Origin of the sequence: Lentzea rhizosphaerae (assembly GCF_042649515.1) — a bacterium.
In the GTDB taxonomy this organism is placed as follows: domain Bacteria; phylum Actinomycetota; class Actinomycetes; order Mycobacteriales; family Pseudonocardiaceae; genus Lentzea; species Lentzea aerocolonigenes.
Window position 1 is genome coordinate 799596 of sequence record NZ_JBHRZI010000011.1, and the last position, 54767, is coordinate 854362.

60 protein-coding genes, 4 tRNA genes and 1 pseudogene (1 of these 65 only partly in view) are annotated in these 54767 nt (G+C 66.9%); 22 read left to right on the plus strand and 43 right to left on the minus strand.

The window, feature by feature from the left end:
- From ACFOWZ_RS11310 to rplJ, 15 genes are all read right to left on the minus strand, one after another.
- Nucleotides 1-2004 carry the 5' portion of a DNA-directed RNA polymerase subunit beta' gene (locus ACFOWZ_RS11310; RefSeq protein ID WP_030473483.1) on the minus strand. 1893 nt of this gene lie to the left of the window's left edge, so only the first 2004 of its 3897 coding nucleotides appear in the window; it begins with the start codon at nt 2002-2004; the stop codon falls past the left edge of the window.
- Nucleotides 2005-2104: 100 nt separating this feature from the next.
- Nucleotides 2105-5590, minus strand: a complete 3486-nt coding sequence (gene rpoB / locus ACFOWZ_RS11315) for a DNA-directed RNA polymerase subunit beta (RefSeq protein WP_030473484.1) — start codon at nt 5588-5590, stop codon at nt 2105-2107.
- A 648-nt stretch (nt 5591-6238) separates the two neighbouring features.
- The gene (locus tag ACFOWZ_RS11320) at nt 6239-7030 is read right to left on the minus strand and encodes a hypothetical protein (RefSeq protein ID WP_382371769.1); all 792 of its coding nucleotides are present in this window, start codon (nt 7028-7030) and stop codon (nt 6239-6241) included.
- A 29-nt stretch (nt 7031-7059) separates the two neighbouring features.
- Nucleotides 7060-7560: a hypothetical protein gene (locus ACFOWZ_RS11325; RefSeq protein WP_382371771.1), complete on the minus strand. Its 501-nt coding sequence runs from the start codon at nt 7558-7560 to the stop codon at nt 7060-7062.
- Entirely contained in the window at nt 7560-8789 is a 1230-nt protein-coding gene (locus tag ACFOWZ_RS11330; protein WP_382371773.1) for an MCE family protein, read from the minus strand. Before ACFOWZ_RS11330 ends, ACFOWZ_RS11325 begins: the two co-directional genes overlap by 1 nt.
- Nucleotides 8786-9922, minus strand: a complete 1137-nt coding sequence (locus tag ACFOWZ_RS11335; protein WP_382371775.1) for an MCE family protein — start codon at nt 9920-9922, stop codon at nt 8786-8788. The genes ACFOWZ_RS11330 and ACFOWZ_RS11335 overlap by 4 nt, the downstream gene beginning before the upstream one ends.
- Complete coding sequence (locus ACFOWZ_RS11340; RefSeq protein WP_382371777.1) at nt 9919-11085, minus strand: MCE family protein; 1167 nt, start codon at nt 11083-11085, stop codon at nt 9919-9921. Before ACFOWZ_RS11340 ends, ACFOWZ_RS11335 begins: the two co-directional genes overlap by 4 nt.
- Nucleotides 11082-12083, minus strand: coding sequence for an MCE family protein (locus ACFOWZ_RS11345; protein WP_382371779.1), 1002 nt, complete (start codon nt 12081-12083; stop codon nt 11082-11084). Before ACFOWZ_RS11345 ends, ACFOWZ_RS11340 begins: the two co-directional genes overlap by 4 nt.
- Nucleotides 12080-13111, minus strand: a complete 1032-nt coding sequence (locus ACFOWZ_RS11350; RefSeq protein WP_382371781.1) for an MCE family protein — start codon at nt 13109-13111, stop codon at nt 12080-12082. Before ACFOWZ_RS11350 ends, ACFOWZ_RS11345 begins: the two co-directional genes overlap by 4 nt.
- Nucleotides 13108-14427 carry an MCE family protein gene (locus tag ACFOWZ_RS11355; protein ID WP_382371783.1) on the minus strand — a complete coding sequence of 440 codons (1320 nt, stop codon included), beginning with the start codon at nt 14425-14427 and terminating at the stop codon, nt 13108-13110. Before ACFOWZ_RS11355 ends, ACFOWZ_RS11350 begins: the two co-directional genes overlap by 4 nt.
- Nucleotides 14424-15233: an MlaE family ABC transporter permease gene (locus ACFOWZ_RS11360; protein WP_382371785.1), complete on the minus strand. Its 810-nt coding sequence runs from the start codon at nt 15231-15233 to the stop codon at nt 14424-14426. The genes ACFOWZ_RS11355 and ACFOWZ_RS11360 overlap by 4 nt, the downstream gene beginning before the upstream one ends.
- Nucleotides 15233-16018 (minus strand): MlaE family ABC transporter permease, encoded by a 786-nt coding sequence (locus ACFOWZ_RS11365; RefSeq protein ID WP_382371787.1) that lies wholly within the window; start codon nt 16016-16018, stop codon nt 15233-15235. The genes ACFOWZ_RS11360 and ACFOWZ_RS11365 overlap by 1 nt, the downstream gene beginning before the upstream one ends.
- The gene (locus tag ACFOWZ_RS11370) at nt 16015-17082 is read right to left on the minus strand and encodes an ABC transporter ATP-binding protein (protein WP_382371789.1); all 1068 of its coding nucleotides are present in this window, start codon (nt 17080-17082) and stop codon (nt 16015-16017) included. Before ACFOWZ_RS11370 ends, ACFOWZ_RS11365 begins: the two co-directional genes overlap by 4 nt.
- 429 nt (nt 17083-17511) lie before the next feature.
- The gene (gene rplL / locus ACFOWZ_RS11375; RefSeq protein ID WP_382371791.1) at nt 17512-17898 is read right to left on the minus strand and encodes a 50S ribosomal protein L7/L12; all 387 of its coding nucleotides are present in this window, start codon (nt 17896-17898) and stop codon (nt 17512-17514) included.
- Between the two features lie 56 nt (nt 17899-17954).
- Nucleotides 17955-18509, minus strand: a complete 555-nt coding sequence (gene rplJ / locus ACFOWZ_RS11380; protein WP_030473497.1) for a 50S ribosomal protein L10 — start codon at nt 18507-18509, stop codon at nt 17955-17957.
- Nucleotides 18510-18753: 244 nt separating this feature from the next.
- On the opposite strand from rplJ, the gene ACFOWZ_RS11385 reads away from it, so the two are divergent.
- Nucleotides 18754-19455: a hypothetical protein gene (locus ACFOWZ_RS11385; protein ID WP_382371793.1), complete on the plus strand. Its 702-nt coding sequence runs from the start codon at nt 18754-18756 to the stop codon at nt 19453-19455.
- Between the two features lie 9 nt (nt 19456-19464).
- Nucleotides 19465-20235 carry a methyltransferase domain-containing protein gene (locus ACFOWZ_RS11390; protein WP_382371795.1) on the plus strand — a complete coding sequence of 257 codons (771 nt, stop codon included), beginning with the start codon at nt 19465-19467 and terminating at the stop codon, nt 20233-20235.
- 62 nt (nt 20236-20297) lie between these two features.
- Here the strand turns inward: ACFOWZ_RS11390 and rplA are convergent, their stop codons facing one another.
- The 12 genes from rplA to ACFOWZ_RS11450 form a co-directional block, all read right to left on the minus strand.
- Nucleotides 20298-21008: a 50S ribosomal protein L1 gene (gene rplA / locus ACFOWZ_RS11395; RefSeq protein ID WP_030473499.1), complete on the minus strand. Its 711-nt coding sequence runs from the start codon at nt 21006-21008 to the stop codon at nt 20298-20300.
- A gap of 79 nt (nt 21009-21087) precedes the next feature.
- Nucleotides 21088-21522, minus strand: a complete 435-nt coding sequence (rplK, locus tag ACFOWZ_RS11400) for a 50S ribosomal protein L11 (protein WP_030473500.1) — start codon at nt 21520-21522, stop codon at nt 21088-21090.
- Between the two features lie 87 nt (nt 21523-21609).
- Nucleotides 21610-22395, minus strand: coding sequence for a transcription termination/antitermination protein NusG (nusG, locus tag ACFOWZ_RS11405; protein ID WP_030473501.1), 786 nt, complete (start codon nt 22393-22395; stop codon nt 21610-21612).
- Nucleotides 22396-22435: 40 nt separating this feature from the next.
- On the minus strand, nt 22436-22849 hold the full coding sequence (gene secE, locus ACFOWZ_RS11410; protein WP_030473502.1) for a preprotein translocase subunit SecE: 414 nt from the start codon (nt 22847-22849) through the stop codon (nt 22436-22438).
- A gap of 37 nt (nt 22850-22886) precedes the next feature.
- Nucleotides 22887-22959: transfer RNA gene (locus tag ACFOWZ_RS11415), tRNA-Trp, on the minus strand.
- A gap of 237 nt (nt 22960-23196) precedes the next feature.
- The gene (locus ACFOWZ_RS11420) at nt 23197-23604 is read right to left on the minus strand and encodes a MaoC/PaaZ C-terminal domain-containing protein (RefSeq protein ID WP_382371798.1); all 408 of its coding nucleotides are present in this window, start codon (nt 23602-23604) and stop codon (nt 23197-23199) included.
- Nucleotides 23601-24050: a MaoC family dehydratase N-terminal domain-containing protein gene (locus ACFOWZ_RS11425; RefSeq protein ID WP_382371800.1), complete on the minus strand. Its 450-nt coding sequence runs from the start codon at nt 24048-24050 to the stop codon at nt 23601-23603. The genes ACFOWZ_RS11420 and ACFOWZ_RS11425 overlap by 4 nt, the downstream gene beginning before the upstream one ends.
- Before the next feature lie 91 nt (nt 24051-24141).
- Nucleotides 24142-24306, minus strand: coding sequence for a 50S ribosomal protein L33 (rpmG, locus tag ACFOWZ_RS11430; protein WP_015105301.1), 165 nt, complete (start codon nt 24304-24306; stop codon nt 24142-24144).
- Between the two features lie 199 nt (nt 24307-24505).
- Nucleotides 24506-24578: transfer RNA gene (locus ACFOWZ_RS11435), tRNA-Met, on the minus strand.
- Nucleotides 24579-24620: 42 nt separating this feature from the next.
- A tRNA-Thr gene (locus tag ACFOWZ_RS11440) sits at nt 24621-24696 on the minus strand.
- A 74-nt stretch (nt 24697-24770) separates the two neighbouring features.
- Complete coding sequence (locus tag ACFOWZ_RS11445) at nt 24771-27377, minus strand: putative bifunctional diguanylate cyclase/phosphodiesterase (RefSeq protein ID WP_382371802.1); 2607 nt, start codon at nt 27375-27377, stop codon at nt 24771-24773.
- Nucleotides 27378-27536: 159 nt separating this feature from the next.
- Entirely contained in the window at nt 27537-28289 is a 753-nt protein-coding gene (locus tag ACFOWZ_RS11450) for a PhzF family phenazine biosynthesis protein (RefSeq protein WP_382371804.1), read from the minus strand.
- A gap of 31 nt (nt 28290-28320) precedes the next feature.
- On the opposite strand from ACFOWZ_RS11450, the gene ACFOWZ_RS11455 reads away from it, so the two are divergent.
- Together ACFOWZ_RS11455 and ACFOWZ_RS11460 are read left to right on the plus strand one after the other, a co-directional pair.
- Nucleotides 28321-29115, plus strand: a complete 795-nt coding sequence (locus tag ACFOWZ_RS11455) for a GNAT family N-acetyltransferase (RefSeq protein ID WP_382371806.1) — start codon at nt 28321-28323, stop codon at nt 29113-29115.
- Between the two features lie 165 nt (nt 29116-29280).
- Nucleotides 29281-29490: a hypothetical protein gene (locus ACFOWZ_RS11460; RefSeq protein ID WP_382371808.1), complete on the plus strand. Its 210-nt coding sequence runs from the start codon at nt 29281-29283 to the stop codon at nt 29488-29490.
- Between the two features lie 116 nt (nt 29491-29606).
- On the opposite strand, the gene ACFOWZ_RS11465 is transcribed toward ACFOWZ_RS11460, so the two are convergent.
- Together ACFOWZ_RS11465 and ACFOWZ_RS11470 are read right to left on the minus strand one after the other, a co-directional pair.
- On the minus strand, nt 29607-30032 hold the full coding sequence (locus tag ACFOWZ_RS11465; protein WP_382371810.1) for a carboxymuconolactone decarboxylase family protein: 426 nt from the start codon (nt 30030-30032) through the stop codon (nt 29607-29609).
- Nucleotides 30033-30117: 85 nt separating this feature from the next.
- Entirely contained in the window at nt 30118-30873 is a 756-nt protein-coding gene (locus ACFOWZ_RS11470; RefSeq protein ID WP_382371812.1) for an SDR family NAD(P)-dependent oxidoreductase, read from the minus strand.
- A gap of 83 nt (nt 30874-30956) precedes the next feature.
- Between ACFOWZ_RS11470 and ACFOWZ_RS11475 the strand changes: the two genes are divergently transcribed.
- Nucleotides 30957-31310 (plus strand): winged helix-turn-helix transcriptional regulator, encoded by a 354-nt coding sequence (locus ACFOWZ_RS11475; RefSeq protein ID WP_382371814.1) that lies wholly within the window; start codon nt 30957-30959, stop codon nt 31308-31310.
- 8 nt (nt 31311-31318) lie between these two features.
- Here ACFOWZ_RS11475 and ACFOWZ_RS11480 read toward each other — a convergent pair whose 3' ends face one another.
- From ACFOWZ_RS11480 to ACFOWZ_RS11500, 5 genes are all read right to left on the minus strand, one after another.
- The gene (locus ACFOWZ_RS11480) at nt 31319-32140 is read right to left on the minus strand and encodes a hypothetical protein (protein WP_382371816.1); all 822 of its coding nucleotides are present in this window, start codon (nt 32138-32140) and stop codon (nt 31319-31321) included.
- Nucleotides 32137-32814 (minus strand): protein phosphatase 2C domain-containing protein, encoded by a 678-nt coding sequence (locus ACFOWZ_RS11485; RefSeq protein ID WP_382371818.1) that lies wholly within the window; start codon nt 32812-32814, stop codon nt 32137-32139. Before ACFOWZ_RS11485 ends, ACFOWZ_RS11480 begins: the two co-directional genes overlap by 4 nt.
- Before the next feature lie 43 nt (nt 32815-32857).
- Complete coding sequence (locus ACFOWZ_RS11490) at nt 32858-33640, minus strand: toll/interleukin-1 receptor domain-containing protein (RefSeq protein ID WP_382371820.1); 783 nt, start codon at nt 33638-33640, stop codon at nt 32858-32860.
- A gap of 1193 nt (nt 33641-34833) precedes the next feature.
- Nucleotides 34834-35640, minus strand: coding sequence for a hypothetical protein (locus ACFOWZ_RS11495; protein ID WP_382371822.1), 807 nt, complete (start codon nt 35638-35640; stop codon nt 34834-34836).
- Complete coding sequence (locus tag ACFOWZ_RS11500; RefSeq protein WP_382371824.1) at nt 35637-36479, minus strand: helix-turn-helix domain-containing protein; 843 nt, start codon at nt 36477-36479, stop codon at nt 35637-35639. The genes ACFOWZ_RS11495 and ACFOWZ_RS11500 overlap by 4 nt, the downstream gene beginning before the upstream one ends.
- A 125-nt stretch (nt 36480-36604) precedes the next feature.
- On the opposite strand from ACFOWZ_RS11500, the gene ACFOWZ_RS11505 reads away from it, so the two are divergent.
- The 13 genes from ACFOWZ_RS11505 (at nt 36605) to ACFOWZ_RS11565 (ending at nt 46045) form a co-directional block, all read left to right on the plus strand.
- Complete coding sequence (locus ACFOWZ_RS11505) at nt 36605-36844, plus strand: hypothetical protein (RefSeq protein WP_382371826.1); 240 nt, start codon at nt 36605-36607, stop codon at nt 36842-36844.
- On the plus strand, nt 36844-37182 hold the full coding sequence (locus ACFOWZ_RS11510; RefSeq protein ID WP_382371828.1) for a hypothetical protein: 339 nt from the start codon (nt 36844-36846) through the stop codon (nt 37180-37182). The genes ACFOWZ_RS11505 and ACFOWZ_RS11510 overlap by 1 nt, the downstream gene beginning before the upstream one ends.
- 67 nt (nt 37183-37249) lie before the next feature.
- A complete protein-coding gene (locus ACFOWZ_RS11515; protein ID WP_382371830.1) occupies nt 37250-37714 on the plus strand; it encodes a RapZ C-terminal domain-containing protein in 465 nt (154 codons plus the stop codon).
- Nucleotides 37711-37935 (plus strand): hypothetical protein, encoded by a 225-nt coding sequence (locus ACFOWZ_RS11520; RefSeq protein WP_382371832.1) that lies wholly within the window; start codon nt 37711-37713, stop codon nt 37933-37935. Before ACFOWZ_RS11515 ends, ACFOWZ_RS11520 begins: the two co-directional genes overlap by 4 nt.
- Complete coding sequence (locus ACFOWZ_RS11525) at nt 37932-38258, plus strand: hypothetical protein (protein WP_382371834.1); 327 nt, start codon at nt 37932-37934, stop codon at nt 38256-38258. The genes ACFOWZ_RS11520 and ACFOWZ_RS11525 overlap by 4 nt, the downstream gene beginning before the upstream one ends.
- Nucleotides 38255-39058, plus strand: a complete 804-nt coding sequence (locus ACFOWZ_RS11530) for a DUF2637 domain-containing protein (protein ID WP_382371836.1) — start codon at nt 38255-38257, stop codon at nt 39056-39058. The genes ACFOWZ_RS11525 and ACFOWZ_RS11530 overlap by 4 nt, the downstream gene beginning before the upstream one ends.
- Nucleotides 39055-41238 carry a cell division protein FtsK gene (locus tag ACFOWZ_RS11535; protein WP_382371838.1) on the plus strand — a complete coding sequence of 728 codons (2184 nt, stop codon included), beginning with the start codon at nt 39055-39057 and terminating at the stop codon, nt 41236-41238. The genes ACFOWZ_RS11530 and ACFOWZ_RS11535 overlap by 4 nt, the downstream gene beginning before the upstream one ends.
- Before the next feature lie 291 nt (nt 41239-41529).
- Complete coding sequence (locus ACFOWZ_RS11540; protein WP_382371840.1) at nt 41530-42066, plus strand: DUF2742 domain-containing protein; 537 nt, start codon at nt 41530-41532, stop codon at nt 42064-42066.
- Nucleotides 42063-42401 (plus strand): hypothetical protein, encoded by a 339-nt coding sequence (locus ACFOWZ_RS11545; RefSeq protein ID WP_382371842.1) that lies wholly within the window; start codon nt 42063-42065, stop codon nt 42399-42401. The genes ACFOWZ_RS11540 and ACFOWZ_RS11545 overlap by 4 nt, the downstream gene beginning before the upstream one ends.
- Nucleotides 42402-42487: 86 nt before the next feature.
- On the plus strand, nt 42488-43297 hold the full coding sequence (locus ACFOWZ_RS11550; RefSeq protein WP_382371844.1) for a hypothetical protein: 810 nt from the start codon (nt 42488-42490) through the stop codon (nt 43295-43297).
- Nucleotides 43294-44433, plus strand: a complete 1140-nt coding sequence (locus ACFOWZ_RS11555) for a DUF3631 domain-containing protein (protein ID WP_382371846.1) — start codon at nt 43294-43296, stop codon at nt 44431-44433. The genes ACFOWZ_RS11550 and ACFOWZ_RS11555 overlap by 4 nt, the downstream gene beginning before the upstream one ends.
- Entirely contained in the window at nt 44430-44609 is a 180-nt protein-coding gene (locus ACFOWZ_RS11560) for a helix-turn-helix transcriptional regulator (RefSeq protein ID WP_382371848.1), read from the plus strand. Before ACFOWZ_RS11555 ends, ACFOWZ_RS11560 begins: the two co-directional genes overlap by 4 nt.
- On the plus strand, nt 44609-46045 hold the full coding sequence (locus ACFOWZ_RS11565) for a tyrosine-type recombinase/integrase (RefSeq protein ID WP_382371850.1): 1437 nt from the start codon (nt 44609-44611) through the stop codon (nt 46043-46045). The genes ACFOWZ_RS11560 and ACFOWZ_RS11565 overlap by 1 nt, the downstream gene beginning before the upstream one ends.
- 86 nt (nt 46046-46131) lie before the next feature.
- On the opposite strand, the gene ACFOWZ_RS11570 is transcribed toward ACFOWZ_RS11565, so the two are convergent.
- Nucleotides 46132-46212 (minus strand) — tRNA-Tyr (locus ACFOWZ_RS11570).
- A gap of 119 nt (nt 46213-46331) precedes the next feature.
- Here ACFOWZ_RS11570 and ACFOWZ_RS11575 point away from each other — a divergent pair.
- Nucleotides 46332-46823 carry a YajQ family cyclic di-GMP-binding protein gene (locus tag ACFOWZ_RS11575; protein ID WP_090046484.1) on the plus strand — a complete coding sequence of 164 codons (492 nt, stop codon included), beginning with the start codon at nt 46332-46334 and terminating at the stop codon, nt 46821-46823.
- Nucleotides 46820-47692, plus strand: a complete 873-nt coding sequence (gene rfbA / locus ACFOWZ_RS11580) for a glucose-1-phosphate thymidylyltransferase RfbA (RefSeq protein ID WP_382371852.1) — start codon at nt 46820-46822, stop codon at nt 47690-47692. Before ACFOWZ_RS11575 ends, rfbA begins: the two co-directional genes overlap by 4 nt.
- Here the strand turns inward: rfbA and htpX are convergent.
- The 4 genes from htpX to ACFOWZ_RS11600 are packed head-to-tail and all read right to left on the minus strand — an operon-like array spanning nt 47689 to nt 49981.
- On the minus strand, nt 47689-48558 hold the full coding sequence (htpX, locus tag ACFOWZ_RS11585; RefSeq protein ID WP_382371854.1) for a zinc metalloprotease HtpX: 870 nt from the start codon (nt 48556-48558) through the stop codon (nt 47689-47691). The two genes, rfbA and htpX, sit on opposite strands and share 4 nt — an antisense overlap.
- A gap of 18 nt (nt 48559-48576) precedes the next feature.
- Nucleotides 48577-49029, minus strand: a complete 453-nt coding sequence (locus ACFOWZ_RS11590; RefSeq protein WP_030473526.1) for a 4Fe-4S binding protein — start codon at nt 49027-49029, stop codon at nt 48577-48579.
- Nucleotides 49026-49559 (minus strand): NADH-quinone oxidoreductase subunit C, encoded by a 534-nt coding sequence (locus ACFOWZ_RS11595; protein ID WP_382371856.1) that lies wholly within the window; start codon nt 49557-49559, stop codon nt 49026-49028. Before ACFOWZ_RS11595 ends, ACFOWZ_RS11590 begins: the two co-directional genes overlap by 4 nt.
- Nucleotides 49556-49981: an NADH-quinone oxidoreductase subunit B gene (locus ACFOWZ_RS11600; RefSeq protein ID WP_382371858.1), complete on the minus strand. Its 426-nt coding sequence runs from the start codon at nt 49979-49981 to the stop codon at nt 49556-49558. Before ACFOWZ_RS11600 ends, ACFOWZ_RS11595 begins: the two co-directional genes overlap by 4 nt.
- Nucleotides 49982-50266: 285 nt before the next feature.
- Here ACFOWZ_RS11600 and ACFOWZ_RS11605 point away from each other — a divergent pair, with 285 nt between their 5' ends.
- Nucleotides 50267-51238 (plus strand): LysR family transcriptional regulator, encoded by a 972-nt coding sequence (locus ACFOWZ_RS11605; protein ID WP_449280280.1) that lies wholly within the window; start codon nt 50267-50269, stop codon nt 51236-51238.
- A 24-nt stretch (nt 51239-51262) separates the two neighbouring features.
- On the opposite strand, the gene ACFOWZ_RS11610 is transcribed toward ACFOWZ_RS11605, so the two are convergent.
- From ACFOWZ_RS11610 to ACFOWZ_RS11625, 4 genes and pseudogenes are all read right to left on the minus strand, one after another.
- Entirely contained in the window at nt 51263-51412 is a 150-nt protein-coding gene (locus ACFOWZ_RS11610; RefSeq protein WP_156094437.1) for a hypothetical protein, read from the minus strand.
- Between the two features lie 147 nt (nt 51413-51559).
- A pseudogene (locus ACFOWZ_RS11615) lies at nt 51560-51910 on the minus strand (transglycosylase SLT domain-containing protein); the annotation flags it as partial.
- 936 nt (nt 51911-52846) lie between these two features.
- The gene (locus ACFOWZ_RS11620; protein ID WP_382371863.1) at nt 52847-53224 is read right to left on the minus strand and encodes a hypothetical protein; all 378 of its coding nucleotides are present in this window, start codon (nt 53222-53224) and stop codon (nt 52847-52849) included.
- Between the two features lie 10 nt (nt 53225-53234).
- Entirely contained in the window at nt 53235-53612 is a 378-nt protein-coding gene (locus ACFOWZ_RS11625) for a hypothetical protein (protein ID WP_382371865.1), read from the minus strand.
- A 92-nt stretch (nt 53613-53704) separates the two neighbouring features.
- On the opposite strand from ACFOWZ_RS11625, the gene ACFOWZ_RS11630 reads away from it, so the two are divergent.
- Nucleotides 53705-54259: a GNAT family N-acetyltransferase gene (locus tag ACFOWZ_RS11630; protein ID WP_382371867.1), complete on the plus strand. Its 555-nt coding sequence runs from the start codon at nt 53705-53707 to the stop codon at nt 54257-54259.
- Nucleotides 54260-54767 lie beyond the last annotated feature (508 nt).

The window sequence follows — 54767 nt, forward strand, 5'->3', positions numbered from 1 at the left end:
GAAGGCGTAGTCCTGCGGCAGGATCTCGTTGAACAGCACGCGACCCAGCGTGGTCTCCGCGAGCCACGGCTGACCGGGCTCCCAGCCCTCGGGCTCCTGGCCCTTCGGCGGGTTCTTGTCGGAGACGCGGATCTTCACCATCGCCTGCAGGCCCAGGACCTTGCGGTCGAACGCCATCAGGGCCTCGGCGGGCGACGAGTAGAAGTGACCCTCGCCGATGTCGCCGGCCTTGTGCCGGGTCAGGTGGTACAGACCCGTCACCATGTCCAGACGCGGCATGGCCAGCGGCTTGCCGGACGCCGGGGACAGGATGTTGTTCGACGACAGCATCAGGACGCGGGCCTCAGCCTGCGCCTCGGCGGACAGCGGCAGGTGGACTGCCATCTGGTCACCGTCGAAGTCGGCGTTGAACGCTTCACAGACCAGCGGGTGCAGCTGGATGGCCTTGCCCTCGACCAGCTGCGGCTCGAAGGCCTGGATGCCGAGGCGGTGCAGCGTAGGTGCACGGTTCAGCAGCACCGGGTGCTCGGTGATGACCTCTTCCAGCACGTCCCACACGGCCGGGCGCGCACGCTCGACCATCCGCTTGGCGGACTTGATGTTCTGCGCGTGGTTGAGGTCCACGAGCCGCTTCATCACGAACGGCTTGAAGAGCTCCAGAGCCATCTGCTTGGGCAGACCGCACTGGTGCAGCTTGAGCTGCGGGCCGACCACGATGACCGAACGGCCGGAGTAGTCGACGCGCTTGCCGAGCAGGTTCTGGCGGAACCGGCCCTGCTTGCCCTTCAGCAGGTCGGACAGCGACTTCAGCGGGCGGTTGCCGGGACCCGTGACCGGGCGGCCGCGGCGGCCGTTGTCGAACAGCGCGTCGACGGCCTCCTGCAGCATCCGCTTCTCGTTGTTGACGATGATCTCGGGCGCGCCGAGGTCGATCAGTCGCTTCAACCGGTTGTTGCGGTTGATGACGCGGCGGTACAGGTCGTTCAGGTCGGACGTGGCGAAGCGGCCACCGTCGAGCTGCACCATCGGGCGCAGGTCCGGCGGGATGACCGGGACGCAGTCCAGGACCATGCCCTGCGGGTTGTTGCGGGTCGCCTGGAAGGCGGCAACGACCTTGAGGCGCTTGAGCGCACGCAGCTTCTTCTGGCCCTTACCGCTGCGGATCGTCTCGCGCAGGATGTCGGCCTCGGCGTCGACGTCGTAGTCACCCAGGAGCTTCTGGATGGCCTCCGCGCCCATGGCACCGGTGAAGTAGTCGCCGTAGCGGTCGTACAGCTCGCGGTAGAGCAGCTCGTCCGCGATCAGCTGAGCGCGCTCGAGCTTGGTGAACGTGGACCAGATCTCGTCGAGGCGGTCCAGCTCGCGCTGGGCGCGGTCGCGGAGCTGGCGCATCTCACGTTCGCCACCCTCCTTGACCTTGCGGCGCACGTCGGACTTGGCACCCTCGGCCTCGAGCTCGGCCAGGTCGGCCTCGAGCTTCTGGGCGCGGGCCTCCACGTCGGCGTCGCGGCGGTTCTCGACGCGCTTGCGCTCGACCTGCATCTCGCTCTCGAGCGTGGGCAGGTCGTTGTGGCGCAGCTCGGCGTTCACGCCCACGATCACGTAGGCGGCGAAGTAGATGATCTTCTCGAGGTCCTTGGGGGCCAGGTCGAGCAGGTAGCCCAACCGGCTGGGAACGCCCTTGAAGTACCAGATGTGCGTGACCGGAGCGGCGAGCTCGATGTGGCCCATGCGCTCACGACGCACCTTCGCACGGGTCACCTCGACGCCGCAGCGCTCACAGATGATGCCCTTGAAGCGCACGCGCTTGTACTTGCCGCAGTAGCACTCCCAGTCCCTGGTGGGACCGAAGATCTTCTCGCAGAACAAGCCGTCCTTCTCAGGCTTGAGCGTGCGGTAGTTGATGGTCTCGGGCTTCTTGACCTCGCCAAAAGACCACTGGCGGATGTCGTCCGCGGTCGCGAGACCGATGCGGAGCTCATCGAAGAAGTTGACGTCGAGCACGTCTACTCTCTTCCCCTTTTTAGATCGGTGGCAAAGGAGCTGGTCGGGAGGCCGTCAGGGGGAACGCGGGAGGTGTTCCCCCTGACGGCCGGCGAGGTGACTAGTTGACGACGTCGTCCACGGAGGGCGACTCGGACCTCGACAGGTTGATGCCGAGGTTCGCGGCCGCGCGCTCCAGGTCCTCGTCGTCGCCGTCGCGCATCTCGATCGCGGCACCGTCCGAAGACAGGACCTCGACGTTGAGGCACAGCGACTGCAGCTCCTTGAGCAGCACCTTGAAGGACTCCGGGATGCCGGGTTCCGGGATGTTCTCGCCCTTGACGATGGCCTCGTAGACCTTCACGCGGCCGAGCACGTCGTCGGACTTGATGGTGAGCAGCTCCTGCAGGGTGTACGCGGCGCCGTACGCCTGCATCGCCCAGCACTCCATCTCACCGAAGCGCTGACCACCGAACTGCGCCTTACCACCCAGCGGCTGCTGCGTGATCATCGAGTACGGGCCGGTCGAACGCGCGTGGATCTTGTCGTCCACCAGGTGCAGCAGCTTCAGGATGTACATGTAGCCGACCGACACGGGGAACGGGTACGGCTCGCCGGAGCGACCGTCGAAGAGCTGCGCCTTGCCGTTCTCCTTGACCATCCGCTCGCCGTCGCGGTTCGGGATCGTCGAGCCGAGCAGGCCCGTGATCTCCTCTTCCTTGGCGCCGTCGAAGACGGGGGTCGCGGTCTTGGTGCCGGGCTCGACGTCGTACAGCTCTTCCGGCAGGTTCTTCGCCCAGTCCGGGTCGCCGTTGACGCTCCAGCCCTGCTTGGCGATCCACCCGAGGTGGGTCTCCAGCACCTGGCCGATGTTCATACGACGCGGCACACCGTGGGTGTTCAGGATGATGTCGACCGGCGTGCCGTCCTCGAGGAACGGCATGTCCTCCGCGGGGAGGATCTTGCCGATGACGCCCTTGTTGCCGTGGCGGCCGGCGAGCTTGTCACCGTCCTGGATCTTGCGCTTCTGGGCCACGTAGACGCGGACGAGCTCGTTCACGCCCGGAGGCAGCTCGTCGTCGTCCTCACGCGAGAAGACGCGGATGCCGATGACCTTGCCGTACTCGCCGTGCGGCACCTTGAGCGAGGTGTCGCGGACCTCGCGCGCCTTCTCACCGAAGATCGCGCGGAGCAGGCGCTCCTCGGGGGTCAGCTCGGTCTCGCCCTTGGGCGTGACCTTGCCGACGAGGATGTCGCCAGGCTGCACCTCGGCACCGATGCGGATGATGCCGCGCTCGTCGAGGTCGGCCAGGACCTCCTCGGAGACGTTCGGGATGTCCCGGGTGATCTCCTCGGCGCCGAGCTTCGTGTCGCGGGCGTCGATCTCGTGCTCCTCGATGTGGATCGAGGTGAGAACGTCGTCCTGCACGAGGCGCTGCGACAGGATGATCGCGTCCTCGTAGTTGTGGCCTTCCCACGGCATGATCGCCACGAGCAGGTTCTTGCCGAGCGCCATCTCACCGTTCTCGGTGCACGGCCCGTCGGCCAGGACCTGGCCCTCCTGCACCCGGTCGCCCTCGTTGACGATGGGCTTCTGGTTGATGCAGGTGCCCTGGTTCGAGCGACGGAACTTGTGCAGCGCGTAGGTGTTGCGCGCACCGTCGTCGGCCATGACGGTGATGTAGTCGGCGGAGACCTCCTCGACCACACCGGTCTTCTTCGCGACGACGACGTCACCGGCGTCGACCGCGGCACGCAGCTCCATGCCGGTGCCGACCAGCGGCGACTCGGAGCGGAGCAGCGGCACGGCCTGACGCTGCATGTTCGCACCCATCAGGGCGCGGTTCGCGTCGTCGTGCTCGAGGAACGGGATCATGGCGGTCGCGGCCGACACCATCTGGCGCGGCGAGACGTCCATGTAGTCGACGTCCATCGGGTCGATGAACTCGACCTCGCCGCCCTTCTTGCGAACAAGAACGCGGTCGTCGGTGAAGTTGCCCTCGTCGTCGGTCGGCGAGTTCGCCTGCGCCTTGACGAAGCGGTCTTCCTCGTCCGCGGTCAGGTAGTCGATCTGGTCGGTGACCCGGCCCTCGGTGACCTTGCGGTACGGCGTCTCGATGAAGCCGAACGGGTTGACCCGCGCGTAGCTCGAGAGCGAACCGATCAGACCGATGTTCGGGCCTTCCGGCGTCTCGATCGGGCACATGCGGCCGTAGTGCGACGGGTGGACGTCGCGGACCTCCATGCCGGCCCGCTCACGGGACAGACCACCGGGACCCAGCGCCGACAGGCGGCGCTTGTGGGTCAGACCCGCGAGCGGGTTGGTCTGGTCCATGAACTGCGAGAGCTGCGAGGTGCCGAAGAACTCCTTGATCGCCGCCACGACGGGACGGATGTTGATCAGGGTCTGCGGCGTGATCGCCTCGACGTCCTGCGTGGTCATGCGCTCGCGGACGACGCGCTCCATGCGGGACAGACCGACGCGGATCTGGTTCTGGATCAGCTCGCCGACCGTGCGCAGGCGACGGTTGCCGAAGTGGTCGATGTCGTCGACCTCGACGGGAACGTCGGTGCCGTTGGCGGCGTCCATCTGCGTCTCACCCGCGTGCAGGCGGACGAGGTACTCGATCGTCGTGACGATGTCGTCCTCGGTCAGCACACCGGTGTTGATGTCGGTGTCCAGGCCCAGCTTCTTGTTGACCTTGTAGCGGCCAACCTTCGCCAGGTCGTAGCGCTTGTCCTTGAAGAACAGGTTCTCCAGCAGGGCCTGCGCGGACTCCTTCGTGGGCGGCTCGCCCGGACGCAGCTTGCGGTAGATGTCGAGCAACGCCTCGTCGGTACCCGCGGTGTGGTCCTTCTCGAGCGTGGTCAGCAACGTCTCGCTGAACGCGAACCGCTCGCGGATCTGCTCGGTGCTCCAGCCCAGAGCCTTCAGCAGCACCGTCACCGGCTGGCGACGCTTGCGGTCGATGCGGACACCAACGGTGTCGCGCTTGTCGACGTCGAACTCCAGCCAGGCACCCCGGGACGGGATGATCTTGACGCTGAAGACGTCCTTGTCCGTCGTCTTGTCGACCGCGGTGTCGTAGTAGACACCGGGCGAACGCACGAGCTGGGAGACAACCACGCGCTCGGTGCCGTTGATGATGAACGTGCCCTTGTTCGTCATCATCGGGAAGTCACCCATGAACACCGTCTGGCTCTTGATCTCGCCAGTGGTGTGGTTGGTGAACTCCGCCGTGACGAACAGCGGTGCCGCGTACGTCATGTCCTTGTCCTTGCACTCCTCGGTCGAGGCCTTGACCTCGTCGAAGCGCGGGTCGGAGAAGGACAGTGACATGGAGCCGGAGAAGTCTTCGATCGGCGAGATCTCGTTGAGGACCTCTTCGAGGCCGCCCGTCGGGGTCTCGTCGCCGGCGTCGACGCGACGCTGGAACCACGCCTCGTCGCCGGTGAGCCATTCGAACGACTGGATCTGCAGGTCGAGCAGGTTGGGCGTCGAGAGCGGCTCGTGAATCTTTGCGAACGAGACGCGCTTCGGCGCTCCAGGGATCCCCGACGTGGAGTTGGTCGCAGCAGTGGCCTTGGTCGCGCGAGAGATCGCCAAGATGCGTCCTTCCAGGGACAGGTAGCTGGCTAGAGCGAACTAGCACGGCTGTCAAGGGTGCGGCGATGCCCGACTAATCCACGCTCTCGGCGAAGGGCAAGCGGAAAATGGGCAGCGCAAAGGGGCAGTCTAGCCACGCGCACGGCGACTGTCGAGAGGCACCTGGAAGGACCCTCCTCTTGCTCACCGACAGAGTGACCCTGCATGAGCGTGCAGTCAAGATGTTGCGCGCCGATCCACCCTCTGGATGGAGCGATGTCCACCGACCGTCACCCATTTGACCTGCACAAACACGTGTGCGGCCGATTTGGTTGGAAGTTGGCGGCTTCAAGTGAACTTACAGAGCGCCACCAGATTTGTGTGACTGAGATCACGCGTGTCGGGGCTGGCGGAGGGGGTGTTTTCAGTGCTTTCCGGGTACTTCCGGGCCCCTCACAGCGGAGTTGATCTTAGGGGACGGCGCCGATCGGCCAACCACCGGCCTGCCCCAAACGACCCGACGAGATGAGGGCCGCTTCTCGCCGCGGCCGAAGTGCACGCGGGGAGCTTTCGTTCGCTTCGAGCGCACGCGGGGGCCCCGCGTGCCGTAGGAGGAAACGCGGGGGCCCCGCGTTCCCCGGAAGGTAACGCGGGGGCCCCGCGTTCCGGTCAGCAGGTCTGGAGCTGCTGGTTCTGTTCGGCCGTGGCGCCGAACATCTCCATGTTGTCGATCTTCCACCGGCCACCGGTGTCGACCGCGCTCACGCGGAGCATCGCGGTGCCGCCGCCCGACTGGTTGTCGGTCGTGCGGGTGGTGACCTGGTCGGCGAAGACCAGCACGGTCGCGTGGCCGTCCTTCAGGGACGACACGGCCGATGAGACGACACGAACCGTCACGACCAGCTTCTGCTGCGGCGCGACTTCCTTCACCGGGCCGAACACGGCGTTGTACTGGCACAGGGCCTTGCCCGTGAGCAGTTCGCGAGCCGCCTTCTCCGTCGACTCGACGTCGGCGAAGTTGTACGAGAACGACTTCTCCACGGCCTCGCGGACCTGGCCGTTGACCGCAGACGTGGTCGCGGCGTCGACCAGGGCGGCGTCGTAGGACACCGCGCGCGACTTGACCAGGAAGAACGTGCCCAGGCCGCCCAGCAGGACCGCCACCAGGAGCAGGGCCGCGGGCAGCATCCAGCCGGGCCGACCAGCCGCAGCCGGCGTCGACTCCACCTTCTCCGCGTCGGCCGAGAACCTGGCCTTCTTCTCGGTGAGCTCGGCGTCCGGCTGCTTCGTCGCAGGTGGCGTCCACTCGACCGCCGTCGGCGCCTTGAGCTCCTCCTGCTCCTCCTCCACTACCTCGGGAGCAGCAGCAGCCGCGTCGGAGGCGCGCCGGTGCAGACCGGCGACCTTCGGGCGGCCTCCGGCCGGAGGCGTCGGGATGGGGCGGCGGCGGGATGGAGGCACTTGCACTCGTCCAATCAACTCTGGCCGGATCAGACGCCCGCCCGCAGCGGGCCCAGCTGGCTCAGCTTCCAGCCGTCCTCGGTGCGGGTGAGCTTGGTCAGGTACCGGTTGATCTTGGTGACCTGCTTGCCGTCGGCGGGCGTCACGGTGCTCTCGACGACGGCGATCATCGACGCGCTGCCTGCCCGGTCGTCGAGCTCGGTGATGGCCGAGTCGAGAACCTTGGACGTCGTCACGGACTTGGCGTCGACCAGCTGCTTCTTGCGCGAGTCCTTGTCCTTGTCGATCTCCGCGCGCAGCTCGCCGGTGGACGAGTTCAGCCAGCGCTGGAGGTCCTCGTCCACCTTCTTGTAGTCGAGCGTCAGGAAATTCGCGATGCCGACCTGGCCGGAGCGCAGGGCCTCGTCGCGCGTGGCGGCGAACTGCGACTCCGACGAGTGCGACGCCGAGTACCAGGCCACGCCGAAGTACGCGGCGTACCCGAACGTCAGCACCGCCAGCACCACGGCGACCACCGTGAAGATCCGCACTACTTCTTCCCTTCCGGCAAACCGAGCAGCTGGCCCAGCGACGTCAGCAACGGCAGCTCCGGGGCTGTCTGCTGCCCGGTCGGCTCCTGGCCCGGCTGCGTCGTCGCGTTGCCGACCGGCGTCGTCGGCGTTCCACCGTACGGCGCATTCTGCGAGCCTCGCACCGATGTCGCCGAACCGCGCGCGAGAGCGCAGTAGGCCTGTGTGTTCAACGGCGCCGCGGAGGTGTCATTGCCCGAGCGGATCGTCGTGCCCTCGTAGCCGACCGTGCACGGCATCGGGTCGAAGACGTTCAACGCGAGCCCGAAGTGGGCCGTCCCGTCGCCCGGCGCCACGCTGAAGCCGCCACCGACGGCGATCGGGTACGTCACGGCGATCTGCTCCAGGCCGTCGCGCCTGGTCACGAGGATGTTCGACGTGGTCAGCAGGTTCGCGAAGACCACTCCGAGGTTGGGGCCGCTCTCCTTCAGCAACGCCGAGACCTGCTCCGAGGCGGGCGGCACGGCCACGATCAGCCGCCGCAGGTCGCCGTCGGAGGCTTTCAGCTGCTCCGCGATCAACCTCAGGTCACCGCTGAACGACCGGATGGCACCACCGGAGGCGGCCTGCGTGGACAGCACGATCTTGCCGTCCTTCAACAGCTGCGTGGTCTGCGGCAGGTGCTCGCGAGCCGCCGCCGTGAACGCCGCGGTGTTGTCGATCAGCACCTGCAGGTCGCCGCCGGTGCCGTTGAACGCCGTGTGCAGCTCGTCGACGACGGTCTTGAGCGAGTCCGTCGGCACCGACGACGCGAACGCGTCCAGGTTCGACAGCAGCCCGTCGACCGGCGGCGGCGTCTTCGTGGCCGACCGCGGGATGACCGACCCGGCCTCCAAATAGGGCCCGGAGTCGCTCGTCGGCCGCAGGTCCACGTACTGCTCGCCGACGGCCGACCTGTTCGCCACGACGGCCTCGGTCGCGGCCGGCACGCGCGGTGCGTCCGAGTCGAGCTCCAGGTCGACCTCGATGCCGTCCGAGGTCAGCCGCAGCTGCCCGACCCGGCCGATCGTGACGCCGCGGTACGTGACCTCGGCGTTGGTGAAGATGCCACCGGAGTCGGCGAGCTGCATCGTCACGACCGTCGACGACGACTTGAACAGACCCACGTACGTCGCGCTGACGTACGAGATGCCCAGCAACGCGACCAGCACGAACGCGCCGATCTTGAGCTTGGTCCCGCGCGTGATCACTTGCGACCACCTCCCAGCAGGCCACCGAGCAGGTCGCCCAGCCCGGACCCGCTGCCCTGGTTCAGGCCCGGCAGCGGGATGTTCGGCAACGGCAACGGCGTGCCCTGCGACGGGACCAACCCGTCGAGCGGGGACTGCCGCGACCGTCCGAGGTTGTCCAGGATCGTGCCGAGGTTCAGGTCCAGGTCGGCGTAGAGGTTCGCGTAGTCGCCCTTGATGCCGTCGACCGCCTCGTCCGGGAACGGGTAGGTCAGCAGCAGCTCGAGCGACTTCGGCAGGTTCTGCCCCGACTCGGCGAGCTTGGTCAGCGTCGGCTGCAACGCCTTCAGGTCCGCCACGATGTCGTCACGGCTCTTGTTCACCGTGTCCACCGCAACGTCGGAGAGCTTGTTCAACGACTGCAGCAACGTCACGAGCTGCGTGCGCTGCTCGGCCAGCACCTTCAGACCGGGTTCGAGGTCCGTCAGCGCCACCGCGATCTTCTCGCGCTGCTGGGCCAGCGTGCCGGCGAGCCGGTTCAGCGAGTCCAGCGCGCGGACGATCTCCGCCTTGTGCTTGTCGAGCTCCCCCACGAACGTGTTGAGGTTGCCCAGCAATGAGCGCACCTGCTGCTCGTTGCCCTCCAACGCCGCGTTGAGCTCCTTGGTGATGTTCTGCAGCTGTGCGACACCGCCGCCGTTGAGCAACATCGACAACGCACCGAAGACCTCTTCGACCTCGGGGTTGCGGTTCGTCTTCGCCAACGGGATCACGGCGTTGTCGGTCAGCTCGCCCGCGGCGTCCTTGGGCTTCCCGAGCTCGACGAACTTCTCGCCGAGCAACGCGGACTGCCGCAGGTTCGCGAACGCGTTCGCCGGCAGCCGCACGTCACCGTTGACCAGCATGGTCACTTCGGCCGTCCAGCCGTCACCGGCGAGATCGATCTTCTCCACGCGCCCGACCGGCACGTCGTTGACCTTCACGCCCGCCTGCGGCACGAGGTCCAGGACGTCCTTGAACTGCGCCTTGACCCGATACGGGTGATCACCGACGTCCGCACCGCCCGGCAGCGGCATGTTGTAGACGCCGTCGAACCCGCCGGAACCACAACCGGCCAGCACCAGGGCCGACAACACGATCGCGAGCTTCTTCACCGCGGCACCCCCGCAACGGGCAGGGGCAGCGGCAGCTTGCCCGCGTTCAGGTCGGAGATCGCCTGAGCCGGAGTGGGCAACGGCAGCGCACCGGACAGGACCGGCTCCAGCTGCTTGCACGTCTGCGCGAGCACCGGCGGCACGTTGTTCGGCGTCGTCTGCTGGACCAGCTTGCAGATCAGCACGATCGGCGGCTGGTTCAGCTCGTTGATGTCCGCGCGGGTGTCGAGCGTGCCGGACGCCGCGTTGTACGAGTTCTGCAGGTTGCCGAGCGCCAGCGGGGCGACGTCGAGCGTCTCCGCCAACGCTGCCCGCTGGTTCACCAGCACCTGCGTGATCGAGGCCAGCTTGTCCACGTTGGACTTCAGCACCTCGCGGTTGTCCTTGATGAAGCCCTGCACCTGGCCCAGCGCGGTCGCCAGCTCGTTCAGCGCGGCACCGAGGTCGCCGCGTTCGTCGGCGAGCATCTTCGACACGTCGGCGAGCTGCTTGTTGAAGTCCCGCACCTGACTGTCGTTGGCCGCGAGCATCGCGGTGAACTTCTGCAGGTTGTCGACGGTGGCGAACAGGTCCTCTTTGGACCCCGACAGCGTCCGCGTGGCCTGGCCGAGGTTCTTCAACGTGTCGTTGAGCGCCTGGCCGTTGCCGTCGAGGTTCTTGGCCGCGGCGTTGAGCAGGTCCGCCAACGCACCGTCGGCGTTCGCCCCGTTGGGTCCCAGCGCGGTCGTGAGCTTGTCCAGCGACTGGTAGAGCTCGTCCAGCTCGACCGGCGTCGCGGTGCGCTCGCGCGGGATCACGGCGTTGTCGCCCATCGTGGGCCCGCCGGTGTAGGCGGGCGCGAGCTGCACGTACCGGTCGCTGACCACGCTCGGCGAGACCACGACGGCCTGCGCGTTCTCCGGGATCCGGACGTCGCGGTCGAGGGTGAAGACGACCTTGACCGTCTTGCCCTCCGGCGTGACCTCGTCGATGGTGCCGACCTTCACGCCGAGCACCCGCACGTCACCACCGGGGTAGACGCCCACGGCCGCGGCGAAGTGCGCGGTGACCTTGCGGCCGTTCATCCCGGCGAACACCCACCACAGCGCGGCGGTCACGACCAGCGCGAGCACGCACGCGATGGCGATGAAACGGCCGGTCTTCGTGTTGACAGCGGTGGTCATCGCTGCACCCCCGGAGGCAGGCAGCCTTCCTCGTTGAACCCGACGACGCCGAGGTTCACCGAAGGCGGCAGCAGACCGCAGATGTAGGTGTCGAACCAGCGCCCGTTGCCCAGGGTGTTCGCGAACACCCGGTAGAACGGCGCCATCAGCGCGAGGCTGCGGTCGAGGTTGTCCTGGTTGCGCTGCAGGATCGTGGTGACCCTGCCGAGCTGCTCCAGCGCGGGCTTGAGCTGGTTCTGGTTGTCCTGCACCAGACCGCTGAGCTGACGGGACAGGTCGCGGGTGCCGGTCAGCAGCGCGCTGATCGCCTCGCGACGCTTGCGCAGCTCACCGAGCAGCAGGTTGCCGTCCGAGAGCAGCTTCTCGAACTCCGCGTTGCGGTCGGCGAGCGTCTTGGTCAGCTGCCTGGTGTTGCCCAGGAGCTTCGCGAGCTGCTCGTCGCGCGAGGAGATCGTCTTCGACAGCGCGGACAGGCCGTCCAGCGCGCCGCGGACGTGCTCCGGCGAGTTCTTGAAGGTGTCGGACAGGACCGTGAAGCTGTCCGCGAGCTGCTTGGTGTCGATCTGGCCGACTGTCGTCGCGAGCCCGTTGAACGCCTCGTTCACGTCGTACGGCGCGAGCGTGCGTTCCTTCGGGATCGGGTTGCCCGGCGACAGCGGCGCGCTGCCCTGCGGGTCGAGCGCCAGGAACTTCTGGCCCAGCAACGTCTTGATGCGGATCATCGCGGTCGTGCGGTCGCCCACCCAGGCGTCCTTGACCTTGAACGTCACCCGCACCCGGTCGCCGTTCAGCTTGACCTTGGTGACCTTGCCGACCTTCACGCCGGCGACGCGGACCTCGTTGCCCGGCACCAGCCCCGCGGCCTCGCTGAAGTCCGCGGCGTAGCTCGTGCCGCCGCCGACGATCGGCAGGTCGTCGGAGTAGAACGCGGCCAGCAGCAGCAGGGCGATCAACGTCAGGCTGATCGCGCCGGTCCTGATCGGGTTGCGCTCCTTCATCGGCGGCACCTCTGTTGTGTCACCGGCAGGGCCGTGATCGGAACGGGGTTGTTGATGACCGGCGGCACCGCGATCTGGCCGGTGCCCTCGCAGAGGAAGAAGTTGAACCACGAGCCGTAGGTCGCGGTCCGCGTGATCGTCTCCAGCTTGTTCGGCAGCCGCTGCAACATCCGGTCGACGAGAACCTCGTTGTCGCCCAACGTCTTCGAGACCAGCCCGAGCTGTGCGATGTCGTTCTTCAACGGCTCCCGGCCCTGTTCCAGCAGACCCGAGGTGGCGTTCGTCAGGTCGCCGAGCGCGGTGATCGCGTCACCGATCGGCTTGCGGTCCTGCGCGAGCCCGGACACCAGCGTCTGCAACGTGATCACGAGGTTGTTGAAGTCCTCGTCGCGCGAGTTCACGGTGTCGAGCGCGGTGTTGAGGCTGTCGACGACCTCGCCGATCACCTTGTCCTTGCTCGCCAGCGTGCTGGTCAGCGACGCGGTGTGCTCCAGCAGGCTGTCGATCGTGCTGCCTTCTCCCTGCAGCACCTGGATGATCTCGAACGACAGCTTGTTCACGTCGTCCGGCGACAGCGCCTGGAACAGCGGCTTGAAGCCGTTGAACAACACGGTCAGGTCCAGCGCGGGCTTGGTGCGCTCCAACGGGATCGTGCCGCCCTCTGGCAGCACGGCCTTGGTGTCACCGGTGCCGGACTCCAGCGCGATGTACCGCTGTCCCACCAGGTTGCGGTACTTGATCGTCGCGGTCACCGACCCCGGCAGCTTGCGTTCGCCGTTGATCGAGAACGCGACCTCCGCGGTCTTGCGGTCGACGACCTTGATCTCGTCGACCTGCCCGACGCGAACGCCGGCGATGCGGACGTCGTCACCCTCGTTCAACGCGGTGACGTCGGTGAACTGGGCCTTGTAGCCGGTGGCACCGGCCAGGTTCACGTTGGCGATGGTCACCGCGAGCAGCGTCGTGGCGAGGATCGTGACCACCGCGAAGGTGATCAGCTTGAGCAGCGGGGCGAGCACACCCTTCACTTGACGGTCACCTCCGTCCCTCGCACGAGCGGTCCGAGCAGCAGGCTCGACCAGCCGGGCATGTCCTGCGGGTCGACGCCGATCCGCGGGCCGAAGAGGGCCGCGATCAACCTGGCCTCCTCGGGCGAGTTGGCGAGCCGCAGCACGTCCTGCGCGGACGACGTCGAGGTGACGTTGCCTGCGTTGGCGGGCGGCAGGATCCCGTCGTTCGCGACGCGCGCGGGCGGCGGCGAGCTGGAACCGTCCTGCACCGGGCCCTCCGGCGGGTACTGCGGGAACGGGTTCGGCCTCGGCACGATGTCGTAGCAGCGAGGACCGCGCTTGTCCTTGTACTCGGGCTCGTCGAGGTTCGGCTTGTACTTGCCGCGGTTCTGCGTGATCTCCAGCGTGATGTGCAGGCCGGGCTCGTTGGTGCCCTCTCCGAACGCCTTGCTGATGATCGGCTCGAACTCCGCGAGGCCCTTGAGCAGGCACGGGTACTCGGGCGCGTACTTGGCGAGCAGCTCGAGTGTCGGCCGGCTGGTGTCGGCGAGCGAGATGATGTTGTTCTTGTTGACCGTGACGAAGCTCGTGAGGTCCTGCGACGTCGTGGTCAGCGACCCGTACAGCGCGAGCAGGTTGTCCCGCTGTTCGACGACGGTCTTGGTCGTCGTGGTCATGTCGTTGAGCGCCTGCAACAGGTCCGGCGCGGCGTCGGCGTAGACGTTCGAGACGTCCGCGAGCTTGGAGATGTTCTCCTTCAACGCCGGGAGCTGCGGGTTGAGCTCACCGAGGTACTGGTCGAGCGACACCAGCGTCTGGCCGAGGGGCTTGCCGCGACCGTCGAGCGCCTGTGACAACGCGGTCAGCGTGGTCGCGAGCTTCTCCGGCTGGATCGACTGGAGCACCGGCATCAGGTTGTCCAGCACGCGTTCGAGCTCGATCGCGCTGCTGGTCCGGTCCTGCTCGATGACCGCGCCCTCTTTGATGGCCGCGCTCTTCTGCTGCGGCAGCACGAGGTTCACGTACCGCTCGCCGAACAACGTCTTGGGCAGCAGCCGCGCGCTGACGTTGGACGGGATCTGCGAGACCTTGTCCGGCAGCAGGGCCAGCTCCAGCTCGGCGCCGTCGCCGCTGGTGCGGATGGCCTTCACCGAGCCGACGATCAGGCCGCGCACCTTGACGTCGCTCGCGGTCTGCAGCTGGTTGCCGATGTGGTCGGTCTTGAGCGTGACCTTCACGTAGTCGCTGAAGACGTCCTTGTACAGCGCCACCGTGAGCGACAGGAACATGGCGATCGCGAGGAGGAACGCGATACCGAGAACACGTTTCCTCATCCCGCGATCCTCACCGTCGTCGTCGCACCCCAGATCGCGAGGCTCAGGAAGAAGTCGAGCAGCGCCGTCGTGACGATCGCGGTCCGCACCGCACGGCCGACCGCCACACCGACGCCCGCCGGACCACCGGACGCGCGGTAGCCGTAGTAGCAGTGGGTCATGATGATCACGACCGCGAAGACCAGCACCTTGCCGAACGACCAGAGCACGTCGATCGGCGGTAGGAACAGGTTGAAGTAGTGGTCATATGTGCCTGCCGACTGCCCGTAGAACTCGACGGTGATCGTCCGCGCCGCGAGATAACTGGTCAGCAGGCCGATCACGTACAGCGGGATGATCGCGACGAACCCGGCGATGATCCGCGTGGTGACGAGGAACGGCAGGCTGGGGATGCCCATGACCTCGAGCGCATCGATCTCCTCTGAGATCCGCATGGCACCGAGCTGAGCCGTGAAGCCGGACCCGACCGTCGCCGACAGCGCGAGGCCCGCGACGAGCGGCGCGATCTCACGGGTGTTGAAGTAGGCGCTCACGAAGCCCGCGAACGCGCTCGTGCCGATCTGGTTCAGGGCCGTGAAGCCCTGCAGGCCGACGACCGTGCCGGTGAAGACGCTCAGTCCCACCATCACGCCGATCGTGCCGCCGATGACCGCGAGCGCGCCGCTGCCGAAGCTGACCTCGGCCAGCAGCCGCATCGTCTCCTTGGAGTACCGCTTGAGCGCACGAGGGGTCCACGCCAGCGCCTTGATGTAGAACGACAGCTGGTCGCCGAACCCGTCCAGAGTGGACAACGCCTTGTTCGCCATCAGCTCCCCTTCGCGGGCACGACCTGCAGGTAGATCGTGGTGAGGACGAAGTTGACGAAGAACAGCAGCAGGAACGTGATGACCACGGCCTGGTTCACCGCGTCACCCACGCCCTTCGGCCCACCGGCCGGGTTGAGCCCCCGGTACGCGGCCACGATGCCCGCGATGAACCCGAAGATCAGCGCCTTGATCTCACTGATCCAGAGGTCCGGCAGCTGCGCCAGCGCGCTGAAGCTCGCGAGGTAGGCACCGGGCGTGCCGTCCTGCATGATCACGTTGAAGAAGTAGCCGCCGAGCACGCCGACGACGCTCACCATGCCGTTGAGCAGCACGGACACGAGCATCGCGGCCAGCACCCGAGGCACCACCAGCCGCTGGATCGGGCTCACGCCGAGCACTTCCATCGCGTCGATCTCTTCGCGGATCTTGCGCGACCCGAGGTCCGCACAGATCGCCGAGCCACCCGCACCCGCGATGAGCAGCGCCGTCACGATCGGACTGGCCTGCTGGATGATCGCGAGCACGCTGGCCGCACCGGTGAACGACTGCGCACCGATCTGCCGCGTGAGGGACCCGAGCTGCAACGCGATGACCGCGCCGAACGGGATGCTGACGAGGGCCGTCGGCAACACCGTCACGCTGACGATGAACCAGCTCTGCTGGATGAACTCCCGCAGCTGGAACGGCCGGCGGAACGACGTCCGCACGACGTCGATGCCGAGCTGGCACAACTTCCCGGTCTCCCGCAGCGCCCCAGCGCCGGGGAAAGTCGTCTGCGCAGTCACAGCACACCGCCGTGACGAGGCCAGGGACTGGGCGTGGGCGCGTGGGCAGGAGCCCCGACGTGCACGCCGTACCGCGCCTGCTCCTCCGGCGTCAGGCTGGCGATGATCCCCTGCTGAGCCTCGTGCGGCAGCTGGTGAATGATCGACATGACCCGGTCCTTGCGCCGCCGAACCGCATCCCGGTACGGCAGCCCGGGCGTCGGCTCCAACTGCGGCACAACCCCGCGCATGTCCTCGTCCGGCGACCCGTCCGAGTGCCCGGCATCCGCATGAGCCTGCTCAGCGGCCATGGTGGCCTGGTCCTTCTCCTCGGACATTCCGATGGGCCCGAGCCGCCGCCCGTTGAGGAACTGCTCGACAACGGGTTCGTCACTCGTCAGCAACACCTCGCGAGGCCCGAACATGACGAGCTCGCGCCGGAACAACATCCCGAGGTTGTCCGGCACGGTCCGAGCAATGTTGATGTTGTGCGTGACGATGAGAATCGTCGCGTCGATCTGCGCGTTCAAATCGATCAGCAACTGACTCAGATAAGCCGTGCGCACCGGATCAAGCCCGGAGTCCGGCTCGTCGCACAAAATGATCTCGGGGTCGAGCACCAGCGCCCGAGCCAACCCGGCCCGCTTGCGCATACCGCCGGAGATCTCACCGGGCAGCTTCTTCTCAGCCCCGACGAGACCGACCATCTCCATCTTCTCGAGGACGATGCGCCTGACCTCGGCCTCGCTCTTGCGGGTGTGCTCGCGCAACGGAAAGGCGATGTTGTCGTACAGGTTCATCGACCCGAACAACGCACCGTCCTGGAACAGCACGCCGAACATCTTCCGAATCTCGTAAAGCTTGTGCTCAGAGCACCGCACGAGATCCGTCCCGTTGATGACGATCTTGCCCTTTTCCGGCTTGAGCAGCCCCACCAGCGACTTCAGGAACACGCTCTTGCCGGTACCCGATGGCCCGAGCATCACGCTGACCTCACCGGGCGGCAACGTGAGCGTGACGTCCTGCCAGATGGTCTGCTTGCCGAAGGACTTGGTCAGACCCTCGACGACCACCTCGACGCCCATCCGCACCTCCGCACACGCCCAAGACGCCGCAGTGTCCGGCGTCATACCAGGGCAACGAGTTCGTTCGCGGCAGGTTACTCACCAGTTGGCCTAACGCCGGTTGCGCTTGCATAACGCCACGCAGCGTGACCTCGCAAAACGGTCACCGAGGCGTAGACCAACGCCTGGCAAACCAAAAACCGACCAGAGGTGTGACAACAGGCACACCAACAATTCGAGGGCCAACGGCCCCGAAACGAACTGAGCAAGCGGGCCCGGCGGTGGGGTCCCGTCACGAGTCGCACCACAGCTCTTGCTGCACCCGACCGGAACCCGCCAACGCAACAAGACCCCTACGGACCCCAGGCAAAACAAAACGGGCGTGCACCCCCGTTGAAAGGTGCACGCCCGTTCAGGCACTACTGCGCAAGCCCCACAAGGGGGCCCAGATCACTTGAGGGTGATCTTGGCGCCCGCAGCCTCGAGCTTCTCCTTGGCGGCGTCGGCGACGTCCTTCGCCACGTTCTCCAGGAGCGGCTTCGGAGCGGCCTCGACCAGCTCCTTGGCCTCCTTCAGGCCCAGGCCCGAGACGACCTCGCGGACGACCTTGATGACCTGGATCTTCTTGTCACCGGCGGACTCGAGGACGACGGTGAACTCGTCCTTCTCCTCCTCGGCGGGGGCAGCCGGGCCGGCCGGGCCGGCGGCAGCGACGGCGACCGGCGCCGCGGCGGTGACCTCGAAGGTCGTCTCGAACTGCTTCACGAAGTCCGACAGCTCGAGGAGGGTCATCTCCTTGAACGCGTCGAGCAGCTCTTCGGTGCTGAGCTTCGCCATGATCGGCGGTCCTTTCTAATCTCCCGCGCGAAAGCGTCGGGTGTGTCTTCGGGTGATCAGCTTTCGGCGGGAGCGTCGGCCTCGGCGGCGGGAGCCGCAGAGCCCTTCTTCTCCTGCAGGGCAGCAGCCAGGCGAGCGACCTGGGAAGCCGGGGCGTTGAACAGACCCGCGGCCTTGGCCAGGTTGCCCTTCATCGCGCCCGCGAGCTTCGCGAGCAGCACCTCACGGCTCTCGAGGTCCGCGATAGCGGTGACCTCGTCGACCGAGAGCGGGCGGCCATCCATGTAGCCGCCCTTGATGACCAGGGCCTTGTTGTCCTTCGCGAAGTCGCGGATCGCCTTGGCGGCGTCGACGGGCTCGCCCTCGACGAACGCGATGGCGGTCGGGCCGGCGAGAAGGGCCTCGAGGCCCTCAATGCCGGCGTCCGCGGCGGCCAGCTTGACCAGCGTGTTCTTCGCGACGGTGTACTTGGTGCCCGCGCCGAGAGCGCGACGCAGCGTGGTGAGCTGCGCCATGGAGAGGCCACGGTACTCGGTGACAACCGCTGCCGAGCTGCTGCGGAACTGGTCCGCGAGCTCAGCGACCGCCGTAACCTTGCTGGGCTTCGCCATGATCGCCTCCTCTCTGGGCTGGGTTAGACCACCAGCTGTGAGAAGGTCCCGAAACAACAGAAACGCCCACGCGCACAAGCAGCACGGGGCGTTGCAAGAGCTAGCCACGTCCTCCCTGCGCGGGCCGCCCGTGTTGCAACGGGGCCTTCGTTCTCCTCGCGGAGAAAACCAGCGGTCTTCGGTAGAACCACGGAAGAGACTACGCGAGTCGTGTCCGCCGATCCAAATCGGCATGATGTGACGTGTGACCGACGAGCCCGGCAAGGACCTCGCGCCCCGCCAGCCGCAGCCGCCCGCCCCGCCGATGGATCCGGAGCAGCTGCGGCAGTTCCAGGAGTTCCAGCGCTTCCAGGAGTTCCAGCGCTACCAGGAAGCAACGGGCCAGGCACCCGAGCCGCCCAAGCAGTCAGGCGGCAAGCGCTGGTGGCTCGTCGTGCTCGGCAGCCGCATCTTCTGGCGCGCGCTCTTCCTGCTCCTGGTCGTCCTCTCCGTGGTGTGGGCCTACAACCACTTCTTCGGCGTGGACGACCCGGGCGACATCGCCCAGGACAGCGGCGGCGTGACCGGACCGGCCCAGGGACTGTCCGCCCCGGCTGGCCTCCAGGGCACCGTGGGCATGTTCTACAAGCACGTCTCGTTCGCCGACACGACCCGCGCCTGCACGCTCTTCCTCCGCGACGACACGCGCCAGAAGTTCGCCAACGCCCACGGCGCAAGCGATTGCCCGGCTGCGGTGAAGTCTCTGAAGACCCAGGTGACCAGCGTCGACAAGTACCAGCAGGTCATGTTCCCGCCGGACATGCTCAAGACGCCGACCACGACCAAGGTCACCATCGACTCGTGCGCCCTGACTGTCGAGGGCGGTCCGCGCCTGGGGTCGTTCGTGGTGGAGAAGGTCGGCTCGGGCTGGGTCATCACCGACTGGTCTGCCAGCACCTGTGGTTGATTCGGGTGCATGGCAAATGCACTGGGGGTGCCGAGCCCCGACAAGGTCACGTACATGGACACCGTCGCCGCCGCGGCCGTCGACTACAAACAGCAGCTGCTCGACCTGCTCGCGCTCAAACCCGGTCTGACGGTCCTCGACCTCGGTTGCGGCCCCGGCGCGGATCTGCCGGCCATGGCCGACGCGGTGACGACGTCAGGTCGCGTCGTCGGCGTCGACATCGACCAGAAGATGGTCGACGCCGCGACTGATCGGTTCCACGACCATCCCCACGTCGAGATCCACCTCGGCGACGGCCACGCGCTGCCGTTCGAGGAGGCCACCTTCGACAGGGCGCGGATGGATCGTGCGCTGCAGCACGTCGCGGACCCCTCCGCCGTCCTGTCCGAACTCCTGCGGGTGCTCGAGCCGGGCGGCCTGCTGCGGATCGGCGAGCCCGACTGGGACTCGCTGGTCGTCGACGGCGACCTGGAGATGAACCGGGCCTTCAACCGCTTCACCTGCTCGACGATGGTCCGCAACGCCACCATCGGCCGCCAGCTCGCGCGACTGGCGCGTGCGGCCGGCTTCGAGGTCGAGAGCGTGCACACGGCCGCTCCTGTGTTCCACGACTTCGCTCTGGCGGACGAGATCTTCGCCTTCACCCGCAACACGGAACGGGCCATCCGCGCGGGCGCGATCGAGCGCGCGGACGGCGAACGGTGGCTCGCGGAACTGCAGAGCGCCGACTTCACGGCCGCACCGCTGATGTTCCTGCTGGCAGCGCGCAAACCCTTGTGACGCAACGCAAAAGGCCCCCGGCGTGAACCGGGGGCCTTTCAACGAACTAGAACCGGAGAGGCTCAGGCCTCGTCCACCAGCATGTTGCGGGTGCGGTTCGGGTCGACCGGGATGCCGGGGCCCATCGTCGTGGAGACGGTGACCTTCTTGACGTACCGGCCCTTGGCCGCGGACGGCTTGGCGCGGAGCACCTCGTCCAGCGCGGCCGCGTAGTTCTCGACCAGCTTCTCGGGGTCGAACGACACCTTGCCGATGACGAAGTGCAGGTTGGCCTGCTTGTCAACGCGGAAGTTGATCTTTCCGCCCTTGATGTCGTTGACGGCCTTGGCGACCTCGGGGGTCACGGTGCCGGTCTTGGGGTTCGGCATCAGGCCACGCGGGCCCAGGATGCGGGCGATGCGGCCGACCTTCGCCATCTGGTCGGGGGTCGCGATCGCGGCGTCGAAGTCGAGCCAGCCACCCTGGATGCGCTCGATCAGGTCCTCGGAGCCAACGGCGTCCGCACCGGCGGCCTCGGCCTCAGCGGCCTTGTCACCGGTTGCGAAGACGATCACGCGGGCGGTCTTGCCCGTACCGTGCGGCAGGTTCACGGTGCCGCGGACCATCTGGTCGGCCTTGCGAGGGTCGACGCCGAGGCGAATCGCGACCTCGACGGTCGAGTCCAGCTTCACCTTGGACGTTTCCTTGGCGAGCTTGGCGGCCTCCAGCGGCGAGTACAGCCGCTCCCGGTCCACCAGCTCGGCGGCGGCCTTGTAGGCCTTGCTGCGCTTCATAACTTCTGTCCTTACCGTGGATCAGTTCGTGGTGAATGAGCCGCGCTCGGCTCTCCCACGCTTGCGTGAAAGGTCTTGGTCAGCCTTCGACCGTGATGCCCATGGAACGGGCGGTGCCGGCGATGATCTTCGCGGCCTGGTCGATGTCGTTCGCGTTCAGGTCGACCATCTTGGTCTGGGCGATCTGGCGGACCTGCTCCATGGTCACCTTGGCGACCTTGACGCGGTGCGGCTCGCCGGAGCCCTTCTCAACACCAGCGGCGGCGAGGATGAGTCGCGCGGCCGGCGGGGTCTTCAGCTTGAAGTCGAACGAGCGGTCTTCGTACACGGAGATCTCAACCGGCACGACCTGACCGCGCTGCGACTCGGTCGCGGCGTTGTAGGCCTTGCAGAACTCCATGATGTTGACGCCGTGCTGACCAAGCGCGGGACCAACGGGCGGCGCCGGGTTCGCGGCACCAGCCTTGATCTGCAGCTTGATGATCGCTGACAGCTTCTTCTTCTTGGGTGGCATTGTCCGTACTTCCTGTTATTGCGGTGTCCGCGCGCGGCCCTGCCAGCCGCAGCGTGGCCGATCGGTCTCCCCTCGCGGGGAAACCGCTCAGATCTTGGAGACCTGGCTGAACGACAGCTCGACCGGCGTCTCCCGGCCGAAGATCGACACCAGGACCTTCAGCTTCTGGCCGTCCGCGTTGACCTCGCTGATCGTCGCGGGCAGCGTGGCGAACGGTCCGTCCATGACGGTGACCGACTCGCCGACCTCGAAGTCGACCTCGATGGTCGGCTTCGGAGCAGCGGTAGAGGCGGCCTTCTTGCCCTCGGCGGGCTTCTGCTCACCCTGCGGGAGCAGGAACTTCAGCACCTCGTCGATGGTGAGCGGCGAGGGCTTCGAGGTGGCTCCGACGAACCCGGTCACGCCCGGCGTGTTGCGGACGGCGCTCCAGGACGCGTCGGTGAGCTCCATGCGGACCAGGATGTAGCCGGGCAGCACCTTGCGCTGCACGAGCTTGCGCTGGCCGTTCTTGATCTCGGTGACCTCTTCGGTCGGCACCTCGACCTGGAAGATGTAGTCCTCCATGTCGAGCGTGTGGATACGAGTCTCGAGGTTCGCCTTGACCTTGTTCTCGTAACCGGCGTACGAGTGCACGACGTACCAGTCGCCGGGCGCGTGGCGCAGGGCCTGACGCAGCTCTTCGGCGGGGTCGGCGATCTCTTCGTCGATCGGGGTCTCGTCGATGGCGAGAACGTCGACGTCCTCGTCGGCCTCGACGGCAGCGTCCTCGGTGGCCTCCGACTCGACCGTCTCGTCGACCGCGGCGTCCTCGGACACCTCGTCGTCGGTGAGGTCGGTCAGCTCCTGGGCGTCGACGCCGTTATCGGAGGTCACTGTGGATCTCGCTTCCTGATTGCAGCGGCAGCTGTCCGGCTCAGCCGAACAACTCGAAAACAGCCGCGCCGAAGCCGAGGTCGAGAGCCCACACCAGCGCAACCATGAAGACCACGAACACCAGCACGACGCCGGTGTAGGTGACGAGCTGCTTGCGCGTCGGCCAGATCACCTTGCGGAGTTCGCCGATGACCTCGCGGATGTAGCGGAAGAACCGCCCGATCAGCGAGGGACGCTTCTCCTGTCCGTCACGGGCCTTAGTCGGGCGACCCTTCTTCGCGTCCTCGTCCGACTCGTCGGACTTGACGACGCTCTTCTTCGACTCAGCGCTGCTGCCGTCCTTGCGGGCGGCCGGGCGAGAGGAGGCACGACGTTCACGCCGCGCCGCAGCAGTGGACGGCCGGACAGCGCCTTCGCGCTCCTCCGGCTGGTCCTGCTCGCGGCCCTCGCTCATGCCGTGCCTCCACTCCACCCATGACGCGCTTCGACAGCAGGGGCGACAGGACTTGAACCTGCAACCTGCGGTTTTGGAGACCGCTGCTCTGCCAGTTGAGCTACACCCCTTTGAGATCCCGAGTGGGGATCCCCTGGCCAAGCAGGAAGTGTACGGGAGCCTGTCCCGTCCATTCCAACCAGACCGCTCAAGCAGTTGCCGAGCGGCCTGTCGCACAGCCTACCCACAGGCGGGCCAAGAACACGAATCAGGGTCGTGCAACTGAAGCACGATCCGGGCCCGAATCTCGTGTGAGCACCGCAAACACCACCGGACCGGGTCGTCCGGTGGTGTTCTTGATCACAAGATCAGGCCACGCGGACGCGGGCGAAGGCACCCGTCAACACCGACTTGCCGTCAAAAGCCGCGTTGATGTTGACCTTCACAGTTCCGTCCTCGAAGTCCTTGGTGACCTTCGCGGTCACCTCGACCAGCGCGCCCTCGTCGTCGTTGGGCACCACGACGGGCCGGCCGAACCGGCAGCCGTACTCGACGATCGCACCGGGGTCGCCGATCCACTCGGCGACGATCCTGGACGCCACGGCCATGGTCAGCATGCCGTGCGCGATGACGTCCGGGAGGCCGACCTCCTTGGCCGTCTTCTCGTTCCAGTGGATGGGGTTGAAGTCCAGCGAGGCGCCCGCGTAGCGCACCAGGTCATCGCGCTTGAGGCGCACGGACAGCGCCGGCAGCTCGGTACCAACCTCGACGGTCATGCGTCCTCTCCCCTCACGACGAGCATCGACTTGGCGGTGGTGACGAGCTCGCCGTCGACCGTGCTGATCTCGGTCCGCACGGTGATCATGTCGTTGCCCATGCGGGACGTGATGGCGTCGATGTGCGCCACGCTGACGAGCTGGTCGCCCGCGGTGATGGGCCGGTGGTGCGTGAAGTTCTGGTCGCCGTGCACGACGCGGCTGTAGTCGAGCTTCAGCTCGGGGTCGAACATGACCGTCTCGTTGGTCTTCATCGACACCACGATCGCGAACGTCGGCGGGGCGATGACGTCCCCGTGCCCCAACGCCTTCGCGGCTTCGGCGTCGCGGTAGGCCGGGCTGGTCGCGCCGATGGCGTCGGCGAACTCGCGGATCTTCTCGCGGCTCACGTCGTACGGCTGCGACGGCGGATAACTACGTCCGGTGAAGCTGGGGTCGAGAGGCACCTGAGCAGCCTATACGGCTCCGAGGACGCCGCAGAAACGCCGAAGCCCGCCCCAGTTGCGGGACGGGCTTCGGCGAAGATTCGCTACGCGCTCAGCGGGTTTCCTTGTGCGCGCGGTGCGTCTTGCAGTTCGGGCAGAACTTCTTGATCTCCAGGCGGTCCGGGTCGTTGCGCCGGTTCTTCCTGGTGATGTAGTTCCGGTGCTTGCACTCCTCGCACGCGAGGGTGATCTTCGGGCGTACGTCGGTTGCAGCCACGGTCCTTGCCTTCCTGAGAGCACATGAACCCCGTGAAACCCAGTCCGGGCTTACCGTCTGGCGGGGGTGGGTGACGAGGCGCCACCCGAACCTTGCTTCCCGGTCGACCTACGTACCGGGGGCTTGGGGGCTTGGCCCCCAAAATCATGCGGAGCGAGGATGGTCGGCGCTTTCCGCCGACACACCTCTCCCACTCGCGTAGCGGTGGCCGGACTTGAACCGGCGACACAGCGATTATGAGCCGCTTGCTCTACCAACTGAGCTACACCGCTTTACACAACTACAGCCGCAGCGCTCAGCACTGCGGCCAGTAGTGGAGCCCCTTTACGGAATCGAACCGTAGACCTTCTCCTTACCATGGAGACGCTCTGCCGACTGAGCTAAAGGGGCTTGCTCTTTCGTTCTTGCCGAGCGAGGAGAACTCTACAACACCCGTCCACCAAGAACGAAATCCGGGGGTGCCTCTAGTGCACCAAGGTGAGCACCGTCTCATCGCGGGCACCCCTGACCTGCACCGTTCGCGCACGCAGCCACGCCTCGAACCGGTCCTCGGACAGCGGACGCGAGATCAGGTACCCCTGAGCGACGTCGCAACCCATGCCGACCAACTGGTCGCGGGCCGCGTCGTCCTCCACGCCCTCGGCCACGACCACGAGACCGAGCGAGTGCCCGAGCTCCACGATCGACCGCACCACGGCCATGTCGCCGAGATCCGTGCCCATCCCGAGCACGAACGACTTGTCGATCTTCACCTCGTCCACCGGCAGCTGGCGCAGGTACGCGAGCGACGAGTAGCCCGTGCCGAAGTCGTCGACCGCCAGCACGACACCGATCGCGTGCAGGCGCCGCAGCACCGGCAGAGCGCGCTCGGGATCGGCCATGACGCCCGACTCGGTGAGCTCGAAGGTCAGCAGCCCCGAAGGCACGTCGTGGCGCGCCAGAGCGGCTTCCACGCGGTTCGGGAAGTCCTCGTCGCCCAGCGTCCGCACGGACAGGTTCACCGCGATCGACATCCGCAGCCCGCGGTCGAGCCAGCGGCGCACGCGTTCGAGCGCGCGGTCCATCACGAAGTCCGTCAGCACGTCCACGAGACCGGTGGCCTCGACGGCCGGCACGAACTCGTCCGGGTCGACGCGGCCGAACTCCGGATGTGTCCAGCGCACCAACGCTTCCGCGCCCACGACCTGGCGTGAGGGCAGGGCGACCTTCGGCTGGTAGTGCACCGAGATCTGCCCGGTCTCGACCGCCTGGCGGAACTGCGTCACGAGCTGGAAGCGGCGCAGGAAGATCTGGCCCATCGAAGGCGCGTAGGCCTTCACCGGCGTGCCCTCCGACGTCGCGCGCACGGCGACGTCCGCCCGCTGCAGCAACGCGTCGGGGTCCGGGTCCTCGGTCTCGGAGTCCGCTTTGGACGCGTACCCGACGACCGCGGAGGCCTCGACCGTGAGCCTGTCGACGGGGTACGGCACGGAGAGCCCGGCGCGCAGGCGTTCCGCGATCTCGTGCGCCGCAACCGAACGCGAGTCGTCGAGGAAGGCGGCGAACGCGCCACCCTCCAGGCGGGCCAGCGGAACGTCGGCGCCCAGCGCGTCGCGGAGCCGGCGCCCGGCCGCGACGACCATCCGGTTTCCCCACGCCTGGCCCAGCGCGTCGGACACCGTCGACAGGATGTCGAGGTCGATCCGCAGCACCACTCCCCTGCTCGAGTCGCGCAACGGCTCGGCGCACGCCTCGCGGAAGCCCGGCCGGTTCAGCAGGCCGGTCAGCGGATCGTGGTAGGCGTCGTGGCGCAGACGGGCCAGCAGCCGGCGGTTGTCCACGGCCGTCGCGAGGTGCGAGGCCAGCGTCCGCAGCAGCTGGATGTCCGCCTTGCCGAAACCGCGCCAGCGGGACAGCCGGTCGTGCGCCTCGACCGCGCCGAGCAGCTGGGTCGCGCCGCGCAACGGGACGACCAGCGCCTCCTGCGCGTCGCGGCGCAGCAGGGCCTCGCTGACGTCCTCGGTCGCGTCGGCCACGCGGTAGTAGCGGACGTGCGTGCCTGGCAGCTGCAGGACAGGGTCCTCGCGCACGGCCCGCGGGTCCGTCGCGGTCATCTCCTCGGGCAGCGGTTCGCCGGCGACGAGGGTGATCATGGCTTCCTGCGGGTCGGTGCGCAGGCGCAGCACGACCCGGTTGGCGTTGAGCTGCTCGCGGATGCGTTCCGCGATGAGCTGCCACTCGTCCTCTTCGACGCCGGTGGCGAGGTCGTCGTCGGGCTGGCGAGGGCCGGTGCCGTGCTGTCCCGACCTCGCGACGCGGAGGCTGACCTCGCTCAACGCCTCGAGGTCGCGCTGTTCCCGCAGCAGTCCCGAGTAGGCGAGGTAGGTGGCCACGATGCCCGCGAGCACCAGGGCGATCAGCAGGCCGCCCCACTTCGTGGTGGAGACGATCTGGAAGCCGACGAGACCGGCGGAGGTGTTCAGCAGCGCCACGACCAGCGTCTGGAGCACGAGACGGAGGCTGTTGCCGACGCGCATCGACTTGCCCATGAGCCGCAACGCGCAGAGGCCGAGCACGCTCGCGAGCAGCGGCACCGTGATGGTGCCGACGAACGCACCCGCCCAGAACGGCCCGCCCTCGCCGATCATCCGGTTCACGGCCTCGGCTGCGGCGAACGCGACCGAGATCTCCATGAACATGAGGCCCGCGTTGTACACGGCGCGGTCGAGGATCCGCCGGCCGAGCAACGTGCCCACGCCCGCGACCACGTGCGCGGCGAGCACGACCTCGAACGGGGCCACCAACAAGCCCAGGACCAGCGGGATCTCCGTGAAGGAGATCGTCCACGCGACGCCGCTGCGGACGTCGACGTTGATCGCGAGCTGTTCTGCCAGCAGGAAGCCGACGACGAGAAGGGGGCCGATCCAGAAGAGGGAGGTGTTCTCCTTCTCCGGCAGCCAGGCCGCGACCATGCCCGCGCAGACGACGCCGGCCACCAGGAGGGTGACGGCGAACGCGCTGAACGCGCGGTTGGTCGACTTGGCCGACCAGGCGGCCGAGTCCGACACGGGGGCCGACGCTCGGTCGGACATCCAGCCTCCTCGTCGGCCTGGGGTGGGGGGACCTCTAGGCGTGACTGAGGGGTCCCGCACTTGGCGATCAGGACCCCTCCAGGGGCACCAATGTACCCCGCTCGGGGGACGAAATGGCAGGTCGAGCACCCGTAGTGACGTCGATTCACCCAGACGTGGTTAGACGTTCAGCCGCCCTCGGAGCACCGTCACGGCCTGCCCCGAGAGCAGTACGCGATCTTGTGCGAGGGTCGCCCGCACGAACCCTCCCCGCGGCGACGCCTGCTCCGCCAGCAGGTCAGCGCGCTGGAGCCGAGGCACCCAATAGGACGCCAGCGTGCAGTGGGCCGAACCGGTGACGGAGTCCTCCGGGATGCCGACGGCCGGATAAAAACAGCGACTCACGACGTCTGCTTCACCGTCGCCAGCAGCCGTCACAATTACTCCCCGTGACGAAATCTGTGCCAGTCCTTGGACGTCAGGTCGCAAGGAACGGACTTCCGCGGCGCTCCCCAACTCGATCAGGTAGTCGAGGCGCCCACGCGCCACGGACTTGATCGTCGCATGTGGCAGCGCTTCTGCTAGTCCGATTGGCGGGTCAGTCAACTCTGACGGGTCCGCCGGGAAGTCCATCCGGACCCATCCGTCGTCGTTGACGCACGTGAGGACGCCACTACGCGTGGTGAACTTCTGCTCGCCGCCGAGGACGTGCGCGGCGGCCAGCGTGGCGTGCCCGCAGAGTTCGAGCTCGCGCGTCGGCGAGAACCACCGGAGCCCGTTGTCCGAGGTGACGAAGGCCGTTCCCTCGTGCTTCATCTCGGCGGCGACCCGCTGCATCCAGTCGTCGTCGCGCGGCTCGGTGAGGAGCACGACGCCGGCAGGGTTGCCCGCGAAGGGCCGGTCGGTGAACGCGTCCACGACGAAGATCTCCACACGCGCGACCCTGCCATGCTCAGATGAGGTCGTGACGGAGATTTTCTCGTACCGCGAGACGGATCCGGATTCCCTTCTACCGACGTGGAGCGCACTGCGCGTCCACAGCCTGACCTGGCAACCGGGCTGGAACCTGCCCGCGTTGCTCGACGAGTGGGAGAACCGCCTCACCGGCCTGGACGACACGGACACCGCCGCGATCGTGACGGTGCCGAGCCACGAGACCACCAACGCGCTGCCGTTGATCCACCACGGCTTCGCCCCGCTCACGGTGGTCGCCGAACGCCTCGCCGGACGGTCGGCGCCGGCCCGGCCGTCCGACGTCCGCATCCGCCCCGCGACGCACGCCGACCTGGACGTCGCGGTCGAGCTGAACATGCACACCGTCAGGTACGACGCGGCGTTCGGCATGGTGACCGAACGCCCGAACAGCGCGGAGCACCTGCGGTCCGCGCTGGCCGAGGTGCTCGACCGCGACCAGGAGGCGATGTGGCTGGCCGTCCGCGGAGACACGCCCGTCGGCATGGCCTACGTCGACATGCCGTCGCACGCGCTGTGGATGGAGCGCTTCGCCGAGGCGCGCCCGTTCGCGTACTTCGGCCACCTCGGCGTCCGGCCGGACGTGCGCGGCTCGGGGGCGGGCAGCGCACTCGTGGCGCACGTGCACGACGTGCTGGACCGCTCAGGCGTCGCGTCGACACTGCTCCACCACGCCCTGCCGAACCCGAGGTCGACGCCGTTCTGGTACTCGCAGGGGTATCGCCCGCGCTGGACGACGTGGGCCCGCCGACCGGCTTTGCGCACGTCCCCCGGCGTGTCTTCGTGACCCGAACGGCGTAGTGAGACATGATCTACCCGTTCACACAAGCGAAGAACCCGAACGAGCCCGTACTTGTGGAACGAATCCGGCCTCTATTTCGACAAAGGGGATAGCGGATTCGGACACCACACCTGGGGGGTCGAGATGGAACTCAGCGGAAGAGCGAGGGCGATGCTGCGGGCTGTCGCGGCAGGTCGTGCCGAGGTCACCGGCGGCACGGAGCCCGAGCTGTACGTCGACGGACTGCCCTGCTGCGACCAGATGGCGACGCACGACCTCGTGCACGCGGGACTGCTGCGCCCCACGCAGCCGACGAGCTTCGGCCATCGCGTCGGCGCGGAGCTGACCGACGACGGCCGGGCGGCGCTCGCCGCGAGTTGATCGGCGTGTTGATCGCCCGATGATCGAACATCTGTTCGACATGGGGTATGCTGCGCGCTGAGGCCGGCACGCAAGAGAGAGGAAGCTCTTGCGCGCCGGCCTCGACTACTTCGAACTCAGGCCACCTTCTGCTGCGTGGCAACGTTGAGCCGGTTCCACACGTTGATCGCGGAGATCGCGATCGTGAGCCCGCCGAGCTGGGCCTCGCTCCAGTGCTTCGCCGCCTCGTCCCACACGTCGTCGCTGACGTGCACGCTGGTCATCTCCTCGGCGAGGGCGAACGCCGCCTTCTCCGCGTCCGTGTAGTACGGCACGTCCCGCCAGCCGGCCACGGAGTAGACCCGCTCGTCCGTCTCGCCCGCCTTGCGCAGCAGCTTGCTGTGGTAGTCGATGCAGACCCCGCAGCTGTTGATGATGCTGACCCTCAGGTAGACCAGCTCCAGGAAGTTCTTGTCCAGCCCGGTCTTCTCCGCAGCCTCGGACAGTCCCAGGAGCGCCTGCATCGCACCGGGCACGGTCATCATCGGGTTGGCGATCCTCATCTTCGTTTCTCCCTGTCTTCGTCGTCTTCTGCTCTGTTGACCCGAGGCGCGACGGATGTGTGACAGGTTCTTCGAAGATTTTTTCTCAGGCGCTGACGCCCTGGCCGAGGCCGCCGTCGACGGCCAGCTCGGCGCCGGTCGTGAACGTGGCGTCGAACGCCAGGAAGAGCACCGCGTTCGCCACCTCGTCCATCGAGCCGTGGCGCTTGAGCGGCGTGATGCGGTCGCCCTCCTCCTTGAACTGCTGGAGAACCTCTTCCGGCACACCGGTGACGCCCATCGACGGCGTGTCGATGAAGCCGGGGCTCACGACGTTGACCCGGACGTTGCGCGGCGCGAGCTCCGCGGCGAGGCCTCGCGCGAACGCCCTGACCGCGGCCTTCGCGCCCGCGTAGACGCTCAGGCCGGGCGAGCCCAGCGCGGTGGCGACGCTCGTGGTGAAGACGATCGAGCCGCCCTCCCTGATCAGCGGCGCCAGGTGCTGGGCGGTGAAGAACGCGCCCTTGGTGTTCACGTCGAACGTGCGGTCGTAGTCGGCCTCGCTGGTCGTGTCGAACGGCGTGAGCGTGGAGAAGCCGACGTTGATGAACAGCAGGTCGATCTCCTGGAACCGTTGTGCGACTTCAGCTTTGAGCTTGACGATGTCTTCCAGGTCCGCCGCATCGGAGGCGACGGCGTGTGCCTTGACGCCCTCGGCCTTGTCGATCGTGCGGCCAGTGAGGAGGACCTCCACACCGTTCTCGATCAACAGGTCGACCGTCGCGCGGCCCATGCCGTGCGTGCCGCCGGTGACGACGGCCTTCTTGCCCAGGTACTTCACTTCCGGCTTCTTGATCCCCATGCGGCCAATGCTCGTTCGGCCACTGTCGAGACGACAAGTACCTACTATTTTGTCAGGTACCCACTTTTCGGTAAGGATCCTGGATGAAGCCACGAACCTACGCCTGCGGACTCGACGCGGCCGTCGACGTGATCGGTGGGCGTTGGAAGGCGCTGCTGCTGTGGCAGCTGCACGACGGCCCGCTGCGCACCGGCGAACTGCGCCGGAAGCTGCCCGGCATCAGCGAGAAGATGCTGATCCAGGTGCTGCGCGAGATGGAGGCGGACGAGATCGTGCACCGCGAGGTGTTCCACGAGGTGCCGCCGCGCGTCGAGTACTCGTTGACCGCGCTCGGCCAGAAGTTGAACACCGCGCTGCTGCCGTTGGGCGACTGGGGCGAGGAGAACATGCGGGCGATCGCGCGCCGCCGGGGCGTCGAACCGGCGCCCAGGCACTGAAAGCGCGTCTAGGCCTTGGACAGCAGGATCTCCGCCCACCGCGGCAGCTCGTACCGGCGGGCCGCGGCGGCTTCCCGCACGCGGACCCGGAGCGGGCCGGGCAGCGAGGCGACGTCCATCCGTTGCCTGATCCTGCTCTTGTCCACCAACAGGATTCTGGCAGCGCCCGCGTCGTGGCGTTCGTCGGCCCGAGGGTCCTGGAGCGCTTCGACGATCTCCGCGATCGGCGTGTCGCGCAGGACCAGCCCCGGAACGTCTTCGTACGGCGGGGATTTGGTGAGGTTGCCCATCCCGGACGCGCACCAGGCCAGCAGCTCCAGCACTCCGGTCACGGGGTCGACGCTCCGCATGCGTTTGCGCGCCTCGACCACGTGCTTGGACTCTTCGGGCATCGGCCAGTGGCCGACGAGGTCGCCGGCCATCTCCTCCAGCGCGGGCGGCATCGCGGCGATCCAGGCCAGCCGCTCCGGCCGTTCGGCGCTGCTGAGCAACGGGCCGGGCAAGCCGTGATCTCCCAGCCAACGCAACAACTTCTCGCCGTCCGCGAGTTCCCCGTGGCCGCTGAGCCACTGCCAGGCGAGCGAGATCCCGTGGTGCATCACGACAACGGTGAGACGTTCGCCCCGCGCGTCGAGGAACTCGAACCGGACCTGCCCGCGGCACGCGCACACGTAGCCCGGCAGGTCGGCGACCGTCATGGCCGCCCGCAGCCGGTCGAGGTCGCCGGGCTCCGTCAGGTCGACGACGATCTCGCCGTACCACTCGATCTCGGAGACCCGGACGCTCGCGGCGTCGCGCAGCACGTCGTCCAGCGCGGAGAGCGTCGTCACCGGTCGAAGTACACGACGGTCGCGTCGTCGGAGATCTTCTTGCGCGGCCACTCGACGGCCTTGGCGTCTTCCTTCTCGACCGCGCGCATCTTGCGGATGAGGTCGTCCGGCCCGTTCGCCGCCATCAGCTCGAGAGCCTTGGGCCAGTCGAAGAGGTTGAACAGATCCACCGCACGCGCGGCGCCGTCGGAGAGGATCGCGAGGCGGCGCACGTCCTGGATCGGCACCTCGCCCGTGAGCGCGTGCTCGACGTCGGCCGCGTTCGCACCGGCCGTGCGGTTGGTCTGCGTGTCGCTCACGACGTGCAACTCGCGCTTGGTGTCGACGACGACCGTGGCGTCACCCAGCACCAGGTACCGCAGCACGTCGTCCTTGATCTGCACCATCGCGATCGCCACGCTGGGCGAGTCGGGGTGGTCGAGGTCGCAGGTGCCGTCGTGCAGCGCCGCAGCCTGCGCGATGGCCTCCTTCAATGCCTCCGCAGGCCCGAGGTGCGCGACCCGCAGGATCTCCGCGGAGAGCTGGTCGGCGAACCACCCGACCCCGTGCTCGCACCCGTTCTCCGGCTTGGCCGTGACGCCGTCGAGCACGGCGAGCAGGTTCGGCCCGACCAGGGCGCGGTCCTCGCTCGGCGCCGTCGTTCTACCGGCCTCCGTGGCCATCTGCGTACGCACGTGGATCCCCCCTGCTGGATTGGCGACGACAACCTACACGCCGTCACGGGCGATATCGATCTATCGCCGCCACCACGTCGTTTCTGCCGTAGCTGACGAACCTGTACTTCCGGCCGGACCTGGTGTGCACGGTGAAGCCGGGCGGAAGAACGCCGATCGTGAACGAATCGACGCGCAGGACGTCCGCGAGGCTGATTTCCACGCGTTCGGCCTTGAAGTTGAAGGAATGGGCCTCGAAGAGCAGCCTCTGATCGGTGAGCGTGACCCGTCCGCCGACCTGGACGAAACCCAGAACGAGCCGGGAAGCACTCCTCTTCTCGAGAATGAGCTCACCCGTGGCACGCAGGTCGAACTGTTGGGAAATGATGGCGTCGCTGAAATGCCGACGATAATACGGTTGGTGGAGCTCACTCTCGGGAGGCTCGATCGGCAGCCCGGGGTCCGGCACGCTCGGCACCGCCGCGGCCATCCCCTCGAACAGTGAGGACACCGCCGCTTCCGTGGTTCCGCCGGTGAAGTCGGCGAACTGGATGGTCCGAAGCACGGCGTGCTCCCGCCCGCCCGCACGGACGAGCACCGGCACGACCGGCTTGCCCATCCGAGTCGCGACGGACAACTCCCACGTGCACCACGGAGAATCGAGCATCTCGGGAGTCACGACGCAAACGAACCGATCGCTCTTCTCGATCTTCTCCCGGATCATCGCCTTCCAGGTCTGTCCGGCCCGCAGTTCCCAGTCGACCCAGACGTTGTACCCGGCCCCGAGGAGCAAGTTCGCAATTTGTCGCGCGGCATCGACATCACGCCGGCAGTAGGAGATGAACACGTCCACCAATGTCGCCGATCGTCGAACATCAGGTTCGGTCGCGGGAATCGTAACGACGATTTCGGCAATGCGTCCACAGTCCGCGATTCGCGACGGACACCGGACCCGCTCGACCTGGCGGCCGCGGCTCGCTCGGGTGTCCACGTCGGGCACGGCCGACGCACAGGCCCGGTTCGAGTCCCGCCCGACCCTCCGACACTACAAAGGCCCTGTGACCAGTCGCCTGGTCACAGGGCCTTCTGTCCTGCTGTGGCGGGTAGAGGATTCGAACCTCTGTAGCTTTCGCGACGGATTTACAGACCGGCGCCCACTTAACCCGTGACCAGGGCTTTCGTGCCACAGCAACAGGGCATTGACGCGCCCTTGGCGCGCGCCCGCAGGGAAGGCAGCTTGCAGCCGTGACGTTTGGCCCGCGGGCAGCTCCGTGTTCCGTGACGTTTGAGACCTGGTCGCTTGCGTCACCTCATGACGCAGGACCGTTATGCCTCAACCATCCCAGCACACCAGCGTGGTCCGCTGAGGCCGTCCACGACCCTCTCAGAGCCTTCTGAAACGCGCTCTGCCAACACGCTCGCCTCAAACGCGCCTGATCCCCCGAGAACTCCTGTGACGCTCAGGACGAGCTGGTGCGTCGGCCCGCTCGGTGAGCGCTGCGCTCAGCATCCACTGCTGCAACCGCATTCCATGGTCTCCGTGCTTCACGGAGAACGACACGTAGCCGACCCAGTGGCCCGTGGTAGTGACTGACCAGATCAACACTTCGCCCGGCACAGTCGCCTGAAGGTCGATGCCGTCAGGGACCACACGCCGCAGCTCGTCGATCGGGAAAGCGCGGCCAAGATCTACCCAGCACGGAGCAGGTGGGCGCACCACGATGTGCACGCCCGGCCGTACCGGCGGCCCGCCACTCTCGAACATGTGTGCGAGTATCGCTTATGGCGGGCGCTATACCAATCCTGCCTCACGGCTGTCGCCCTACCGCCTGCGTCCCCAGGGTCGGTAACTTCGGTAACCTCGGTAACCCTGCTGGTCAGGCGGTTACTTTTGATCATGAAGTTACCGATCTCCTCGGTAACCAGTGCTCGCACATCGGTAACCGGTAACCACATCAGTAACCGCCTGACCTGCGCGGTTACCGAGGTTACCGAAGTTACCGATCTCAGGGACACAGGCAGCTAGAGCTAAACCAATCGCTACCGGCCTGGACGCCAAACAACGACCGTCTTGTCATCATGACGCTTCGATCGTGGCAGGCGCACGCCAGACGGATCTGCCCTCTCCTCCCAGTCATGGAGTCGAGCAAGTAGATCACCAAGCTCGCCTGATGACATTTCGGCTACCTCTGCCCACGCAATACCGAGATGATCCATGCCGCGCTGAGCACCATCCGTGGCGAGAACACACCAAGACGCCTGCTCAAGCCGGAACGAATGAACAATCGCGTGCACAGCAGCGTACGGGTCAGCCTCGGCAATCCAGTAGCCACTAGGCTTATTTCGCCGGGACTTCTCTACCTCCTGGAGTTCACGCAGCATCTCCGCGTGAACGTAGTCGTACCCCGCCCCACCACGAAGGCGGTGCCGGTACCTCTCCCGGATTTCAGTGCCAATCGCGCCCAACCGATCGTCTGTTAGTCGAACTTCCGAACCGTCCACAGTTCCCACGATGGCCGTACTATCACCGAGAACGAGAATCTCGAAGGTCTCGGCGCCTTGGCGCGCAATCAACACAGTGGACGAGGGACCACCGATCGGCGGAACTGCCAGTCCCCTAGCGCATTGCAAGATGCTTTTACTTAGCGCCTCACGGAGATCAATACCGTTGATCGACACATTGACCATAAGTGACGAGAGGAGCATGTCGACGTACGCCCCAGCATCGGCCACGGAGGGCGTAAAGCTCGAAGCACCATCCAACACTACGGCGATATTGTCCGTCGCAGACCAGCGATCTTGACCGCGCCCCAACCCTGCCGGAAGAAGTGCGCCATGAAACGTCATCGGTTGCCCCATTGACGAGGCGGAACCAGCACCTCACACGCAACGGGTTCCATCCCATCGAAGGTCGTGGTTACAGCCAAGCTGTACTGAGTGTCCCCAAGGTCAGCGAAAAGATCCACGAGAGAGCGCGTCAAGTAATGTGCGGCACCAACGGAGCCCAATGCATGCAAGCCAGCAATATGTATAACGATCCGGTTGTCCAACTTCCGGCGTGAGATATAGGCATGATCAGCACGAACGGGATGCTCCTGATCCATCGGCGAGAGAAACCGCTCGCCCGTTACTTGGTCAACGATGTACCACTGCACATTGTCGCCCAATGTCATCTTTAGGGCAGGATCTTCCGCCATGAGCTTGTGACCAATATGTGCAGACGCTGGTCCACATACGACCACGGCATCACCTTTAGGCTCCCACTCTTCACGCGGGTCTATCACCACGCGTTCACTGATCGCAAATGCGAGCTTTTCCAGCGTAGCCGACAGGTGAGATCCCGCAGCATCATCCTCTGACGCGATAACAACGTCACCGCGTTCACGAATCAGACGCCCAGGAAGTGCCAGTTCGATCGGACCAACCCCGAAAAAGGCACGCTCAGGACCAGGCGCACTGCCGCGAATCTGCGTAACTCGCCCCTTCGTGATGCCAAGAGCAGCAGCAATCTCTGTATAGCTCATATCTCCCGCACGCCGAGCCTCTTCGATTGCCGCCTTACGCAGGCGTGCCAGCTCCACGGAGCGCTGCTGGTAGAGCGTGATCAGCTCGCCAGCGCGCTTGCCTCGTCGGATGGGGTCGGGGTCAGACCGGACGGACTCAAACTCGTCTGGCACGGCTGTCATGCCACCCGAGTTTAGACCCCCTTGACACGATGCGCACGTGGCTCTAGCTTCGTGTTTAGACCCCCTCAACCACGAGGCGGTACGGCGACCAGAGGGTTTAGACCCCCTACACAGGAGACGAAGTCGTGGAAGAGATCCCCTTCAGGTTCAGCCCCGACGGGTTGGACGAGGGCTCAATCGATGCCCTGATCAGCGAAGTTGCGGACGAGTTGGCGGAGCTGCCGCCAGCCACGTCCGCGTTGCTCGACGGGACCGCGCTGAAGCGCCGCAATCGTCGCGTGATCGAGCGGACCCTCAACGGCACGGTTCGTGCGCTGAACGTCCACGGTCAGGCATCCGCAACGACCGGAACGGCGGCCGCGTGATGGCCACGGACTCTCATCTTCTCGGCATCCCGGCCGAAAGCGAGCGCTGCCCTGACTGCGACGGCTGGGGCGAGGTTCCGGACGAGAACGCCTACCTCGAATGCGACCTCTGTACCGGCACCGGACAGGTCTGGATCGCTCGCGACGACGTGATCGAAGCCCGCGACGTCGACTGCCCCGACTGCTCGCCCCACCCCGACGACGACTGCTCACTTTGCGGAGGTCGAGGTGCCATCACGGTCTGGCCGCTGGCCAAGGACGCCGAGTGCGACGACTGCGCGCTGTGCACGCAGGACGTCGAGCGCACCACCCGGTCAGTCGACGCCTCAGTTTTCTGATTGCCCCGAACCTGCGGCCCATTCCGGCAAGAAGACACCGCAGGTCCGGGTCTCCACCACCCATCAGATGAGTCAGGAGACCATCAGCATGTCCGACAAGACCACGCCCACTCAATCCGGCCTGTCGGCCGTCAGCGACGTCGAGATCATCTCGTTCGGCTACCTGCACGGCCCGGCCCCGGAAGCTGACCTCACGTTCGACGTGCGCCGGTACCTCAGTGACCCGGCCGCCGTGCGGGACACGGGATTGCTCGACTGCGACGGCCGAGACGACGAGGTTCGCCGGGTTGTCCTCGACACCTGGGGAGCACCGGAGACGATCGACCTCACGCTCGGCTTCGTTCTCGCCTTCCCGCACGGCCACCGCTGCGTCATCGCGTTCGGGTGCGCGGGCGGTCGTCACCGCTCCGTCGCTCTGGCCGAAGTCGCCGCAGAGGACCTGCGGACGATGGAGTTCAACGTCACCGTGCGGCACCTGCACGTCCACCTCCCCCGCGTGATCGGCGACGAGTCGACCGGTGGTGCGCGATGAACCAGCAGACCCGCCGCACGCTGCGGCAGATGACCGTCCCGGCCGCGATCGCCTACGTGGTCATCACCGTGCTGACGCTGCTCGCCCGCGTCATCGGACTGGTCGCCGCGCTGATCGCCGACGTGACCGAGCGTCTCGCCGACGCCGGTGACACCGCCTGCGCTGTGGCCCGTGGCCCGGTGCTGGTCACCACGACCGGCCCGGCTGGGGGTGCGGCATGAAAGACGTCTCGCAGTACACCCCGTGGATCGTCGCGATCGGCGCTCTGTCCTTGCTGATCATCTGGCTGTTCGTCCGTGGCGCCCGGCGCCGTGCGGCCAAGGCCACGCGGGTTGTGACGCGGATGGGCGGCAACTTCGGCCGCGCTCTGGTCGCCACGGTGGTGATCGGTGGCATGCAGTGGCTGGTCCTGGCGCACACCACCGATCCCCGGACGTGGGCGGCCGTGCTCGGTTTCCCGGCGCTGTTCGCCGCAGCGCAGTTGGTGCGGATGTTCGCCAGCACTCACGAGGTCGCCGCGAAGTCGAAGGGTGGTCACCGATGACCGAGCACATCAACGGCGCTGTGGCCACGCTCCCGGCTCCGGCGGACACCACGACGCAGGTTGACGCTGCGCCCGTTGACCTCCAGGAGCGCGCCCGGCAGGCGTTCCGCGACAGCGTGGAACGGGGCGAGGCGCTGAGCGGAAAGGCGCTCGGTGAGCTGTTCGAGCGCGGGGAGCGGTGGGGACGGGACCGCATCGCTGAGGTCAAGAAGGACACCGACATGACGACCGTGCCACGCCCGCGTGCCCGCATGGCTGCGCCGAAGGTGACGGAACCAGCCGGCAAAATTCGCGACGTCGCAGGTGAAACGTCACGCGGGAAGGCCGTGCCCGCGGTGCAATCGTCACCCGAAGACGCGTCGCCGCAGGTCGCTCCCGGTGGTCGGCTGGTGTCGTGGGTGGGGTTCGTCTTCGGCAGCATCATGTCCGTCGCGGCGAACGTTCTGCACACGTGGCTTCCGGCCGCTGGCATGGCGCCGGGCTGGACGCCGGGCATCGCGTCCCAGGTGGGTGCGGCTGTGTGGCCGATCGGACTGTTGCTGTCGGTTGAGGTGCTGTCCCGCGTGCAGTGGCAGACCGGTTTCTGGTGGAGCCTCGCCCGCTACGGCGGTGCCGGAACGGTCGCGCTCGGGTCCGCCGTCATCTCCTACGGCCACCTGCGGGACGTCCTGGCGGCATGGGGCTACGGCACGTTGGCCGCTCATGTCGGCCCGCTGGTGCTCGACGGACTGATGGTCATCTCCGGCTTCGCTCTGCTCGCCATGAGCACGCACGGCAAGAAGAAGGGGGCGGCGGCATGACCGCGACGACGGCACCCGGCGGCACGCCGGACGAGCGGGACGCAACGGTGCTGCTGTTCCCCACTGCCGCCCGCACGGACGCGGCAGTGCCCGGCACGGCAGTGGAACCGGTCGGCCCGGTCCTGGACGGCGAACTCGTCGACGAGGACGGCACCGCGACGGTTCCGGCACTGCGGCAGCGCGCCGGGCAGTTGGTGCCGCAGGCACGGCAGGCGGCAGCGGTGGCGGCAACGGTCGGACTGCCGGTGGCACGGGCGGCATACAAGGTGTGGCGCGGCCACGGCGTGTGGATCGGCAGCATGTGGCGGGCGGCAACGTTCGCCTACTACACCGAGCGCATCGATGCCGCCCGCGCTCAGGGCGACGTCGTGGCACTGGCGGAGTGGCAGGACCGCCTCAAGGACGCCAAGGCCACGCGGCGGCAGCGGGTCATGACGGCACCGCGCGCCATCATCGCCGGTGTCACTGCCGCTCTGCTGGTCGTGGTGATCCTGGCGGCACTGCTGTTCCTCATCGGCGTGACCGTGTGGCTGTGGGACGGCGGCTGGACCTGGGACGAGTGGTGGAGCTTCCTCGCCGGTACCGGCAACGTGCTCGGCATCGCGTTCATGGTGGCGTTGCAGGCGTCGGTGTTCGCGGTGCCGGTGGCGTGGCTGGTCGGCGCCTACCGTGCCGGTGCACGTGCGGCAACGCTGCCGGGGTGGGCCATGACGGCGGCACAGCGGCAGGACACCCACACCGTGGTCACGCCCGGCGGCATCGGGCAGGCGCTCGCGCACCTCGGTATCCCGGCACTCAACCGTGCCATCAAGGACGGCTGGACCGTTGAGTTCGCCACGCCTCCCGTGCGGGTGAACGGCAAGGGCTATCAGGCCATGTTCTCCCTGCCGCTCGGTGTCACGCCGGACATGATCAGCGACAAGCGCGACGTGCTGGCGCGCAACCTTCACCGCGACCCGATGGAGGTCTGGCCCAACGCGGCAGAGCGTGCCGGGTTCGTCGACCTGTGGGTCGCTGACCCCGGATCATCGACCAAGCCCGCGCCGGAATGCCCGTTGCTCACCGCGTCCCGTGTGGACATCTTCGACGGCGTGCCGCTCGGTGTCTCGCAGCGCGGTGACGTCATCGCCCCGGCGCTGGTGCAGGCGAACGTGGTCTACGGCGGCATGATGGGCCAGGGCAAGTCCAACGCCGCGCGGGTGACGATGCTCGGTGCCGCGCTGGACCCGCTGGCAGAGCTGTGGGTGTTCGTGTTCGCCGGGAACGGCGACTTCGACGCCTACCAGCCACGCCTCGCCCGCTACGAGCGCGGCACGGACCCCAGCGTTGTCGACGCGGCCCTGGACTCGTTGCGGGAGCTGTACGAAGAGGTCGGCCGTCGTGAGGCGCGCTTGGCCGAGCTCGGCGCCAAGAAGGTCACGCGGGGCTTGGCGGAGAAGCACACCGACCTGCGGCCGATCGTGGCGCTGTTCAGCGAGTGCCACGAGCTGTTCGGCAGCGCGGTAGGTGAAGAGGCGGCGGAGTTCGCGGTGCAGACGCTGCGCCGCGCCCGCAAGACCGGGATCGTCCTGATGTTCGACACCCAGTCCAGCCGGGCCGACGCGATCCCGCCGAAGATCGTGGAGCTGGTGCAGATCAACGTGTGCTTCGCGGTGAAGTCCTGGCGCAGTAACGATGGCTTCCTCGGTGACGGCAGCTTCCAGGCCGGTATCCGGGCAACCGAGCTGCGCGCCGGACGCGACCGGGGAACGGCGCTGATCACGGGCGCGACGGCCGAGCGGTTCGAGATCCTCAAGTGGTTCTACGTCCCGGTCGACGACGAGACCGGCTGGGACGCGGCCACCGAGGTGATCGAGCGTGCGATGACCACTGTGCACCCGGCCGTGACCACGGGCAGCCCGAAGCGCCCGGAAGTCGAGGCGGTGCAACGAGATTTGCTCGAAGACCTGGCGGACGTGCTGGGCCACGACACGGTGCCCGTCGCCGACGTGCCCGCACTGCTGGCCAAGCACGCGCCCGACTGGCCGCCCTACCGCAAGCTCAACGGCAAGCAGCTTCGCGCGCTGCTCGCCAGCGAGTACGGCCTGAAGGTGCCTTCCACGGGCAACCGCTACCCGGTCGATCCGGTCACGATCCGTGAGGCTCTGGCCAACCGCGCTACCGCAGATCTCGACGAGTGACGGAAGCCCCGCGGGCAGCCGAGTTAGGCCGGTGCGATACCCGGAAGACCCTCGAAACGCCGCTCTGGCAAGGGTCCTGCGGCACCGCCTAACTCGCCTCACCTGCTAACTCTTCGCAGCTCAACATCATGATCGGCTACGACTCACCCTCCGGTTAGGAACCTAACCCGGTTCACCGGACCTAACCCGGCTCGATCACCGCTCCGCAGCTACCGGCCGACCAGCCCGTGCGCTGGTCGCCTTCCCTCCGCACGCCCATGTGCGACTACAGAACGTGACAGGAGACAGGTCATGACCACCGACCGTCGCCCGCTCTGCGACCCGCAAGCCGTCCGTCTCTGGGCCGTCCCGCTGCTCACCCGCGCTCAGTCCGCCGGGGTCATCCCGCCCGCAGGAAGCCGGGCCTGGTGCGCGCTCGACGACACCGACCCGCGCAAGCCCGCTGCTGTCGTGCTCGCCGCGCTCACCAGGCTGGAGGAGAACACCCCGGCCGCGATCGACGCCCGTCGGACCTCACGGCTCGACGAGATCGAGCGCGTGTGCCGCGACCGTGCCCGCAGCGCTTCACACGACATGTCCGCCACACAAGCCTGGGGCAGCGCCATCGGCCCCAGCTTCAAGGAGTTGGAGCGGCGCCGTCTGCTGACGAGCACGCTCCCGTGTGGACACCTCGGTTGCACGGCGGTGGTCGAGTTCGTGCACCCGCTGCCCGACGAGTTGGCCGCGCGCCTGCCGGACGTCTCGTCGGTGCGCTGCCCACAGCACCTGCACCACCGCGCAGAGCCCTTGGCAGACAACACGTCCAGGCGGTTGGCGGTGGCCGCGTGAGCGCCTACAGCAACCCCGTGACGCCGGTCGTCGCGCTCGTCGGCGGACCCCAACACCGCCGCGCCTACTTCTACCGCGACTGGCTGGCCAACCGCCTGTCCAGTCGGCGCGGCCGGTACCCGCTCACCCACGCGTGCGGATCGAGCCGCTGCTACCTGCCCAGCGACGACACCTACGAGCACCCCATCGCCAAGGTGACCGACGACTACGGCGACAAGCAGCCCGCGCTCACGCGGGTGTGGGTCTGGGTCGCACCGGAGCAGTGGATGCGTTGGGACCGCGAGTACTTCACGCCCGAGGAAGCCGCCGACGACACCGAGAGGACTGCGGCATGAGGCGCCGTCCCCGACTGCTCGACCTGTTCTGCTGTGGTGGCGGCGCCTCTGCTGGCTACCACGCGGCCGGGTTCGACGTGACCGGTGTGGACATCGAACCCCAGCCCTACTACCCGTTCCCGTTCGTCCAGGCCGACGCGCTCACCGTGGACCTGTCCGGCTATGACGTGGTGGCCGCGTCCCCGCCGTGCCAACGGTTCTGCAAGGCCACGCCCGCCGACCGGCGGGACGATCACCCGGACCTCGTCGACCCGATCCGGCAGCGTCTGCGTGACGCTGTGGCGCGCGGGGAGATCTGGGGCTACGTCATCGAGAACGTACCCGGCGCACCGCTCGAAGATCCCATCAAGATCTGCGGTGACACGCTTCGTCTCGGCGTGCGGCGGCACCGGCTGTTCGAGTCGAACCTGCCCCTGTATGGCACGCCCTGCCACCACGACCGCAGCGCGCCATCCGTGCCCGTCTACGGCACCTACAACCAGCGCGGAGGACGAAAAGCCCTCGAAGGGGATTCGTCACCACTCGCCTACACCACCGAGGAAGCCCGAGAGGCGATGGGCATCGACTGGCTGCCCTGGCCATACCTCACCCAAGCCATCCCGCCGCCTTTCACGATGTGGATCGGCGTTCAACTCCTCGGCCACGCGCGCCATCGCGTGACGCAAGCGACCAGGTCGCAACCGTCACGAGGTGACGCAACCAGCCGGCAAAACCTCGTGACGGGTGACGAATCCGCAGCTCATGAGGGTGCTGCCCGCGGCTCTTCCGTCACCACCCGCACATGCAGGTGCGGCAAGGAACTCATCCGTCCGGACACCGGCCGTTGGCCGCGCCACTGCTCGCACGCCTGCCGACAAGCCGCTTACCGCGACCGCACCAAGAGGAGCGCAGCATGACCGCCGCACTGAGGATCCTTCCGACTCCGGCCGTACTGCCTGGGCATGAAGTCCTGGACCAGGTCCGTGACTTCGTAGCGAGGTTCTCCGCGTTCCCTTCGGAGCACTGCGCGCCGATGCTCGCGCTTTGGTACGCCCACACCTGGGTTGCCGATGCCTTCTACACCACGCCCCGGTTGATCCTGTCTTCTCCTGAGCCGGGTTCGGGTAAGACGCGGGTGCTCGAAATCGCTCAGCACCTGACCAGGGAAGCGGAGATGACGGCAGGCGGTTCTGCCGCCGCGCTCGTCCGCATGGTCGCGGCCGGGCCGATCACCATCCTGATGGACGAGGTTGACGCGATCTTCGGAGTCGGCGGAACGGGCAACGAGGACGTCCGCCAAATGCTGAACCTCGGCTACAAGCGAACGGCCACCATCCCGAAGTCCAAAGGCGACCCGGCGACCGGGTTCACGGTGGAGCGCCTTCCCATCTTCGCGCCCGCTGCACTGGCCGGGTTGGCAGGAAGGATGCCGGACACCATCACCACCCGCGCGATCACCATTCACCTGCGGAGGCGTCGTCACGACGAGCGGGTGGAGTCCTACCGGGAATCGAAGGTGACGCGGGCGGCCGAACCGATCCGCGAAGCGCTGAGCACGTGGGCAACGAGCATTGGTGAACGGCTGGTCGAGGCAGAGCCCGACATGCCGCCCGGTGTCGACGACCGGCCCGCCGAGATCTGGGAACCGTTGCTCGCGATCGCCGACGAGGCTGGAGGGCATTGGCCGCACACGGCGAGGAAAGCCTGCTCGCACTTCGTTCACGAGGCGACCGCGAAGCCCGTGTCAGACGGCGTGCGGCTGCTTGCTGACCTGCGCGCATTGTTCCGCGCTCGCATGTCGGATCGGCTCAGCACGGCCGAGATCTTGTTGGCACTGCACGAGATGGACGACTCGCCGTGGTTTGACTTCCACGGCAAGCCGCTCAACCCGCGCACGCTGTCCGCCGAACTCGGCACCTACGGCGTGAAGGTCAAGACGTTCAAACACAACGGGACGCCGACGAAGGGCTACGTCGTCGACGGCGAACACGGTCTCTCCGATGCGTGGTCTCGGTACTTGCGTGCAAACGACGTGGACGGGGGTCAGCAATGAGCACGTTCCTGACGGTTGCCGAGTTCTGCGCTGAGTACAGGGTTCCCCGTTCCACGCTCTACGACTGGTTGGCGAAAGGCATGGCACCGCGACACGCGAAGCTGCCGAACGGCCAGTTGAGGTTCAGGCGCTCCGACGTCGAAGAGTGGTACCGATCTTGCGAGGTGGCGGCCTGATGATCACGTCAACGAAGGTCCGTATCTGGGAGATCGGTGCGCCCTACAAGGGCAAGCGCAAGATGAGCTACTACGTGCGCTGGACTGTGGAAGGTCAGCCGTTCAAGGAGACGCGTGGAACTAAGGCTCTGGCGAACAGCTTCCGCGCCAAGCTCGTCATCGCAGCCGCTGACGGTGTTCCGTTCGACGTCGAGTCCGGGCTACCGGTCACGTTGATCCGCAAGGAAACCACATCAATGTCGTGGTTCGAGCTGGCTTGTGCATACGTCGACATGAAGTGGCCGGACGCTGCACCGCGACACCGCCAGTCCATTGCGGACGCGCTCACGCCAATCACGGAAGCGATGCTCACGAGTTCGCGCGGCAGGCCGGTTCAGAAGGTGCTGCGTAAGGCTCTGCGGGTGTTGTTCAACTCCGTGGAGCGGGACGGCGTGCACCCGTGCGAGATCGCCGACGCGCTCACCTGGTTGTCACGAAACACACGCCCGATCGCCGACCTCAACAAGCCCGATGTGCTTCGCGCCGTGGTCAACGAGTTCGAGCGCAAACTCAACGGTGAGAAAGCAGCACCGGACACCATCCGCCTGCGCCGAGTGACGTTCGGTGGCGCGCTCGACTTCGCGGTGGAGAAAGGCGCGCTTGCCGAGAACCCGTTGAAGCAGGTCAAGACGACGAAGCGCAAGACGGTGTTCCACGAGGTTGACCGCCGATCGGTCGCAAACCCCGTCCAGTTCCGCACGGTGCTCAACGAGGTTCCCGAGTGCGGGCGTATCGGCCGCAGGCTCAAGCTGTTCTTCCAGTTGCTCTACTTCGCAGGGCTTCGTCCTGAGGAAGCGACCAATCTCCGCCGGAACGACCTCGCGCTGCCTGAGCGGATGTGGAACTACGAGACGGACCAGTGGGAAGTCCACGAGTGGGGTGAGATCTACCTCGACAGCGCTGCGCCCGAGGTGGGCGCTGAGTGGACGGACAGCCGAACCAGGAACGAGGAACGCAGCCTCAAGCACCGTGAGGTGACCGAAGGGCGCACGGTGCCGCTCTCTCCCGAGATGGTGCTGAGCGCCTGGGAGCACTTCGATGAGTTCAGCATCGCGCCCGATGGGCTGCTGTTCGTCGGAGAGCGGGGCGGCCGACTAGCCAGCTCGACCTACGGCCGCGTGTGGGGCATGGCACGTGCACGCGCGTTCACGCCTGAAGTGGCCGCTACGCCTCTCGCGAAGCGTCCGTATGACCTGCGCCACGCGTGCGTGTCGAACTGGCTCAACGCGGGCGTGGAGCCACCGCGCGTGGCCAAGTGGGCAGGGCACAGCCTCGCCGTGCTGATGAGGGTCTACGCGAAGTGCATTGACGGCGGTGAAGAGCTTGCACGCCGCCTTGTCCAGGCGTCTCTAGGTTCGCCGAACTTTGGCGTGCCCTTGGCGCGAACCGCCGTATAGGCCCGGTTCGAGCCGTACACAACCGGACAAGACTACAAAGGGCCTGTGACCAGTTCTCGCTGGTCACAGGCCCTTTGATGCTGCTGTGGCGGGTAGAGGATTCGAACCTCTGTAGCTTTCGCGACGGATTTACAGTCCGCTCCCATTGGCCGCTCGGGCAACCCGCCCCACACCGTCGTAACGGTGCGGGCAGAACAATACATAACCCCTTCGGGAGGCCCCAAATCGGGGTCCCCCAGTAGCATCGACGCAGGCTGTGACCCCGAGATCGTTGAGGAGTGAAGTCGTGGCGGACCCGTCGTTCGACGTGGTGAGCAAGGTGGACCGGCAGGAGGTCGACAACGCGCTCAACCAGGCGGCCAAGGAGCTGAGCACGCGCTTCGACTTCCGCGGGACCAACACCACCGTGGCCTGGGCCGGCGAGGAGGCGATCACCTTCACCTCCGAGACCGAGGAGCGCTGCAAGGCGGCGATCGACGTCTTCCAGGAGAAGCTGGTCAAGCGGAACATCTCGATGAAGGCGTTCGAGGTGGGCGAGCCCGCGGTGTCCGGAAAGGTGTTCAAGGTCACGGGAAATCTCGTGCAGGGCATCTCGTCGGAGAAGGCCAAGGAGATCGCCAAGAAGATCCGCGACGAGGCGCCCAAGGGCGTTCAGGCGCAGATCCAGGGCGACCAGCTGCGGGTGTCGGGCAAGAAGAAGGACCACCTGCAGGACGTCATCGCCCTGCTGAAGAGCTCCGACTTCGGCATCGCCCTCCAGTTCACCAACTACCGGTGAAGGGCATCGTCCTCGCCGGTGGCAGCGGGACGCGCCTGCACCCGATCACGCAGGCCGTCTCCAAGCAGCTGCTGCCGGTCTACGACAAGCCGATGATCTACTACCCGCTGTCGGTGCTCATGCTGGCCGGCATCCGGGAAGTGCTGATCATCTCCACGCCGACGGACTTACCGCTGTTCCGGCGGCTGCTGGGGGACGGTTCCCAGTGGGGCATGAGCTTCTCGTACGCCGAGCAGGCCGCGCCGAACGGGCTCGCGGAGGCGTTCGTCATCGGCGCTGACTTCGTCGGTGGCGACGACGTGGCGCTGGTGCTGGGCGACAACATCTTCTACGGCCAGGGCTTCTCGAGCACGTTGCAGCACCACGCGTCCTCTTTGGACGGTTGTGTGCTGTTCGGGTACCAGGTGAAGGACCCCGAGCGGTACGGCGTGGGCGAGGTCGACGAGACAGGGAAGCTGTTGTCGATCGAGGAGAAGCCGAAGGAGCCGAAGTCGAACCGGGCGATCACCGGGCTCTACTTCTACGACAACGGTGTGGTGGAGATCTCCAAGAACCTCAAGCCGTCGCCGCGCGGCGAGCTGGAGATCACCGACGTCAACCTGCACTACCTGCGCGAGGGTCGCGCTCAGCTGGTGGACCTGAGCCGCGGGTTCGCGTGGCTCGACACCGGCACGCACGACTCGCTGCTCGAGGCCGGGCAGTTCGTGCAGGTGCTGGAGCACCGGACCGGCGTGCGCATCGCGTGTCCCGAGGAGATCGCGCTGCGCATGGGCTTCATCTCCGCGCAGGAGTGCTACGCGCTCGGCGAGAAGCTCGGCAAGTCCGGGTACGGCGAGTACCTCATGGCGGTGGCGCAGGCAGGCCGTTAACCGGCCCTGCGCGCCATCTCCTCGAGCCTGCGGACGCGGTCGGCGATCGGCGGGTGGGTCGAGAACCACTTCGCGAACTGCTCCCCCGAGCGGAACGGGTTCGCGATCATCAGGTGGCTCTGCGACACCACCTCCGGCTCCGGTGCGAGCGGCGCCGCCCGCGTCCCCAGCTCGATCTTGCGCAACGCACTCGCCAGCGCGAGCGGGTCGCCGGTGAGCTCGGCGCCGGACTGGTCTGCCTGGAACTCCCGCGACCGGCTCACGGCCAGGCGCACCACGGTGGCCGCGATCGGGCCGAGCAGCGCGATCAGCAGCAGGCCGAGCGGGCCGGGGCCGTCGTCGTCACCGTCGCCGCCTCCGAAGATGCCGGCGAGCAGGGCGAGGTTCGCGAGCATCGTGATCACACCGGCCAGCGCACCGGCCACGCAGCTGATCAGGATGTCGCGGTTGTAGACGTGCGCGAGCTCGTGGCCGAGCACGGCGCGCAGCTCACGTTCGTCGAGCAGGTCCAGGATGCCCGTGGTGCAGCACACGGCCGCGTTGCGCGGGTTGCGGCCCGTCGCGAACGCGTTCGGCGCGATGGTCGGGCTGAGGTAGAGCCTGGGCATGGGCTGGCGCGCCTTCTGCGACAGCTCCCGCACCATCGCGTAGAGCACTGGTTGCTCCACCTGCGACACGGGCACCGCCCGCATCGCGCGCAGGGCGAGCTTGTCGGAGTTGAAGTACGCGTAGGCGTTCACGCCCAAGGCCAACAGCAGGCCGATGACCAGCGCCGTCCGGCCGAACAGCCCGCTGATCACCACGATCAGCGCGCTCATCCCACCGAGCAACGCGGCCGTCTTCAACCCGTTGAAGTGCTTGTGCACGGTTCCGCCTCCGGGTTTTTACGTCCTACCTCTCAACGAACCAGGCCTCCTGCCGGTTCCTGTCGCCGTTTCCGGCGCGGCCTCGGCAGCGGGGTCGAGCGGCGGTGGCGGCGGCACCTTCTCGACCCACGTGGCCAGCACGTCCCGTTCGTGAACCAGCTCCGCGACGGCTCCGTCTCCCTCGACCGAGCCCGTTCCCGGATAGCCGAACTCCGGTGCCCAGTGCAGGGCGTCGAACGGGCAGACCTCGACGCAGATGCCGCAGTACAGACATTGGCCGTAGTCGATCGCGAACCGGTCGAGCACGTTGCGGCTGCGCGGCCTGGCGCTGCCCGGCTGCTGTTCGACCTCGGTGTGGCTCGTGATGTGGATGCACCAGTCAGGACACTCGCGCGCGCAGATCATGCAGACCGTGCAGTTGGCCTCCAACAGCGCGATGACGCCCCTCGTGCGCGGCGGAAGGCTGGTCATGACGTGCTCTCCTCTTCACGGCGCGGGCCCCACGACGGGTCCGGTACGCCAGGCGGCGCGGTGCGGCGACGACTCGGGGCGCTCGTGTTGTCCTCGCCCGGCTCCAACCGGCCGGGCCACGGGCGCACGACGCGGGAGGCCAGCACGAAGTCCTTGCGCAGCGGGTGGCCCTCGAAGCTGTCCGGCAGCAGCAGGTGCTCGGGCTCGGGCTCGGCCTCGACGCTGATGCCGAACATCTCCGCGGCCTCGCGCTCGTGCCAGCGCGCGCCCTTCCAGAGGTGCGCGACGCTCGGCAGGGAGTCGGTCTCGCCGAGCTCGGTCCGCAGCATCGCGCCCTCGCGTGTGCGCGGGTCGATGACGTGCAGGAACACGGCGTGACGTTGACCGGAGGCACCCGGCCTGCCGGCGTCCTCGACGCCGAGCCAGTCGAACATCACGCAGCCCTCGGCGTGGTGACGCGTGGCGGTGCCGAGCCAGTCCGCGAGCTCGACGTGGTGGACCGTCTGGCCGAAGGCGGTCTTCGCGGTCATGAGTTCACCAGCCCGTGCAGCGCCTTGAGGCCTTCGAGCAGCGCTTCCGGCCGCGGCGGGCAGCCGGGAACGGCGACGTGGACCGGCAAGGCCTGGTCGATGCCCTTGGTGACGCTGTAGGAATCCCAGTACGGGCCGCCGGTGTTGCTGCAGGCGCCCACGGAGATCACGTAACGGGGTTCGGGCATGGCCTCGTAACTGCGGAGCACAGCGGGCAACATGACGTCCGTGACGGTGCCGGAGACGACGAGAACGTGTGCCTCGCCCGCGCCGTCGACCGGCGCGACGCCGAGGTCGGGAAGGCGGTCGAGAGCGGCCATCACTTCGACTCCGCAGCAGGCGAGCCCGAGTTCGAGGACGGTGACCCGGTAGGTGGTGCCCCAGTTCAGGACGACACCGTCCGGGCGAGCGGAAACGGTCACAACCAGCGAGGGTAATACTTGGGGGCCCACCGGCTTGCGCCTGGCGGACCCCCACCCCCCAATGATTCCCCCCGGAATCGGCTCCCACGCGTGGTCGCCGCAGATAGTTTTGTACACCCGCCGATAAGAGTCCAGGGATTTGCGGACAAGATCTCCAGATAATTTGTCGGCGAACTGCGGTCAAGTTCAGTTCAACTGATCGGTAGAACACCAGAGAGGGTTCCGATGTCCGGCTCGTCCCAGTTGGTGCTCCCCACCAGCACTTCACTGCATCGCCTGCTGAACATGCCCGGCGCACTCCTGGATACCACGTTGGACCAGCTCAGGACGCTGTTGACGGTGCACGAGACCCGTTCGGCCCTACGAGCGGCTCGGGCGTTGGGACGAGAGCAGTCGAGCGTTCAGAAGCAGCTCGACACGTTGAACAGGAACTTCCGGCAACTGTGCGGTGAACCGCTCGTGGTGAAGCAGGGGCGCGGAAAAGACGTGCTGTTCACGCCTACTGGTGAGTCACTCGTCGAATTGGCGCGGGAGACGCTCGCGGAGTGGCTCGACGGAATTCACGAGTGCCGCCGCAAGCTCGGCACGACCGTCACCGTCGGCACCACGCGATACATGCTCGACACGCTCGCGAAGGCGTGGCACCACGTCTCGGACGAGTTCCGCGAGCGCGACGTGGACCTCAAGGTCGTGCACATCCGCACCAAGGACATCTGGGCGAAGCTGGAGACGCAGGAGGTCGACCTCGTGTGCGGCAGCGTCGTGACCAAGGCCGGTGCCGGCTGGGAACGCCCCGAGTTCGACGTGATCGAGTGGCGGCGCGGCGGCCTGGCGTTGCTGACGAATCTGCCGGAGACGGTTGTCGGCGACCGGGTGCGGGTACCTCAGTTGAGGTCGGTCCCGTTGGTCGTGCCGGGGGCGGGGCTGATCGCGGAGTTCCTGCGGGGGTGGTTCGGGCCCGACTACCGGCAGGACCTCGACATCGCGGCCGAGATCGACGAGATCCAGTACGGCATCTCGCTGCTGCGCTCGAACCTCGTCCAGGGAGCCATGATCGTGACGTCTGGTTTGGGCGTGGTGGCGTCGAACAACGAGCTCCGGGAAGGCGGAGGGCTCCGCGTCGTCGAGCTCTCAGATGACTCGCTGGAGCGACTTGTCGGGGTTTTCGCCCGAACGGACGAGCTGGCGAAGCATCCGGCGGATCACCCGCTGAACCTGCTGTGGTCGGCCTTCAATGCAGAAGCGCCCCGGCCGTAGCCGAGGCGCCTCTGCTGTTTCCTTCTACTTCTTCGCGGGTGTCATGGCGTCGTGCTCAGGCCTCCGCTGCTCGACTTTGGGGCGCTGTTGGGCTTTGGCCATCTTGGCCAGCCAGTTCGTCGCCTCCGAGCGGATCTTCGCCAGCTCGTCGTCGCGTGCCTGTTGCTCGTTCATCGGCCACTCCCTGCGTTCGGGGATCGCTTCGATGGGAGCACTACCGGGCGTGTGCCCGCTAGGGCCGCCATGCTTGTGGGTGAACCTGATTGACAGCATCGCCCGCCGATGGGTTTCACGCACCCCGACACGGCGAAACTGGCGTCTTTAGTACCCCCGGTACCCGCCGCCCAGGTTCATGCTGACCAACCCGGGGTGGTTCTGGAAGCCGCCGTAGCGCGCGTACGTGTAGCGAACACCGGCGATGATGTTGTCGACCGGCGCGAGGATGTTGTCGTAGCCGGGCAGCTTGTAGGCGCGGAACGTCGGGTCGATGCACTGCATGAGGCCCTTGGACGGCGTGCCGCGCAGCGCGTTGGAGTCCCAGTTGTTGACGGCGTTCGGGTTGCCGTTCGACTCCTTGATGATGATCGTGTAGATCTCGTCGATGCTGTTGTTGTCGATGTTGGTGCCATTGGCCTGCAGGACCTTGATGGCTTCCTTGATCCAGCCTTCGATCTCGCGCTGCTTGGCGGGCTTGCGCATCTCCGCCTGACGCTCGGCCTCGGCCTTGGCGGCGGCCTCGCGCTGGGCGTGGGCGTCCGCGGCGACCTTGGTGGCCTGCTCGAACGTCTGCATGGCGTACATCTGTTGGAACTGCAGGAGACGACCGACCTGATTGCCGGGGTTCACGTCGTGGATCGTCTGGATCGTCTTGGTGGCCTGCTGGTCGGGGAGAGCGCCCAGCTCGGCCGCGCCGGCGGCGAGTTCCGTGGAAGAACCGCTGGTGGCGGCGTTGGCGATGGCGGCGGTGCCGGCGGCGACACCTGCTGCGACGACGATGGCGCTCACGCGGTGGGCGAGCGGAACCTTGTCGTCCTCGACGCGATGCGCGCCGGGTTTCACTTCTGGTCTGGGCACGACCGTGTACACGGTTCGGCCATCGGCCTTGCTGTGCCGGGCCAAGGGGGAGCCTCCTGCGTCGGGGAGCTTGGCCACCGGACTTGCTCGGCGGGGGATTCCGGGCCGGACTTTGGACCCTAGATGCTGCGGTTCCTGTGTCCTGCCGGTGACCAAACCGTTATCGGCGGGCGAGAACGTAACCTCGCGTCACGAGCGCAGGCAAGCTTGAGCGCCCGTTGGGTGACTCTCGTCACGTTTCCGAGTGGTTGGGCTATCCGTTGCTGACAGACAGTCAACGAGCCGATTGCTCCATGCATAAGTTCATCGTTGCCTCCTGACGAACTGGCGAAGCTGTCTGTTAGTTCGGTGTGAGCCCAGCTCTCGTTATGGGTTAGTTCAACGACCACGCGATCGAGTGATGCCGTCACGCTTGGTAGTGGGTTTCGGGGGCGGAGTGCTGACCTGCGCGGACTTGATCGCTGGACAGCGTTTTGTGCTGTTCTGATGAGAGGTACGGAGGGCAGGGGCCGACGGTTCACCCGATGTTGTGGGTTAACGGTTGCGCTTCTGCTCCAGCGCCTTGAGCGCCCAGTCCGCGCTGTCGGTCGGCCCACTGTTGAACGCGATGGCGGCCTGCGGCTGATGCCAGTGGACGAGGTTGACCACGGCCTGGAAGAGGTCCAGCAACTCCGCGGCCTTGCGAATGCCGCCACCGACGACCACGCACTCGTACTGCTTCTTCTCGAGGTGTTCGACGATCGTGGCGTGGGCAGTGCTGTCGGGCTCACCGAAGCCGATCAGGCACTGGTCTTCCACCATCCCCAGCTCGGCGAAACGCTTGCTGCCCTCGTCGAGGCTCGCGGCGACGGCGCCAGGCTCGAAGCCGGGGATGGTGTCGGGAGAGAAACCGATCAGGAGAACGTTGGTCACGTCCTCGAAGCTAGCGATTCCGCTTCTGCTCCAGCGCCTTGAGCACCCAGTCCGGGCTGTCGCCGGCGCTGTCGTTGAAGGCGATCGCGGCGTCCGGCTGGTGCCAGTGCACGAGGTTGACCACGGCCTGGAAGAGCTCGAGCAGCCCCGGCCCCTTGCGGATGCCGCCACCGACGACCACCGCGTCGTAGGAGTTGCTTTGGAGCTTCTCGACGAGCTCGGCCTGAGCGCGGCCGTCGAGCTCGGCGAAGTCGATGAGGAAGAGGTCCTCGGCGAGCCCGAGCTCGGCGAAGAGCTTGCTGCCCTGCTCGATGGCGGCGGCGACGGGGGCGGGGTCGAAGCCGGGGATGGTGTGGGGGTCGAATCCGATCACGAGGATGTTCGGCACGCTTCGACGCTACTGCGGAGATCACGGGCGCGTCGGGGTCGATTCCGTTCGGTCCGCAACCGGTGGCGTCGTAGATCGCAGAATTGGCGACCATGACGATCACGTTGTCCGTGCCGAAGACCGCGTCAGCAGTCGCCCTGCGGCTGCGCCCCTGGCGGATGGACGACTTGCCGACACTGCTCGCGGCGCATCGTGACCCGGTGATGCGCCGTTGGCTGGCCACGTCGCTGGCGGACGAGACCGAGGCCGAGCAGTGGCTCGACACCCAAGCGGCCGGCTGGTCCTCTGCGACGCGGTTCAGCTTCGCGGTGGTGGCAGACGACCGATCGCCCATCGGTCACGTGGTGGTGAAGGCCGGGACTGCCGGTGTGGCAGAGGTCGGCTACTGGACCGTCGCCGCGGTGCGCGGTCAGGGCATCGCCGCCCGTGCCCTGGACACCGTGTCGCGATGGGCGCTGGAGACGCAGGAGCTGGTCCAGCTGACCCGCATGGAGCTGCTGCACGCGAGGGGCAACCAGGCCTCCTGCCGTGTGGCGGAGAAGTGCGGTTACCTCCTGCGCGACCTGCTACCCGCCGCTCCCCCTGCGTTCGCGGACAGCGGCCACCGGCACGTGCGGACGCCGTCCGGAGGCACGGCCACCAGATGACCGGACAAGGCCAGGTGAGTGCAGGTACATCGCACGAGACAGAGAATCTGTGGTGGCGAGAGTAGACATTCTCCGTCGCGCCGATGTACTCTTCTCCTGGTTGAACAAGAGACAACATGGCGCGGGAGATGACGAACTACCCGCGAGCTCGATCAGCAAGTGCAGGACGGTCAGATGTGCCGGAGCCGATCAGTGAAAGGGGTTCCGGCAGGTGACCGAGGGCAGTCGGTGGAAGTGAAGCCGGCACGTGCATGAGGTCCGGCGCCGACAGCCACGTGAGAAAAGGTAGTAATCAGAGGAGAAGGGAAGGGTTGCACCCCATCGGATCGCCCGCCTTCGGCTGAACTCTGCCGAACGGGTACCGCAGTTCCATCAGATTGGAAGGTGGTCTTCGGTTACGCACACGCGATCCCCGCTTCGCCCGCTACTCACAGGGGTCATGCGGACAGAGAGAGTCGATCTCACGGTCGGCTAGGTGGAAGTGAAACCCAACAACCCTGGGGCCCCG

Bases quoted from the DNA above. Each gene is read 5' to 3' on its own strand.
- ACFOWZ_RS11560 (WP_382371848.1), top strand. From the start codon at position 44,430: ATGAGCACGTTCCTGACGGTTGCCGAGTTCTGCGCTGAGTACAGGGTT.
- ACFOWZ_RS11495 (WP_382371822.1), bottom strand. From the start codon at position 35,640: ATGACGTTTCATGGCGCACTTCTTCCGGCAGGGTTGGGGCGCGGTCAA.
- ACFOWZ_RS11535 (WP_382371838.1), top strand. From the start codon at position 39,055: ATGACCGCGACGACGGCACCCGGCGGCACGCCGGACGAGCGGGACGCA.
- ACFOWZ_RS11530 (WP_382371836.1), top strand. From the start codon at position 38,255: ATGACCGAGCACATCAACGGCGCTGTGGCCACGCTCCCGGCTCCGGCG.
- ACFOWZ_RS11475 (WP_382371814.1), top strand. From the start codon at position 30,957: ATGAAGCCACGAACCTACGCCTGCGGACTCGACGCGGCCGTCGACGTG.
- ACFOWZ_RS11565 (WP_382371850.1), top strand. From the start codon at position 44,609: ATGATCACGTCAACGAAGGTCCGTATCTGGGAGATCGGTGCGCCCTAC.
- rplA (WP_030473499.1), bottom strand. From the start codon at position 21,008: ATGAAGCGCAGCAAGGCCTACAAGGCCGCCGCCGAGCTGGTGGACCGG.
- ACFOWZ_RS11470 (WP_382371812.1), bottom strand. From the start codon at position 30,873: ATGGGGATCAAGAAGCCGGAAGTGAAGTACCTGGGCAAGAAGGCCGTC.
- ACFOWZ_RS11460 (WP_382371808.1), top strand. From the start codon at position 29,281: ATGCTGCGGGCTGTCGCGGCAGGTCGTGCCGAGGTCACCGGCGGCACG.
- ACFOWZ_RS11360 (WP_382371785.1), bottom strand. From the start codon at position 15,233: ATGGCGAACAAGGCGTTGTCCACTCTGGACGGGTTCGGCGACCAGCTG.
- ACFOWZ_RS11520 (WP_382371832.1), top strand. From the start codon at position 37,711: ATGAACCAGCAGACCCGCCGCACGCTGCGGCAGATGACCGTCCCGGCC.
- ACFOWZ_RS11465 (WP_382371810.1), bottom strand. From the start codon at position 30,032: ATGAGGATCGCCAACCCGATGATGACCGTGCCCGGTGCGATGCAGGCG.
- ACFOWZ_RS11590 (WP_030473526.1), bottom strand. From the start codon at position 49,029: ATGACCAGCCTTCCGCCGCGCACGAGGGGCGTCATCGCGCTGTTGGAG.
- ACFOWZ_RS11515 (WP_382371830.1), top strand. From the start codon at position 37,250: ATGAGTCAGGAGACCATCAGCATGTCCGACAAGACCACGCCCACTCAA.
- ACFOWZ_RS11595 (WP_382371856.1), bottom strand. From the start codon at position 49,559: ATGACCGCGAAGACCGCCTTCGGCCAGACGGTCCACCACGTCGAGCTC.
- rplJ (WP_030473497.1), bottom strand. From the start codon at position 18,509: ATGGCGAAGCCCAGCAAGGTTACGGCGGTCGCTGAGCTCGCGGACCAG.
- ACFOWZ_RS11610 (WP_156094437.1), bottom strand. From the start codon at position 51,412: ATGAACGAGCAACAGGCACGCGACGACGAGCTGGCGAAGATCCGCTCG.
- ACFOWZ_RS11340 (WP_382371777.1), bottom strand. From the start codon at position 11,085: ATGACCACCGCTGTCAACACGAAGACCGGCCGTTTCATCGCCATCGCG.
- ACFOWZ_RS11420 (WP_382371798.1), bottom strand. From the start codon at position 23,604: ATGACCGTCGAGGTTGGTACCGAGCTGCCGGCGCTGTCCGTGCGCCTC.
- rplL (WP_382371791.1), bottom strand. From the start codon at position 17,898: ATGGCGAAGCTCAGCACCGAAGAGCTGCTCGACGCGTTCAAGGAGATG.
- ACFOWZ_RS11500 (WP_382371824.1), bottom strand. From the start codon at position 36,479: ATGACAGCCGTGCCAGACGAGTTTGAGTCCGTCCGGTCTGACCCCGAC.
- ACFOWZ_RS11510 (WP_382371828.1), top strand. From the start codon at position 36,844: ATGGCCACGGACTCTCATCTTCTCGGCATCCCGGCCGAAAGCGAGCGC.
- ACFOWZ_RS11345 (WP_382371779.1), bottom strand. From the start codon at position 12,083: ATGAAGGAGCGCAACCCGATCAGGACCGGCGCGATCAGCCTGACGTTG.
- ACFOWZ_RS11540 (WP_382371840.1), top strand. From the start codon at position 41,530: ATGACCACCGACCGTCGCCCGCTCTGCGACCCGCAAGCCGTCCGTCTC.
- ACFOWZ_RS11630 (WP_382371867.1), top strand. From the start codon at position 53,705: ATGACGATCACGTTGTCCGTGCCGAAGACCGCGTCAGCAGTCGCCCTG.
- ACFOWZ_RS11445 (WP_382371802.1), bottom strand. From the start codon at position 27,377: ATGTCCGACCGAGCGTCGGCCCCCGTGTCGGACTCGGCCGCCTGGTCG.
- ACFOWZ_RS11555 (WP_382371846.1), top strand. From the start codon at position 43,294: ATGACCGCCGCACTGAGGATCCTTCCGACTCCGGCCGTACTGCCTGGG.
- ACFOWZ_RS11355 (WP_382371783.1), bottom strand. From the start codon at position 14,427: ATGAGGAAACGTGTTCTCGGTATCGCGTTCCTCCTCGCGATCGCCATG.
- secE (WP_030473502.1), bottom strand. From the start codon at position 22,849: ATGAGCGAGGGCCGCGAGCAGGACCAGCCGGAGGAGCGCGAAGGCGCT.
- rplK (WP_030473500.1), bottom strand. From the start codon at position 21,522: ATGCCACCCAAGAAGAAGAAGCTGTCAGCGATCATCAAGCTGCAGATC.
- ACFOWZ_RS11370 (WP_382371789.1), bottom strand. From the start codon at position 17,082: ATGGGCGTCGAGGTGGTCGTCGAGGGTCTGACCAAGTCCTTCGGCAAG.
- ACFOWZ_RS11390 (WP_382371795.1), top strand. From the start codon at position 19,465: ATGGCAAATGCACTGGGGGTGCCGAGCCCCGACAAGGTCACGTACATG.
- ACFOWZ_RS11605 (WP_449280280.1), top strand. From the start codon at position 50,267: ATGCCCGGCGCACTCCTGGATACCACGTTGGACCAGCTCAGGACGCTG.
- ACFOWZ_RS11525 (WP_382371834.1), top strand. From the start codon at position 37,932: ATGAAAGACGTCTCGCAGTACACCCCGTGGATCGTCGCGATCGGCGCT.